The organism is Helicobacter valdiviensis (assembly GCF_003245365.1).
Classification (GTDB): domain Bacteria; phylum Campylobacterota; class Campylobacteria; order Campylobacterales; family Helicobacteraceae; genus Helicobacter_D; species Helicobacter_D valdiviensis.
In genome coordinates, this window is record NZ_NBIU01000017.1 from 1 (window position 1) to 40,542 (window position 40,542).

The window sequence follows — 40,542 nt, forward strand, 5'->3', positions numbered from 1 at the left end:
AAAGTAAAGTGTGGCAGTCTAAAGAAAACTTAAAATTATGGGTTGTCCTTGTTAGATTGCCACGAGTTCTACAAACTCTTACAATGATAGAGAAAGACTCTCTAAAGTATCTAAAGTAACAAAGAAGGGTTAATAAAGAGCTAGAATGCCCCCCCCCCCCCATTATTAACTAAAATAGAAATAGGGGTGTTAAATAATAATGCAGTATTATGAAATTTTAGATTCAATAAGTTTTTCATATAGTCTCCCCCTTTCTTTATTATTTTTATTTAGAAGTTAAAAAATATTAGAATTTTGATTTTGGAATTCTAATATATGTTTTTTTAAATTTTAATTCATTATTTTTTATTTAGGAAATGTTTATTTGTTATATAAAAATAATAAAAAATTAATAAAAAGATGTATAAAAGAAGAGAATTTGAGTTAAGTTTATATATTTTAAAGATTTAAACTCTTTAACATTATGGGATTTTTAGGGGTAAAAGCTTGGTGTTTGGCTGTCAATATAGTTTTATTATTTAAAGCTTAAAGATTTTTTGGTTGTTTAATTAAAATTAGATTATCTTTGTAGTAAAATTTGCTCTTTAATTTGCAAGGGTAGTTGTATGGAAGAGATTAATGAAGCATTAGCATTAAAATATCGTCCTATGGATTTTGATGAGCTTGTGGGGCAAGAGGCAGTAAGCAAAACTCTCTCTTTGGCTTTAAATAGCAAACGCCTCTCCCATGCTTATTTGTTTTCAGGACTTAGAGGAAGCGGAAAGACTTCAAGTGCTAGAATTTTTGCAAGAGCATTGCAATGTGATGAGGGACCTAGAGCAAAGCCTTGTGGAGTGTGTGAAAATTGTATCGCAGCAAATCCTCATAAAATGAGGCATATTGATATTATTGAACTTGATGGTGCTTCTAGTCGTAAAATTGATGATATCCGTGATTTGATAGAGCAGACAAAATACCATCCAAGCATGGGACGATTTAAAATTTTTATTATTGATGAAGTTCATATGCTGACTAAAGAGGCGTTTAATGCACTTTTAAAGACTTTAGAAGAGCCTCCAAGTTATGTTAAATTTATCTTAGCTACTACAGATCCTTTAAAGCTTCCTGCGACAATTCTTAGTAGGACACAGCATTTTAGATTTAAAAGGATTTCAGAAAAGAGCATTTTAGAACATTTGAAAATGATTTTACAAAAAGAGGGCGTAGAATATCAAGAAGAAGCGTTAAATATGCTAATTAGGAGCGGTTCTGGTTCTCTCCGTGATACACTTACTTTACTAGATCAAGCCATTATTTATTCTAATTATAATATCACGCAAAATGTGTGTGCAAATATGCTAGGTTTAATCAATCCACAAAGTTTAAATGAATTAATGGATGCGGTTTTTAGAGAGGATAAAGAAGAGATTTTGCAAAAAATTGAAGGTTTTTTTGAATATGAATGCGAAATGCTCTTAGATGAGCTTAGTATTTTTTTAAAAGAAAAGCTAATCCAAGGCAATGATGAACGCTTCAATACGATGATTATTGATAGGTTTTTGCGAATTTTAGCACAGGCAAAGCAATTATTATTTTTAGGTAGTGAAGATAGCTTTGTGCTAACTCTTAGTGTATTTAAGATGTTAGAAGCACTTAAGGTTAAGAAGATTGATAAGATGATAGAAGAGCTTCAAAAGGGTGTTTATGAGGAGTTGCCCCATAGTGTTAAAATGCCTCTAAACACAGTTTCTAGCCAAAATGAAAACATACAAACAAACAAGATAACACAGCAACAAAAACCCAAAGAAGAGCTTAGTAATCCTTTAAATAATGCCAAAGAGCTTTTTAGCCTCTTAGTTCAAAAACTTTATGAGCGAAGCTATGATTTGGGGAAGTGCTTTGAAGATAATATAGAATTTATTTCTTTTGAAAGCGGGGAGCTAACTTGGGCAAGTAGTGCTAAAGATGAAGCTAAAGAACGCTTGAGAAATGCTTATAGCGTGATTAAGGGTTGCGTATTTGATATTTTTGGTTTGCAAACACAGATTAAAGCTGTGCCAAAGGAAATTAAAGCTCAAAATGAAAATATAGAAGCACAAAAAATACCCCAAAAAGAAACCGATGAAAATAAAGCAATAGAAGCAACTAAAAATGAAAGCTCGCTTCAAGAAGCTTCATTTTTGCAGGAAGATTTACAAGTAACGCAAGATTTAGAAAATCTACAAACCAAAGAAGATAAAGAGGAGCAAAAAGAAATAGCTACCCCACAAGAAGAGTTAAAAAGCATTCCGCAAGAAGCAAAAAACACGGTGCAACAAGAAGTAAATGAGGCATTAGAACTCCCTTTATTGCAAAGTGCTAAGACAATGCTAGGTATTAAGCAAATTAAGGTGCGTCCAAGGAGTGATTTAAATGGAAATTAAATTAAGTGAAGAAGAATTGGATAGATTATGTGAATGTATTGCTTTAAGAGAAAATAAAGGAGTTTATCTTATAGAAGGTAAATTGGGCAGTGGAAAGACAGCTTTAGTAAAGCAGTTTGTAAAGCATTTAGGAAGTGATGCAAGCGTAACTTCTCCCACTTATGTATTATGTAATCACTATGGAAACGGAATTTATCATTATGATATTTATCATAAGAAAGTTGCAGAGCTTATGGCATTAGGTATTTTAGAAGAATTTGAAAAAGAGGGGTGGCATTTTGTAGAGTGGGGAGGTGATGATCTTGCTAGAACGCTAGATGTAGTAATGATCCCCTATAAGCGTTTAAAAATAGAAATGGAGGGAGATTTTAGAAAATACATTTTTAAATAAAAAAAGTGTAGAATTAGTCAAATAAATTTGAGGTGAATATGCATAAACTAGAGGCAAAAAAAATAACAAAAACCATTAAAAAAACAAAAATTATTTCTGACATATCTTTAGAGGTTAAAAGTGGAGAAATTGTCGGATTATTAGGGCCTAATGGAGCTGGGAAAACGACAAGTTTTTATATGATTTGTGGGCTTTTATCTCCTACAAAAGGAAATATTTATTTTGATAGTTTGGATATTACACGCCTTAGTTTGCATAAACGCTCGCAACTTGGAATTGGATATTTGCCTCAAGAGTCTAGTGTTTTTAAGGATTTAAGTGTAGAGGAGAATTTACTAATTGCTGCAGAACTTGCCATAAAAGATGAAAAAGAGCGTTTGAAGCGGATTGAAGAACTTTTGGAAGATTTTAATATTGAACCAATTAGAAATCGTAAAGGAATTAATCTAAGTGGTGGCGAAAGAAGAAGGGTGGAGATTGCAAGGGCACTTGTAAAAAAACCTAAATTTATTCTTTTAGATGAGCCATTTGCTGGGGTGGATCCCATAGCGGTTCAAGATATTCAAAACATTATCCAAAAGCTTTTAGAGTTTGATATAGGGGTTTTGATTACAGATCATAATGTGCGAGAAACGCTTAATGTATGCCATAAGGCTTATGTGATTAATAAGGGTATGTTATTAGCTAGTGGAAGTTCCAAAGAGATTTATCAAAATGAATTAGTAAGAAAACATTATTTAGGAGATAATTTTAAATTATGAAGCTAAGAACCAATGTTTCTGCAAATGTTAAAAACAAGCTATCTTCTACACTAAAGAGTTGGTTGCCGATTTTACAGAGCGGGGCAAGTGAGCTTGAAGAAACATTGGGGGAGTTTTCTAAGGAAAATCCTTATATTGAAGTGCAATCGCAAATTAGCACAGATTTTTCTTCGCAAAAGAAAAAAAGGGAGGCTAATACTCCAAAACGAGGAAGTTCTCTTGATGTGATTGAGCGTTTTTGTATTGAAGAAAAGAGCTTGGAAGAAGAATTGTTAGATCAAATCAATCCTCCTCTTTTTCCTACAAAAATTTCCCAAGAGATTGCAAAATCTATTATTGAATCCATAGATGAGGAAGGTTACTTTGTTGGTGATTATGCTAAGATTGCCACTACACATCAAGTGGAGATTAGGGAAGTGGAAAAAATAAGGGAGCGTTTTGCTTATTTGGATCCACCTGGAATTGCTGCAAGAGATTTGATTGAATCTTTTCATTTTCAGTTGGAAAATATGGATGTAGAGCCTCATATCTGGGAGAGTGCAAAAAAGATTTTAAGCGATTTGGCAAACCATATAAATTTTAAAGATATTCCTTATTATAAGGAAGCTATGCGAGTGATTGCAAGTTTTAAAAATCCTCCTGCACTTGATTATTGCGAGAAAGAAGCGGCGATTATTCCAGATATTTTAGTGTTGCAAGAGGCAAACAATATTGAAGTGCAAATTAATGATAAGTATTATCCAAGCATTGAAATACAAACATATAATAAAGAGGGCAAAGAGAAGCTAAAAGATGATTTTGTGAAGACTAAGATTAAAGAGGCGCGCGATTTGGTGGATGCACTAGAGATGAGAAAGGCAACACTTTATAAAATAGGGCTTATGATTGTAGAATATCAATATGATTTTTTTATGGGGGGCGAGATTAAGCCTATGAAGTTAAAGGATTTAGCAGAAGAATTTAATCATGCACCAAGCACGATTTCAAGAGCGATTTCTAATAAATTTTTGGAATGTGCTAGAGGGATTTTTCCTCTTAAAAATTTCTTTGCAACGGCGCTAGATGAGGATATGGCAAATACTACTATTAAAGATTTTGTAGCAGATCTTATTAAAAACGAAAATAAGCAAAAACCTTTAAGCGATAATAAAATTTTGCAACTCATTGAAGAGAAGTTTAATATAAAAATCGTAAGACGCACCATCACAAAATACCGTGCACAGCTTAATATTGCTAGTTCTTCAGAGCGTAAAAAACTCTATAAAATGTCTTATTGACTTCATATTGGCTTTATTTTTGATTCACGCTTACTTTATAGAGTGTAATTATAATTGCACCATAAATTTACAACAAGGAGTTTTGTTATGAAAACAAAATTTATGGCAATTTTGCTTAGTGGAATTTTAGGTGCAGGTTTTGCTTATGCAGTGGATTTTTCTAAAGTCAATAACCAACAATTAATTGATATGGCTGGGACAGTTAAGCCTAAAGATTATCCAGATTATAGAATTGAGGTTAATAAGAGAATTCAAGAAATGAAAGTAAGTGAAGCAAGAGAATTTAGAGAAAAAATGCGTTTGCAAGCAAGAAGTGTTTATGATAAGATGAGTGTGGCAGAACATAGAGCATATAGAGATTCTATCCGTGAAGAAATGGATAAGAAAATACAAGGAATGAGTGAGCGTGAGTTTAGAGAGAGTGGATTAAGAAGAGGCGGAATACATGGAATGGGAATGCACCATCAAGGTGGATATAGAGGAAGTAGAGGAGATTGCTTAGGCAATGGTTATAGAACAAGATAAGGCTTTTTGCCTTATTTTAAGGAGTGTGATTTTTGAGTAGAATTTTATTACTAGAAGATGATAGATTACTTCAAGAAATTCTTGTAGAATGTTTGATAGAAGAGGGCTATGAAGTTGTGGCTTGTGAATGTGCTAATGAGGCACTTTCTAAATCTTATGAAGAGCATTTTGATGTTTTATTGCTAGATGTTATGGTGCAAAATGGTAATGGATTTGAGGTTTTAAAAGAAATTAGAGAAAGAGGAGAGCAGACGCCTGCGATTTTTATTACTGCTTTAAATCAAATCAAAGATTTAGAAATTGGCTTTAAAAGTGGCTGTGATGATTATTTAAAAAAGCCTTTTGAGCTAAAGGAATTATTATTGCGTTTAGGGGCAATTTTAAAGCGTCAATATAAAGAAGAAAGGGTAGATTTTGGCAATGGATATGAATTTGATTGCCATGAGGGGACTTTGTATTATTTAAAAAAGCCTCATAAATTTTCTTCTAAAGAAAGGGAGCTTTTAAAATTGCTTTTACAAAACCAAAATAGCTTTGTGAGTTTGGAGAAAATCTATCAAAATCTCTGGGGATTTGATGAGGAGCCAAGCGAATTAAGTCTAAGAGTTTATATTAAAAATTTACGAAAAATTGTAGGCAAAGATCATATTTTAACACGCAGAGGAGAGGGGTATTGTTATTACGCTTAACTGATGGCAAAAAGACTATTTTAAATATTTTAAGTCTTTATTTGATTACAAGTTGTGTGCTTCTTGGGATTTTTTTTTATAGTTGGTATCAAAAAGAAAAAGAAGTGATTATTGATGATAAGATTTTGGAGCTAAGAGAACTTTCGCATAGTTTTATTACACATCTTTATGATCATTTAAAAGAGGGAGAGCAGGATTTTTTAAAACTTTTAGAAGAAACTTCTTTAGAGCTTCAAATACCTTTTGGGATTGCAAATGCAAGAGGGAATGTGCTTTTTAGCACTCTAGAGCGTTTTAAAAAGGGAGATAATATCCAAGAGTTTATTTCTTATCAAGATATTGAAAAAAAGCATAGAGCGCATAATGATAAAATTATTAAAGTTGAAAATGATACATTTTTGCTAACCCAAAGGGCAGGGGGAAGGTTTTGGAGGTTTGTGCGAACACAGCTAGATGAAGAAAGTGGAGATTTTTATAAAGGTGGAGGTTATTTGATTTTTAAAGCGGGTGGAATTATGGATTCTTTGCTTGCTTTGTGGATTAAAATGGCTTTTTGGTTTTTTTGTGCAGTTATGGGAATTTTAGCAGTTGCCTATTTTTTAGTGAAATTGAGCTTAAAACCTCTTAGTGAAAAAATTACCTCCTTGAATGCTTTTATTAAAGACTCTACGCATGAGATTAATACTCCTTTGAGTGTAATTTTAATGAGTGTAGAACGCATTAAAGAAGAGAAATTAGAGCCACAAGATTTGCAGAAGTTTAAAAGAATTAAAATGGCAGCTAAAACACTTAGTCAAATCTATGAGGATCTTGTGTATTACAATTTTCCTCATTTGATGGAGGGCAAGAATGAGAAGATTGATTTAAAACAGCTTTTGAGCGAGAGGGTTGATTATTTTATGCCTTTTTATCAGCAAAAAAACATAGATTTTAGTGCAAATTTACAAGAAAGTAGCATTGTTGCTAGTAGGACAAAAATTGCTAGAGTGGTGGATAATCTTTTAGATAATGCCTTTAAATACACTAATGTAGGTGGTAAAGTGCATTTAAATTTGACTAAAAATACCTTAAGTGTAATTGATAATGGTTGCGGGATTAAAAAAGAGGATCAAAAAAGGATTTTTGAACGCTATGTGAGGAGTAATGAGGAGCAGGGAGGTTTTGGTATAGGGCTATCTATTGTCAAAAAAATTTGCAATGCTTATAAGATAGAAATTACTTGTAAAAGCGAAGTGGGAAAAGGGAGTGAGTTTATTTTAAAATGGTAAAAAACTAAGATAGTTGGTGTTGTTCCATTGAAATGCTTATTCCCTAGATTTGCTTCTTTACTGCCTGTTTGATATAAAAAGAAAATCTAAAGAGAGAATAAGTGTAGTATATTTAAAGAGATAATATAAAAATCTTAAAAATGTCCCTAAGCTTTTAAATCTAGTGATAAAAGTATGTGAAGTTATAAAGAACTAATTGATGGGCTATGAAGCTATTTAAAAGATTTGAACTAATGCTTATAAAGACAGTCTAGGATAAATATAAGAGGAAAAGCTAAATAGAAATTTACTATTGCTACTAAAAATGCTTATGTTGCTTTAATGAGGGGAATAAAATTTAAAATCCTCTAACTTAGATGGTTTTATATTTTTTAAAAATAAAGACTAGAGGAGAAATATACAAAAGCAGAGATTTTTGTATTTTGAAAGATTGTGGTATATGAATTATGGAAATGCAATTTAAAATGATAAGTTTTAAAAAAATGCAGAAAGAGGAGGCTAAAAGCCACCAAAATATCTCACCGCACCTATTTTTTTATCCACATTACTAAGAAGTTTTGCATTTTCGCTGTTTAAATTTGAATTTTGTATAAGCTCATTAGTGATGTTGGAATCCAAGCTGGGATTGAGTTTTTGTAGCAAGTCAAATCCTATTTTTTCTTGTTTGTTTAAAATGCCATTTTCATACATTGCCTCACCTAGCTTTTGTGTGTTGTTTGGATTTTTTATCTCTGCTTCAAAGCTAGAAGCAAAGCTTTGGATTTTAGCAAGTTCATTGCTACTCTCAAAAGTATCTTGTATAAGGCTAGGATTAAAAAAAGTCCCTTGGGTAGAAAAAAGGCTAGAAGTCTCATTGATACTAGAAGTTTCTTCTATATTAAAAGAAGAGTTTCCGCTATTTTGTTTGGGGTAGCCAGAGATATTATTATCTTTATTATTGTATTGATTGTCATAAGCTTGACTTAAAAGCCCAAACATTCCTGCATTTTGATTATTTATATTCATTTTTGCCTACCTTGTTTTGGTTTGTTATCACAAGATAAGCAAAATGTATTCCAAAATTTTAGATTTTAATGGGAGCAGAAATTTGCAATTCTTTCAATCCCTCTTTCTATGCTTGCTAAATCAGTAGCAAAGGAAAATCTAAAATATCCCTCCATTCCAAAGCCAATTCCTGGAACTACTGCAACCCCTTCTTTTTCTAAGAGTTCTTTGCAAAATTTCATAGAATCTTGCTCAATTTTAGAACAATTTACAAAAAGATAAAAAGCACCATCAGGCACAATTACATTAAGTCCGCTAATTGCATTGAATTTAGTTGCTGCAATATCGCGTCTTTGTTTAAAGGCTAGTCTCATTTTTTCAATATCTTCATCTGCACTTCCATTAAGGCCTAAAATAGATGCTTTTTGTGTGATAGAATTGATATTGGAGATACTTTGGCTTTGGAGATTATTGATTAAAGAACGCAATTTTTTATCTTTAGTGGCAAGATAGCCCATACGCCAACCAGTCATGGCTACTGCTTTACTTAAGCCATTAACGGTGATAGTGCGTTCCATCATATCAGCATTTATACTAGCAGTTGAAGTAAATTTTCCTTCATATACAAGCTTTTCATAAATTTCATCACTTACAACCCAAATATTTGTGCCTTTTAAAACTTCACCTAAGCCTTCTAACTCTTCTTTACTATAAACCATACCCGTAGGATTGGAAGGTGTTGTTAGGACAAGCATTTTGGTTTTGGGTGTGATAGCAGCCTTTAGTTCCTCTTTTGTAATTTTGAATTTATTTTCTTCTTTGGTGTGGATAAAGATATTTTTTCCACCACTATAAGTAACAAGTTCAGGATAGGTTACCCAATAAGGACTAGGAATGATTACTTCATCTCCCTCATCAATTAATGCTTGAAATACATTGAAAAGAGAGTGTTTAGCTCCGTTATTAACAATAATTTCATCATTGGTGTAGCTTAATTGATTATCTCTTAATAGTTTTTCTCTAATAGCATCTAAAAGTTCAGGGATACCAGCAACAGCTGTGTATTTTGTAAAACCATCTTCTAAAGCCTTAATAGCTGCATCTTTAATGACTTTAGGGGTATCAAAATCAGGTTCTCCTGCTGAAAAAGATAAAATATCTCTACCCTGTGCTTTTAGCTCACGCGCAAGTGTGCTAATAGCTATTGTAATAGATGAAGATAAGTTGCTAACGCGTTTTGAATACATAAGAAACTCCCAAAATATACTTAAATATGTGTTTGTAAATATAATCCTTTTTTACTTTTTTGTTTATTAAAAATAAAATAAAATTAAAGGATTTGTTTGAAATGCTTATTTTTGGAGGAATTTTTATAATATTAGCTCATTAAGCTTATAAAACTTTAGTCATTTAGACTAAAATATAGTGAATTTTTTTACTTAGATTATTGACAAAAGAGAAAAAACTAATTATAATTCCAAGCGTTTTAACAAAATAAAATTTTATGGAGGAATCCTAATGAATTTCAAACCACTTGGAGAGAGAGTCTTAGTAGAAAGACTTGAGGAAGATACAAAAACTGCTTCTGGAATTATTATCCCTGATAATGCAAAAGAAAAGCCATTAATGGGTGTAGTAAAAGCTATTGGAAGCGAAGTAAAAGAAGTAAATGTGAATGATAAAATTGTATTTGGTAAATATTCTGGCACAGAAGTAAAACTAGATGGAAAAGAGTATTTAATTTTAAAAATAGAAGATGTTTTAGGTGTTTTAGCTTAATTTTTAAGGAGTAAGATATGGCAAGTAAAGAAATTAATTTTTCAGATAACGCAAGAAATAGACTATATGAAGGTGTAAAGCAACTAAGCGATGCTGTTAAAGTAACAATGGGGCCAAGAGGAAGAAATGTTTTAATCCAAAAAAGCTTTGGTGCTCCAAGTATTACAAAAGATGGCGTATCAGTTGCTAAAGAAATTGAACTAGCAGATCCTATTGCAAATATGGGAGCTCAACTTGTAAAAGAAGTAGCAAGTAAAACTGCAGACGCAGCAGGTGATGGAACTACAACTGCAACAGTTCTAGCATATAGTATCTTTAAAGAGGGATTAAGAAACATAACAGCAGGTGCAAATCCAGTAGAAGTAAAAAGAGGTATGGATAAAGCAGCTGAAGCTATTACAGAAGAGTTAAGAAAAATTTCTAAGCCAGTTTCTGGTAAGAAAGAAATTGCACAAGTTGCATCAATTTCTGCAAACTCTGATGTAAAAGTGGGTGATTTAATCGCTGAAGCTATGGAAAAAGTTGGCAAAGATGGTGTTATTACAGTAGAAGAAGCCAAGGGAATCAATGATGAGTTAAGCGTTGTTGAAGGTATGCAATTTGATAGAGGCTATTTGAGCCCTTATTTTGTGACAAATAGCGACAAAATGGAAGCAGAGCTAGATCATCCTTATATTCTTCTAACAGATAAAAAAATCACTTCTATGAAAGATATTTTACCTCTTTTAGAATCTACAATGAAAAGTGGTAAGCCACTTTTAATCATTGCTGAAGATATTGAAGGAGAAGCTTTAACAACTTTAGTAGTAAATAAGTTAAGAGGTGTATTGAATGTAGCAGCAGTTAAAGCTCCAGGATTTGGCGATAGAAGAAAAGAAATGCTAAAAGACATTGCTACTCTAACAGGTGGTGAAGTAATTAGCGAAGAGCTAGGCAAAACTTTAGAAAATGCAAGTATTGAAGATTTGGGACAAGCTGCAAGAATTGTAATTGACAAAGATAATACAACTATCGTAGATGGTGCAGGTGAGAAGAGTGCAGTAGAAGCTAGAGTAGCACAAATCAAAACTCAAATTGAAGCTACTACAAGCGATTATGATAGAGAAAAATTACAAGAAAGACTAGCAAAATTAAGCGGTGGTGTAGCAGTTATTAAGGTTGGTGCTGCAAGTGAAGTAGAAATGAAAGAGAAAAAAGACAGAGTAGATGATGCACTTTCAGCTACAAAAGCTGCGGTAGAAGAAGGAATTATCATTGGTGGTGGTGCTGCGCTAATTAGAGCTGCTGCTAAAGTTAATTTGGACTTAAGTGGTGATGAGAAAATCGGTTATGAAATCATCAAAAGAGCTATCAAAGCTCCAATCAAGCAAATTGCTACAAATGCAGGATTTGATGATGGCGTAGTAGTGAATAATGTAGAAAAAGATTCAAATGCAAATAATGGTTTTGATGCATCAAGTGGAAATTATGTAGATATGTTTGAAGCAGGTATTATTGATCCTCTAAAAGTAGCAAGAATTGCATTGCAAAATGCAGTATCGGTTTCAAGCTTACTTCTAACCACAGAAGCAACAGTGCATGAAATCAAAGAAGACAAACCAGCTATGCCTGATATGAGCGGTATGGGTGGAATGGGCGGTATGGGTGGAATGATGTAATTCCTACCCCCCCCCCCCTCATTTTTGCTTTTTAAAATACTCTTTCATTGAAAAAATGAAAAACTTATTCAAATTTAAATAAAATTTACTTATTTATGCTTTTTTAATATGCTAAATAAAACTTTAATTTTTTTAAAGAAAATTTTTAGAAATCTCTTTGGTGTAGCACTTTTTTATTAGAATATCTTTTGATTTTATGAAAATATTATGTTAATTTTGCATTTTATTTATAGTAATACTAAAATATATTAAATCTTATCTTATTTTAATACTTGAAGTTATATACTAATGGAAATTTTATTCAACCAACTTCGCACAGTGCAATTATGCAGGTAGCGGGGGGGGGGGGGATTTTATTAACTAGAAGAAGGGGAGTTTGGATGTTACCAGAAAAGAAGAAATTTAAAGTAATTGATCTTATCAAAGAGTTTGAGTTTTTTTCAGATAAACATTTAGGACCAAGTGATTTTAGGAAGCTTGGCTTTAATGAGGAATTGATTAAAGTAGTGATTGATGAATTACAAAATACACAAGGTTCTATTCCAAATGTTGGTGTCATTGCATGTCCTTCTTATATAAGAGAAAAGTTTGATGAAATGGATCAAGAGTATTATGGGCGTATCATCAATCTTTTCAAGAATTTTTCTAGTTTGCTTGAAAATAGAATGGTGCTTGTTTATGTGGATAATCTTTTAAATTTGGGGCATAGCTATGAGGATTTGAGCGAAAAAGATCAAAAGTTGCTTTTTAGTCTTTTTGCAGCACATGATTTGTATAATTCTATGAGAGATTTGTTAATTGCTAAGGGTTCCATCACAAGAATAGTTAAAAGATTATGTCATGCTATGGAGGATTTTTATCCTAGTTTTAAGAAGCAGTTTGAGCGTTTTCATAGATATTAAGGGATTTTAAAATTTTTATTTATAGATAATATTATTTTTATATAAAGTATTTAAGTTAATATTTTTAATTAATTTTTGATAAAGTTTGTAGTAGTATTCTTGTAGAATTTTTTGGGAGTTTTTGGAATGCTTTTAGCAATGTATAACATCTTTGTGTTTATTTTTATTGGTTTTATGGCTAATAAAATGCGTCTTTTAGGAAATAAACATAGTGGAATTTTGCTAGGATTTTTAATAAATTTTGCATTACCTGCACAGGTTTTTAATGGCACTTACCATGCTCATATTGACACTTCATTTCTTATCTTATGTGTTGTATCTTTAGTGAGTAATTTTTGCGTAGGTGGTATTTTGTGGGCTATTGGAAGCTTTTTGAAGTTTGATAAAGCTACAAAAATCACTTTGAGTTTTATGGGAACGCTTGGTAATACCTTATATCTTGGTTTTCCCTTTGTGCAAGGGGCTTTAGGTGCAGATTATGCAAATATGGTAATTATTTATGATCAGTTTGTTACAGGTATTCCTTTTGCGTTTTTAGCGCCCATTGTATTAAGTATGAGTGGAAAAACTTCTTTTTCTATTGGAGGTGTTTTTAAAAAGCTCTTGAAAAGCCCTCTATTTTTAGCACTTCTTAGCGGGATATTTTTTAGATTGTTACCCTTTACAATTCCAGATGAATTTTTCTCTCCTTTAAAAGCATTGGCACAGACAGCAACACCAGTAGCATTATTTGCTATTGGAGTTCAGTTAAATCTTAAAGGGATTTTGGAATGGAAATATCCTGCATTGCTTTTAAGCACAAAAATGATTTTAGCACCCCTTATTTTATTTTTATTTGTAAAAATTTTTGTGGGCGACTTTTCAAACACGCATAAATTAGCATTGATTGAAGTGGCAATGCCTCCGCTTGTAAGTGGAGCTGCTATCATTTATAAAGCAGGTTTAAATGCAAAATTGGCTCTTAATTCTGTTACTTTTGGGATATTGGTAAGTTTTGTTTCTGTCCCTATTTGGCTTTATTTTGCATAAAATGTTTTATTTATTGCCATAAATTGTATTATTGACAAAGCCACAAAAACCAAAGCAAGTAATTTTGCTTTACATTGCTTAATAGTCTGCTTTATATTTATTAGGTATTTGTTAGATATTCATTTTATAAATATCTTTTAAATATTTAGCAAATATCCTTTAAAGCCTATCAATACTATTCAAAAGATTTTAAGATCTTAAAATAAAAGCATTTACTTTTAAATAGCCTATCAACACATTCTAAATATTTTAAAATTTTCCTTATCTAGTTTTATAGGTTTATATGTTTGATTGTTGCTAAGTAATTTAGGAGTTTCTCCTAGTATTAATCACATAAATACCTTTATTTTTAAAAGGTTTGTTTCTATCAATTACACAAATTGAACCCTCTTTTATAACTTCTTCCATGCTATCACCCAAACTTGTAATAAATTCACAATCTTTACTTTTAAAAAATCTAGTAATGTATTATCTATAATAATTTCTTGAAACTCTACAAACTCATTAATTCCTCCACCTCCTAAAGAAGCATTAGTCTTATAAAGCTTAAGGATTTTATACTTTTCCTCACAATCTAATATTTCTTTTATAGAACTTCCATAGAAAAAGTAATTAATACTAATATTTCTTTTATGCTTTTTAGTATTAAAGCATAAAATTTCAAATTGCAAGAAAAGCTTTTAAAACAAAGAAAATACAAACAAAAGAAGAATATTTGTGTTAGAAATCAAAGTGAAAAAGGTTGCACTTTGATTTTAAGCATAAAATGGCTTTAAGTTGAAAAGTGGTGTTATAATTTTAAAAGAAGTAATTTTTAGGAAATAAAAGTTTTATGGAGAATTTATTTTGTTTGCTTCTTGGAGTGAAAATAATTTACAATTTGTATTAAAATATCGTAAGCTTTAAGGGTTTTTGAGTAAAGTTAAATAAAACTTTATTGTTTTATACTGAAAATAAGAAAACTTTGCTAAGATAAGATAAAAATTTTTTAATCAAAAGGAAAAGAAATGTCGCAATATTCATTAGCTCATCCTTATTTTGGAGTTTTTGCAATTTTTGTTTTTACTTTTGTAGCATTTTTTGCTACCACCTTTCTTTCAAGATTTGTAGGGAGAAAATTAGCCAACAAAAACACACAAAAATTAAAATTATCTCCTTATGAGTGTGGTTTGGCTCCTACAAAACAGCCCAATCGCATTTCATCACAATTTTATTTAATGGCGCTTTTATTTATTCTTTTTGATGTAGAAGTGATTTTTATGTTTCCTTGGGCGGTGGATTTTAAAATCTTAGGCGTGTTTGGATTTGTAGAGATGATTTTATTTGTGTTACTTTTGGTAATAGGTTATGTATATGCATGGAGAAAAGGAGCATTGCAATGGCAGAGCATAAAGTAGATTATTTTAAAAATGCAGGCTTACCTATTGCACTTACAAGTGTAGATAAGCTTATTAATTGGGGGAGGAGCAATTCTTTATGGGCAATGACTTATGGATTAGCCTGTTGTGCGATTGAGATGATGGCAACGGGTGCTTCAAGATATGATTTTGATAGATTTGGAACAATTTTTAGAGCAAGTCCTAGACAAAGTGATGTGATGATTATTGCAGGGACTGTTACTAAAAAACATGCAGAATTTGTAAGAAGATTGTATGATCAAATGCCAGAACCTAAGTGGGTGATTTCTATGGGGAGTTGTGCAAATACGGGTGGAATGTTTAATACTTATGCGACTGTGCAAGGAGTAGATAGAATAATACCTGTAGATATTTATTTGCCTGGTTGTTCGCCAAGACCTGAAACCTTGCAATATGCTCTTATGGTTTTACAGCAAAAAATAAGAAAACAAAAGGCTTTTAGGGGAGTAGCCCCTAAGCGTCTTGTTTAGAAAGGGTTGATTTTGAGAGAACAAAAAATAAAAAGTAATGTGCAAAAGCAGGTTTATTATAAAGATAGATTTTATGTTGCTCCACAAATCCCTAAGCTAAGTTTTCAAGAAGATGAAAAATATGTTAAAGTTATCCAAGCCTTAGAATGTAAATTTAGTCTTGATGAGGCTTATTTGCAAAGAGGAACTTTAGTGGTGTGGGTAGATAAAGATAAAGTTGTAGAAATACTCTTAGAATTAAAAAAAATGGGTTATGATGTGCTTAGCGAGATGAGTGCTATAGACTATTTAGAAAAAAGAGGTGGATTTGAGATTTTTTACCAGCTTTTAAATATGGAGGATAAAAAACGCTTAAGGGTTAAAACCTTTTTGAAAAAAGGAGAGGAGCTACATACAGTAAGCCATATTTTTAAGAGTGCAAATTGGAGCGAGAGAGAAATGTATGATATGTTTGGTATCTTGCCTTTAAATCATCCTTATCCTAAGCGTATTTTAATGCCAGATGATTGGGTGGGACACCCTCTTTTAAAAAGCTATCCATTGCATGGAGATGAGCAAGCTAGATGGTATGAGGTGGATAAGATTTTTGGTCAAGAATACCGTGAAGTAATTGGAGAAGAGCAAAGAGATAGTGCAAGAATTGATCGTTATGATAGCCAAAGATTTTCTCATCTTGGTTATGAAGTGGGTTATGGAGAAAGCGTAATAGAGGGAGAAGAGAAAGAAAAACCTATTATGTATCAAGAAGAAGATGGAGTGCTTTTTGTCAAAAAGCTAGATACTTCTATAACAAAACAATTAGACAAAAGGAAATAAAATGCAACAGCCTAATAAATTAATGCCTTACTATGAGAATGTTGCATTTGATAGAATTAGCGATAGTATGATGGTGGTAAATTTTGGGCCACAACATCCAAGTGCACATGGTCAGCTAAGGCTTATTTTGGAATTAGAGGGAGAGAAGGTTATTAAAGCAACTCCTGATGTTGGTTATTTACATCGTGGAATGGAGAAAATGGCAGAAAATATGATTTATAATGAATTTTTGCCAACCACAGATAGAATGGATTATATTGCGGCAAGTTCTAATAATTATGCTTTTGCTTTGAGTGTGGAAAAGCTTTTGGGTATAGAAGTTCCAAGGCGTGCAAAAATAATTAGAACTATGCTTTTAGAGTTAAATCGCATTATTTCTCATCTTTTTTGGCTTGCTACACACGCACTTGATGTGGGTGCTATGAGTATTTTTCTTTATTGTTTTAGAGAAAGAGAGTTTGCTATTGATTTAATAGAAGATTATTGTGGGGCTAGACTTACGCATTCTAGCATTAGAATAGGAGGTGTGCCACTTCCTTTACCACAAGATTGGTGTGAGAAATTAAAGCATTTTTTAGATTCATTACCAGAGCAAATTGCTTTGTATGAGGGCATATTGAGTGAAAATCGTATTTGGAGAATGCGTTTAGAAAATGTAGGCATTGTAGATAAAGAAATGGCAAAAAGCTGGGGATTAAGCGGAGTGTTCTTAAGAGGTAGTGGAGTAGAGTGGGATATAAGAAAAGAAGAGCCTTATGAACTTTATGATGAGCTAAGCTTTGATGTGCCAACGGCTACTAGCTGTGATAGCTATGGGCGTTATTTATTATATATGGAAGAAATGCGACAGAGCATAAGGATACTCTATCAATTAATTGATAAATACAAGCAAACAGATGATACTCTTTTAATGTGTGAGGATACGCGGTATTTTTCAGCACCAAAAGAACAAATCATGACGCAAAATTATTCTTTAATGCAACATTTTGTGTTGGTAACTCAAGGAATGCGTCCTCCTGTGGGTGAAGTGTATGTTCCAACCGAATCTCCAAAAGGTGAACTTGGATTTTTTATTAAATCAGAAGGTGAGCCTTATCCTTATAGAGTTAAGATGCGAACCCCTAGCTTTTTTCATACGGGAGTTTTACAAGATTTATTGCCAGGGCATTATTTGGCAGATGTGGTTACAATTATTGGGAATACAAATATTGTTTTTGGGGAGATTGATCGATGAAAAGATTTGATTTAAGACATCTAAAAAATGACTTTTTAGGACGCTTAGAAGAGTTAATTACCCAAGAATTGCAAGTAAATGAAGTAGGAATTTTTTTATTGAGTGTAGAAGATTTTGAAAATGTGCAAAAAAGTGCAGATATAGTAAAAAAAACACAAAATGAGCTTTTAAACTCTTTGCGTTTTAATGAAGTAGATTGGACAATTGTGGTAAAAAGGGTAAAGCAATGAGCAAAGAGAAATTTTTGCAAACTTTTTTAGAAAGTGGTGGAGAGTTTTTAAATACTTCTTGTTTTTTAAAAGAGTTAAAAAAGAGCGATAGTTTGCTTTTGATGGGAGATTTTATAGAGAATTTTTATCAGCTTTTAAAAGATAAAGAATATAAAAAGGCAAGTTTATTCCATCCTTTATTTTTAAATCCCTATTCAAAAATAGAACATTGCCTGTATGAGTGTGAGTGCGAAGAGGCACTTTTGTTACTTTTGGCACATTTTTTGGTTAAAAATGGAAACACATTAGATGTAGATGTGGGTTACCTCTCTTCAGAAAGTAATTTAGCAGAAGAAGATTTAGAGGCTATTATTAATGAATTTAACGCAGGAGAAAATCAATATCTTGTAGTGGGTAAAGATTTTTATAATGTTAAAAATTCTTCTAGCCTTGCTAGAATTTTGGGTTTTATTGCAAGGAATTCTAAAATTAAAATTGTGCTTTTAGAAATGCCAGAAATTACAGATAAACCACAGATTAAAAAAGAAAGCATAGAATGTGATATTGAAGTTTCTAGTATGGATGGACTTGTTGTGTATGCACAAGAAAATACTAAGCTAGAAATGCCACTTTTGGAAGCTTCAGGGCAATTTAAAATTGTGAGTAAAATGCAAGAGGGCAAAAAATATTCCATTAAATTATCTAATTTAGAAGATGCTTTGGAGGTTGAATTTAGAGAAAATCCACAGATTAAAGGTATGGTAGCTATTCTATGGCTACCAAAAAATGATAAAAAAATATGTTATTGTAAAATAGAGAGGTAGCAAGTATAATGGGACAAGTAACACTAAACATTGATGGGCAAGAAATAGTCGCAAATGAGGGCGAGAGTATTTTGAATGCTGCTAGAGCAAATGGAGTTTTTATTCCTGCAATTTGTTATCTTAGCTGTGCTTCTCCTACTCTAGCTTGTAAGATGTGTATGGTAGAAGCTGATGGGAAAAGGGTATATGCTTGTAATGCTAAAGTTAAAGAGGGAATGAGTGTTTTGGTGAATACTCAAGAGATTTTAGAAGAACGCAAAGCAATTATGCAAGCTTATGATGTCAATCATCCGCTTCAATGTGGTGTATGTGATAAAAGCGGGGAATGTGAATTGCAAAATTACACGCATTATGTGGGTGTAAATCAGCAAGAATATGCAATGAAAGATGAGTATAGAAGTTTTGATACTTGGGGGCAAACTTCTTATGATCCAAATTTATGTATTTTATGTGAGCGTTGCGTAACTCTTTGTAAGGATAAGATAGGAAAATCCTATATTAAAGCGCTTAAAAGAGATGGAGAAATGCCTCCTAAAGAATATAAAGAAAGTATGCCAAAAGATGCTTTTAGTGTATGGACTAAATTTAAAAAATCCATTATCGGTTTAAGTGGAGAAGGAGAATGTCAAGATTGTGGGGAGTGTGCTAGTGTGTGTCCTGTAGGTGCATTGGGGGTTAGTCATTTCCAATATACCTCTAATGCGTGGGAGCTAAATAAGATACCTAGTAGCTGTATCCATTGTGCTAATGCATGTCCGCTAAATTATGAAGTGAAATATGAAGGAATTGGGGGAGAAAATCAAAAGATTTATAGAGTAAGTAGTGATTGGAATTTTGCTACACTTTGTCCTGCTGGGAGATTTGCTTATGAATTTAATCATCAAGGACACATAAAAGATAAGATGTCTTTTAATGGTGCTCTTGCAGCTTTAAAAGAGGCAAAAAGTATAAGATTTTTGGGGAATATTACCAATGAAGAAGCACTTATTTTACAAAAACTAAAAGAAAAGTATGGATATTTGCTAGTGTGTGATGAAGTGTTTAGCTTTCAACAATTTTTACAGCAATTTAAGGGAGTAAGTGGGAGCTTAGGGAGTGCTACTCAAGAAGAAATAAGAAAAAGTGATTTTATAATGTGCTTTGGGGGTGCATTAAGCTATGATATGCCTGTAATTACCCATAGTATCAATAATGCTCTTAAGATGAATAAGGGTTCAACTTTAGCATATTTCCATACACAAATAGATGTGGTGGCTAATAAGTTTGTTAAAAGCACAAATTTAATTAGTAGTATTTATAAACCACAAAGCGAAGAAGCCTTTGCACTGCTTTTGGCGAGTTTATGCGTAGAAGAAGAAAAAATGCCAATAAGCTTAAAAGAAGAAATTAAACGCTATGAGATTGTTCTTAAAAAGACAGTGCAAGAAGAAATTAAAGAAAAAATTAAAGTGCAAAAACTTGATGAAAATGGAGAACCGCTTTTAGACGATAAGGGAGTAATCGTCTATGAAGAAAAAGAAGAGATTAAAAAGACTGATAAGGAAATTGAAGTTTTAAGTAGTAAAATCTTAGAGTATTGTCAAATAGAAGAAGAGATTTTTAAGGTGAAGGAAATTCTTAAAAGCTCTAAAAATCCTGTTTTGGTAGTAGGTTTTGATTTGTATAGAGCAAAAAATGCAAAAAATATAGCAACTATTTTAGGAATGATTGAGCTTTTAAGCAATATTAAAATCTTGCTTTTGCCTCCTAGCACAAATGCTCTTGGAATTTCTTTGATTTGTGAATTAAGCAAAGAAGCACAAGGTTATTGTATAGGTTATAACACAAAAGGCGATTATAAAATGGGTTATGAGAGTGATAACTCTTTGATATTGCCTTATTTAAACGAACAAGAAGGGACTTTTGTAAGTGCGGATAAGCGTGTTGTGCCTATCAATCCTGCTTTTAAATATAAAGGGTATGAGCTTAATGATCTTGCAAAAGAGCTAGGTTTGGATTTTGAGAACACAATAGAATATACAAGAATTTTGCCTATAAAATCTGGCTTTAAAGAAGTGGAATATGATAGCTTAGAACATGGATTTTTAAATGATGGTAGTGAGATTAGAGGCTATCTTTTGCATAATGAATTTGAGAAATTAGAAGCTAATATAGAAAGAGTAGAATTAGGTGCTTTAGAGGATTTTAATCTTTACTCTAGAAATCCTCTCTCGCATTTTTCAAATCTCACTTTGCAAAGCAGTATTTTGAAAGCAAAAAATGGTTTGCAAGTTTCTAAAAGTATGGCAGAAAAGCTAAATTTAAAAGAAGATGATAATGTGGAAGTGGAATTTACAAATCTTCAAAGCATTGTAACTAAAGTTGTAATTGATGATGGAATGGAAGGTGAATTTTTAGCTTTAGGAATGTGTGAGTTTGATGAATTTAAATATTTTCCACAATCCCGCTATGCTAAAGCTACAATAAAGGTAAAATCATGATGGCTTATATAATAGAAACTTTAATTAAAATATTATTGGTAGTGCTTGTTTTTTCCGCACTTGCTGGATTTGCAACTTATGTAGAAAGAAAGCTTTTAGCTTTTTTTCAAAGAAGATTAGGGCCAAATTTGGTGGGTCCTTTTGGTATCTTGCAAATTTTAGCTGATGGAATTAAGCTTTTTACAAAAGAAGATATTGTGCCAAGTTCAGCAAATCGCCTTATTTTTAGAATTGCACCTGTAATTACTGCAGCATGTGCTTTTATAGCAATGGCTCCTGTGCCATTTTTCCCTCCTTTTGAAGTTTTTGGACGCACAATTAATCCTATTATTTCAGATATTAATGTGGGGATTTTATTTGTGCTTGGAGTAGGGGCTGCTAGTATTTATGGCCCACTTTTAGCAGGCATGAGTGCAAATAGCAAATGGTCTTTATTGGGAGCTGCTAGAGCTGCTGTGCAACTGCTTAGTTTTGAAGTGGTTTCAGGGCTTTCGCTTTTAGCACCTATTATGCTTGTAGGTTCGCTTTCGTTAATAGAAATCAATAATTATCAAAGTGGTGGAATTGAAAATTGGCTTATTTTCTCTCAACCTTTAGCATTTGTTTTGTTTTTGTTTGCAGGTTATGCGGAACTTAATAGAACGCCTTTTGATTTATTAGAGCATGAAGCAGAAATTGTTGCAGGATATGCTACAGAGTATGCAGGAATGCGTTGGGGTATGTTTTTTATAGGGGAGTATGCAAGTATGATTTTGCTTTCCTTTATTGTATCTTTGATTTTCCTTGGTGGATTTAATCCATTGTGGTTTATCCCAGGAGGCTTAGCCATTGTTTTAAAAGTAATGTTTTTAATCTTTCTTTTTATGTGGGCTAGGGCTGCTTTCCCTCATGTAAGGCCAGATCAGCTTATGGGACTTTGTTGGCGTGTGCTATTTCCTTTGGCACTTTTGAATGTGCTTGTAAGCGGTTTTGTGATTTTAGGAGGTGCGTGATGATAGAATACAAAAAAATTTATGAAGATAAACAACCTATTACTAATACAGAACGCTTTGTGAGATTTTGGAATAGGGCATTAAAGGGAGAATTATTTGTAGGGCTTTGGCTTGTGTTTAAGGAGATGTGTAAAGCACAAATCCATACCGTAAAATATCCTTTAGAAAAACTTCCTTTAAGCCCAAGATATAGAGCAGTGCATGAGTTAAAACGCTTATTAGAAAGTGGTAATGAGCGTTGTATTGGCTGTGGGCTATGTGAGAAAATTTGCGTATCTAATTGCATTAGAATGGAAACGCTTTATGGAGAGGATAAACGCAAGAGGGTTGTAGAATATAGTATTAATTTTGGGCGTTGCATTTATTGTGGGTTGTGTGCTGAAGTATGTCCAGAACTAGCTATCGTGCATGGAAAAAGATATGAGAATGCAAGCGAACAAAGGGCTTCTTTTGCTCTAAAAGCAGATATGCTAACTCCTATTGATAAAGTATTGCAAAAACAAGATGAAGAGTTTAATGGCGTAGGCTGTGTAAGTGAAAATGCTGATATGCTAATCAAAGCAACCCCTTTAAAATATTTAGAAGAGAAAAAGGAGGAAGAAAATGCTTGAGGCAATTGCATTTTATACCTTTTGTGGCTTAAGTCTTGGTATGTTTTTGGTAGTTGTTACTACTAATAATATTCTTTATGCTTTGAGTGCTTTAGCAGCAGGTATGATTTTTATTTCTGCATTTTTCTTTTTATTAAATGCAGAGTTTTTAGGAGTAGCACAGATTATTATTTATACAGGTGCTGTTGTGGCTTTATATGCTTTTGCTATGATGTTTTTTGATACTCAAAAACTAGAATCACAAAGAGTGAAAAATCCTAAACTTGTCTTTTTATTAAGTGGTGGTATTGCTTTGCTTTTATTGGTGATTTTTTTAGCACCTGTTATGAGTTTAAATATGCAAGATTTGCAAGTAGCCTCTAAAATGATGGAGGGAGTTGGTAATACTGAACAAATTGGTTATGTAATTTTTGTAAAATTTTTAATTCCTTTTGAAATTGCTGCAATTATGTTGCTTGTGGCTATGATTGCTGGAATTGTTTTAGCAGGTAAGGGGATGAAACATTCTCTTACAGAAGAAGAGCAAGGAGAGAAGATATGATTGGAATCTATCATTATTTGATTTTATCAGGTTTAATGTTTGCAATAGGACTTTATGGGATGTTAAGGCGTAAAAATCTCCTTATGCTTTTTTTCTCTACAGAGATTTTATTGAATTCTGTAAATGTGGGCTTGGTAGCTGTAGGTAATTATTGGAATGACTTGGGAGGGCAGATTTTTGCTCTTTTTGTCTTGGCAGTGGCAGCAAGTGAAGTAGCAGTAGGTGTAGGGCTATTAATTGCTTGGTATAAAAAGCATCATAGTCTAAATTTAGACGATTTGCAGATTATGAAAGGCTAAGTATGGAAACAATAATTTATTTAGCACTTTTTGCACCTTTGGTTGGGAGTTTGTTTGGAATTCCTTTTGCAAGTAAGCGTAAGTTCCAGTTTGTAGGGGTTTTTGCCACTTTGATGCTTGGAGTTTCCTTTGTAGCTTCTTCTTTGCTTTTGGTTAATGTTTATCAAGGGGGGGCTTTAAGTGTTACATTAATGGAATGGATTAATGTAGGAACTCTTTATATTCCTTTTGGGTTTTTAGTAGATAGTGTGAGTACAGTTATGATGGTAGTGGTTACTTTAGTTTCACTATGTGTGCATATTTATGCTATTGGTTATATGAGCCATGATAAAAGCTTTAATAGATTTTTTGTTTATTTGAGTGCTTTTGTTTTTTCTATGCTTATTTTGGTAATGAGCGATAATTTTGCTGGATTGTTTATAGGTTGGGAAGGTGTAGGGCTTTGTTCTTGGATGTTGATTGGCTTTTGGTATGATAGGGATAGTGCCTCATTTGCCGCAAATGAAGCTTTTATTATCAATCGTATTGCAGATCTTGGAATGTTGCTTGGAATCTTTTTAATTTATTGGACCTTTGGAAGTTTGCAATATGGAGAAGTTTTAACAAAAATTTATGAAGCACCAAAAGAGTTACTTATAGCAATTGGAGTATTATTGTTTGTGGGTGCTATGGGTAAGAGTGCGCAATTTCCTTTGCATACTTGGTTAGCAGATGCGATGGAGGGACCTACTCCAGTATCTGCACTTATCCATGCTGCTACTATGGTAACAGCTGGAGTTTATTTGGTGATTAGAGCAAATCCGCTTTATTCTTTAATTCCTGAAGTGGGCTTTGCTATTGCAAGTTTAGGTGCGTTTGTAGCGGTATTTGCAGCAAGTATGGCATTGGTAAATAGGGATTTAAAACGCATAATTGCTTATTCTACGCTTTCACAGCTTGGATATATGTTTGTAGCAGCAGGACTAGAAGCTTATTGGATAGCACTTTTCCATCTTGCAATCCACGCATTTTTCAAATCCTTATTATTCTTAGGTGCTGGAAATGTAATGCATGCTATGAATGATAAGCTAGATATTAGCAAAATGGGTGGGCTTTATAAGAGCATGAAATGGAGTGCGATTTTAATGATTTTAGCTTCCATTGCATTAGCTGGAATTTATCCATTTTCAGGCTTTTTCTCAAAAGATAAAATTTTAGAAGTAGCATATGATAGTGAGGCTTATATCTTATGGGGTATGTTATTGTTGGGTGCCTTTTTAACAGCATTTTATAGTTTTAGACTTATTATGCTTGTATTCTTTGGTAAAGCCAAACATGAAGAGCATCCTCATGAGGCTTATCCTTTTATGATTTATGCGATGCTTCCTCTTGGATTTTTAGCGGTTTTTGGCGGTTTTATAGAACCATTGTTCCACCATTTTGTATTGCAAACCCTGCCACAATATGAAGCTAAGCTTGCTAAAAATGTGCTTTATATTTTAATTGGAGTTACTTTGGTGGTAGCATTAAGTGGGATTTTATTTGCTGTGTTTAAATATAGAAGGGGTGGATTTTCATCTAAATGGGAAAATACTTTTATTTATAAAATTCTTTTTAATCAATATTATATACCACTTTTATATGATAAGCTTTTTATTCAAAATTATAAAAGACTATCCAAAATTGCTTGGTTGCAAGTGGATAAAAAAATCATTGATACGATTGTAGATAGCATTGCTAAGATATGTGAGGGAAGTGGTGAAAAATTACGCTTTGTGCAAAGTGGAAATCTTTCTAGTATGCTTTGGATTATGGCTTTTGGATTATTCCTTTTATTATTATTTGCAGTATTTTGGAGATAACCTATGGATTTGTTAAATTTAATTATATTTTTTCCTTTTTTAGCTGCCATTTTAGGTTTAATGATTAAAGAAAATCTGAAAGCCTATGCAGTTGTTGTTGCATTAGTAGAATTTATTTTTACTTTATTTTTGTGGTATAGCTATTCTTTAGAAGAGGGAGGCTTTCAATTTATTAGTCAAATTCCCATAGCATTTAATGGAATTAGTTATTTAGTGGGAATTGATGGAGTTTCATTATTTTTGGTTTTGTTAAGTTCTTTTATTATGCTAATAGGTTTTATTTATCTTAATGAAACAAAAGATACAAAAAAGCTTATCATCTCTTTGCTTTTTTTAGAAGGGATTATGATAGGGGTATTTTGTGCGCTTGATATGATTTTATTTTATATCTTTTGGGAATTAAGCTTAGTGCCTATGCTCTATATTATTGGTGCATGGGGTAGTGGAAGTAGGATTTATGCGGCAGTAAAATTCTTCTTATATACATTTTTGGGTTCTATTATTATGCTTGTTGGGATTTTGTATTGTGCGTATTTTTATGCAGAAACCACAGGCACATGGAGTTTCTCACTTTTAGATTGGTATGTAATAGAAGCAATGCCAAAAAATATTCAAATGTGGCTTTTTGTGGCATTTTTCTGTGGATTAGCTGTAAAAGTGCCACTTTTCCCATTCCATACTTGGTTGCCTTATGCACATGGACAAGCTCCCACAATCGGTTCTATTATTTTAGCAGCTGTGTTGCTTAAAATGGGGACTTATGGATTTTTAAGATTTTCTATTCCACTCTTTCCAGATGCTTCAGTAGCTTTTGTGTATCCTATTGCTATTTTATCTTTGATTATGATTATTTATGGTGCCATTGTGGCTTTTGCGCAAGAGGATATTAAACAGGTAATCGCATATAGTTCTATTTCACATATGGGTGTGATTATGATAGGACTTTTCTCTTTTGTAGAAGAGGGAATGAGTGGTTCTGTATTTTTTATGTTAAGCCATGGGATTATTAGTGGTGCATTGTTTATGATGGTGGGTATGATTTATGAGCGTCGCCATACAAAATTGCTTAGTGAGTTTGGTGGAATTGCTAAAACCATGCCAAATTATGCGGCAATTTTTGGTTTTATGATGATGGCTTCTATTGGACTTCCTTTAACTATGGGCTTTGTTGGGGAGTTTTTATCTTTGCTTGGATTTTTTGCAGTTTCTAAGACGATGACTTTGCTTGCAGGATTAAGTATTATTGTGGGTGCTATTTATATGCTAAATCTTTATCGTAAAATGTTTTTTGGTAAAGTGAATAATGAAGCAAATTTATCCTTAAAAGATTTGAATTTAAGAGAGTGGAGCGCACTTTTGCCATTGGTAGTGATTGTTGTATGGCTAGGTGTATATCCAAAGCCAGTATTAACCCCTATAAATGTAGGAGTAAAAGAAGTGATTAGTCTTGTAGATTCACGCATTAGTGGGCAATCCGCAAAAAAATTTATAGAGCAGACAAAGACGAATCTTAAAGAGATATGGGGGGCAAATTAATGTTAGCAACACCAACTTTTTCATTAACAGAAATGAATTTTGTAAGTATTGTGCCCATGCTTATTTTGCTTGTGGGTGCACTGATTGAATTAATTGTGGGAATGTGCTTAAAAAATGCGAACAAGCAACTTTATGTTGCATTATCTTTGATATTTTTAGGAATGTCTTGTGGTTCTTTATTTTTTTTAGAAAATGTTACGGGTGTGAGTGCATTTTATGGAATGATACTTATTGATTCTTTTGCGTTTTTAGGGTTATTGATTATTTTGCTTGCAGCTTTATTATTTTTACCTCTTACGCTTACTTCTAAAAGGTTTCATGATTTTTCCTATTATGAATTTTATTCCCTCTTTTTGTTTATGTGTGCGGGATTTGCCTTTATGGTTTCTAGCACACATTTAGTGGTAATCTTTTTAGGATTAGAAACGGCATCTTTGGCACTTTATACCTTAATAGCAATGCATAATCGCAGAACTTCTTTTGAATCTTCTATTAAATATTTTGTTATGGGGGCTTTGAGTGCTGCTTCTTTTGCATTTGGTGTGATGTTGCTTTACTTTGCAAGCGGGCATTTAGAAATCGGTGCAATTTGGGAGGTATTAAATCTTAATGAAGGAAAAAATCAAATATTGCTTTTTGCTTCTTTGGCATTTTTTGTTGTGTCCTTAGGGTTTAAGTTATCCTTGGTGCCTTTTCATACTTGGACGCCAGATGTTTATGAGGGTTCTAATGCATTTTTAGCGGGATTTATGTCTATTGTGCCTAAGATCGCAGGTTTTATAGTAGCACTTAGAATTTTTACTCTTTTCTTGCCAAATGAGGGGGTGCAATATCTTTTTTATGCACTTGTAGTTATTACAATTACTTATCCAAACTTGGTGGCGCTTGTGCAAACTGATGTTAAAAGAATGTTGGCATATAGTTCAATCTCGCATGCAGGTTTTGTATTTAGTGCTATTTTGATAGGTGAAAATGCTTATAGTGCACTTTTTGTTTATTGGTTTTTATTTTTATTTGCAAATCTTGGTGCGTTTTCTATGCTATGGGTATCTCGCACAAAAGAGCATGTATGGGATAAACGCTATGATCATCCTTATGAAAAATTTTCAGGTCTCATTAAAACCTCTCCTATTATTGCAGTGATTATGGGTATTTTCATGCTTTCTTTAGCAGGTATTCCTCCTTTTTCTGTCTTTTTTGGAAAGTTAGAAATTATGAGTGCTGCTATTTCTAATGGTTTTATTTTCTTGGCTTGTGTGATGGCTGTAAATAGTGCTATTGCAGTTTATTATTATCTAAAGCTAATTGTTTATATGTTTTTAAAAGAGCCTGTTGTAGAAAATGGAGAGCTTTATACGCAAAATGCTACATTGCCTTTGAGGATTATTATGGCTATTGCTGCTGTTTTATCTACCTTTGCTATTTTTTATTTTGATGTTTTGATGAAAATTATTCACACAGCACTTTATTATTTGTAATTTTAGCCTAAAAGTCTTTTTGGGGAAGGAGGCTTTTAGGATTTTTAGATATATTAATGAGGGCTTTAGGGGATAAAAACTTGACAAGGGGAGTATTTTAGAATAAAATTACACCATTACTTTTTTAAACTGCAAAATTTTAAGAAACTGCTAGGAAGCTTTTGTGAGAGCAGAAGTTCTACAAGTTTTACAATTTCATTTTACTTAAAAATATAATCTTCTTAGGCTTTGCAGAAATCACCAAAGGGACAAGATGGGCGAAAACAAAGAGTATAAAAAAGACTATAATAAAATGAGGACGCATACACCTGTAGAGGGGCATACGATTGAAGAATTGCGATCTTTGCCAATTAATAAGCTTGCAGATATTGCTAAATCTTTAGGGATTGAAAATCCGCAAGAATTTTTGCGTCAAGAGTTAATCTTTGAGATTTTAAAAACGCAAGTAAGCAAAGGTGGCTTTATACTTTTTACAGGAATTTTAGAAATTACTCAAGAGGGCTATGGCTTTTTACGCGCAATTGATGAGAATTTTTCAGGAACGCAAAATGATGCATATGTAAGCAATACGCAAATCCGTCGTTTTGCATTAAGAAATGGGGATATTGTTACAGGGCAAGTGCGATCTCCTAAAGATCAAGAACGCTATTATGCACTTTTAAAGGTAGAGGCTATTAATTACCAATCTCCAGAAGAGATGAAAAATAGACCCCTTTTTGATAACTTAACTCCACTTTTTCCCACAGAGCAAATTAAGCTTGAATACAATAGTTTTAAAATCACAGGAAGAATGTTAGATTTATTCTCTCCAATTGGTAAAGGACAAAGAGCGCTTATTGTAGCTCCTCCTAGAACAGGTAAAACAGAGCTTATGAAAGAATTAGCCTATGGAATTACACATAACCATCCAGAGATTGATTTAATAGTATTGTTAATTGATGAGCGTCCAGAAGAAGTTACAGATATGGAAAGAAGTGTAAAAGGGGAGGTTTATAGTTCTACTTTTGATATGCCTGCAATCAATCATACGCGTGTAGCAGAACTTGTAGTGGAAAAAGCAAAAAGAATGGTTGAAATGGGGAAAGATGTCGTGATTTTGCTAGATTCTATTACGCGTCTTGCAAGGGCTTATAATACTGCTACTCCAAGTAGTGGCAAAGTGTTAAGTGGAGGTGTAGATGCTAATGCACTCCATAAGCCTAAAAGATTTTTTGGTGCTGCTAGAAATATTGAAAAGGGTGGTTCGCTTACTATTATTGCTACAGCTCTTATTGAAACAGGTTCAAGAATGGATGAAGTTATTTTTGAAGAGTTTAAGGGCACAGGTAATAGCGAAATTGTTTTAGCAAGAAATATTGCTGAGAGAAGAATTTATCCTGCTATGGATATTTTAAAAAGTGGGACAAGAAAAGAAGAATTATTGCTTGGTAATGATAGATTGCAAAAAGTTTGGGTATTACGCAATGCGATTCATCAAATGAATAATGAAATTGAAGCTTTAACTTTCTTATATTCTCAAATGCAAAAATCCAAAGATAACGAAGAATTTTTAAATATGATGAATGATAGTGCAAAGGACTAAAATGACTCCAAACAGGATTGGTGTCTTTGATAGTGGAGTAGGGGGACTTAGTGTTTTAAAAAATTTGCTAGAAACCAATAAATTTCAAGAAATTATTTATTATGGAGATACTGCAAGGGTTCCTTATGGCACAAGGAGCAAAGAAGTAATTATTAATTATTCTCTAGAGGCACTTAGTTTCTTTGAAAAATTTGATTTAGATTTGTTGGTTGTTGCTTGTAATACAGTTAGTGCTTATGGATTAGAAGCTATGCAAAAAAGTGCAAAATATCCAGTTGTGGGTGTGATAGAACCAGGAGTTTTAGCATTGCAAAATAAAATTACTAATTTAGAAGATAAAATTCTTATTTTAGGCACAAAAGCGACAATTTCTAGCAATCTTTATCAAGAACTTTTAGTTAAAAAAGGCTATAAGAATTTAGAGGCAAAGGCTACAAGCTTGTTTGTTCCTCTTGTAGAAGAGGGGGTATTTAGTGGGAATCTTTTAAAAGAGTGTATGGAATATTATTTTAAGGATTTAAAAACACCTGAAGCTATAATTTTGGGTTGCACGCATTTTCCACTTATTAGGGAAGCTATTTCAAATTATTTTAATAACGAACCACTTTTAATCCATTCTGGCGAAGCGATTGTGGAGTATTTGGAGAGATTTTACACTTTAGCAAAAAAGGAGCAAGAAACAAAGGTGCGATTTTTTGCAAGTGATAGCGTGGAAAATCTCGAAAAAACCGCTAAATTATGGTTAGGGAATTAAGACGCTTTTAGCTTATTGATTATTTTGCATAGATTGCATAAAGGGTTTTGCTCTACCATTAAACATTATTTGGAAATATTATTCTCCTTAAATTCAATACTTTTTGCTACATCACTTTTAATTTTTCTCCTATAATTAATTCTGCTTGTTCTCTTGTCATTTTCTATCCTTTATTATGGTATTTGTTTGATAAAACCTAACCTTAAAACATTTACACAAAGCTAATCCTATTTTGTTTAATCATTCTAGCACGATTGATAAGAGTATAAAGGGCTATATATTCATTGTTAAGCATTTCTTTAAAAGTTTTACTGTATCTATCCCCATCAAACTCAATACTTTTCCATTCTATAATCTCTGCTTTAGCATTAGTGATAAAAGAAATATATTTGTCTCTTTGTTTATCGTGTTTAATACCTGCTCGCATTGGTTTAAGTGCTTCATCATACCAAATCACTTCTAGATTTTCTTCTTTGATGGTTTTTAGTGCTACTTCTTTTGTTAGATATTCTTTAATGTCTTTGATATCATGATATTTATGCCAATAATTTTCTTGTAACATTTTATCAATGGCTTCTTTTTCACTATCAAAAGAATACTTAAATTCAACACCTCCCCTTTCTCCAATATAAACAGCTTCGTATTTATTATTGTTAGGATTAAACCAAATTGTAAAATGATATTCTCCTGCTGTATAATCATAATCACGCCAAGTTACATAAAATAACTTTTCTTCTTTTATAATCAATTCTGCTTGTTCTCTTGTCATTTTTTATCCTTTAGAAAAATATAAACCCACTAAGATTAAATCAAATCATAAGGAAAGTATTTGTATTGTTTAAATTCTTCTTTATCTAAATTCATTAGCTTTACAATTGCTGCACCTTCAAGATCCCAAGTATCTAGAGGATCTCTTAATCTTGTATGTTTTTTCATATATTGATGTAAAAACTCAATATCTTGAGTAGCTACAAATTCTTTAATAAGCTCGTGTTCTTTACAATTACATTTGCGTTCTAAATTTAAATTCTTACCCTTAGAACCCATAAAATGTAAAAACCAATCTCTATTAAAAATATCTTTTTTCTTTCTCTCATCTTCTTCTATTAATTCTAATACACAAGCACTATCCATATCTAGTAATACTCTAACACAAAGTTCAATAGCATTTCCTCTATAATCGCTAGTATCAAATCCTCCTAATTCTAAACGATTTTTTTGTCTTAATAGCATAAGTGCTTCTAAATCTTTTTTAACTAGATTTATATCATCACCACGAGAGTATTTATCCATAGCAATACATTTTTTTCCATCTGTTATAGAAAAAAAATAATTTTCCCTTCTTGCATCCCCTAGTGGAAGTTCTAAGAGTCTTTTTTCATCTTCTTTAATTTCTTCTTCCCACTCTATTATATGTTTCGTAAAATACGCTTCATCTCTCTTAGTATCTCTTAGCATTTTTATCCTTTCTTTAGTATATATTTTATTCCCATTTAAGCTCTAAATCAAAGCCTAAATCTTTAATCAAAGTTTCAAAATATCTTAAGCCTTTGTTTTCTCTTAGCCAAGCAAAAATCGCCTCCTCATCCTCTAAATCACCTGTATAGCCAAACTCATCAGCCCATTTATAAGCATCATACCACCAATTACCATGCGTATCTTCTAGCACAACTTTAGCATACTCTACCGCCTCATCACTTGGCTTTAAATCCCGCATAGCATAGAGAATCTTAAAGGCTTGTTCATTTTCTTTTAGTAGCTCTTCTTCACTAAATTCTTCATTACCTAGCGTGATACCGCCTAGCACTTGCGAGAGTGCTAACCCATAATAATACGCACCTTCCTCACAAATAATAGGTTCTGTAGCATACTCGCTTAGCTCTTGCCTTTCATCAATTCTGCCATTTATATTTGCGCCTTGCTCTATTGCTTTTGTAAAAAGCTCAAAATCACTAGTCATAATTGCCTTAAAAAGCAAATCATCTGCATTATTTATATTGAATGGTTCTCTTAATATTTTTTGTTTTGGAAGATTATGCAAAGTGCGTGTGCGATTAAACAGAGCATAAAGTGCAACAACTTCCTCATCAAACACCAAAGTTTTATACTCTATGATTTGTGCCTTAGAATCTGTTATAAAGCTTACATAGGTATTATTTTCACGCTTAATACCTGCACACACAGGCCTTAATGGCTCATCATACCAAATGAATGGGTATTGCAAATCCTGCAATAACTTTTTTAGATTCTTTTCATCCATTCCCTTTTTTTTAGCAACCTTATAAAGATCAATATAATTTTGTGTAAGCAAATATTGTAATGCCTCATCTTCTCTCTCAAAGTCTTTTTCATGCTCTATGCTTGCACGCTCACCTGTTCTAAAAACCTCATATTTTTGCACATTCTTATCCCACCAAATTCCTAGCATATATTCGCCTAAACCCTCTTTTTTCCTCTTATACCAAGAGACTGAAAAAAGCTCCTCTTGCTTTATGATTTGCCTTGCTAATTCTTGTGTGATTTTTGGAGTTTGTAAATCTAGCTCTTTTTGCAATCTAAAAAACTTATAATTTTTATTGTTCAGTAAATGGCCAAAAGTCAAAGGGCTAAAGGTGGCATTGCTTTTAGATTCTAAAAACTCATAGAGAAATTTTGGAAACTTAGATTCATCATACCCACTAGAATTTATTAATATAGCCAGTGTAGAATCTTCTTGCTTGGTGTAAATATTACAAAAATCTTGCCCATCTTCTATGAAAATCTTATCATTAAAAGGGCTTTCTTCTAGCTCTTTAATCTCTGCAATCTCGCTATTTTCCTCACAATAGCCTAAATATATTTGACTATATTTGCTCAAATCAAAGAAATTTTTATTTTCCAAAAAGTCTTCGCAAAATGCTTTTTCATCGCCGATAAAATACTGATAATGTGCTTTGCCTATAAAATCTTGCCCTTTGTAAGAGCAAGCATAAAGCCAAAATGCGCCATCAATTTTTTGTGTGTCATAGTCGCCAATGATGACTTGGTAAGGTGTTTTATTATACTTTTTATCTTGCTCTTCCAAGATATCTATAAGAAATTCAAGCGCTTCATCGCTTTTTATGCGAATAATTGCCACATCATCTCTGTGAGTCTGATAAAACTTAAAGCCGACTATATTATAAGGCATATCACTGATTTTTTCTCCTTCAATTACACCTATACCTTTACCGATAATACGCGACTCACCAACTTCGCCTAAAAATTCGTTTGTTATTTTTGTGGTTTTTGCAAAAATGAGTTGAGAAATATTGCACCGCTCTAAAAAGTCTAAAAATGCTCTTTTGGCTTCATTGCAATTTTTGGCGTTACTAAAATCTCTTAAATTGATTTTTAGCTCAGTTTCTGTGGATTCTATGTTAAAGGTTGTGTTATCTACACTAGATTTTGAGAGATAAACTGATGAGCTAAGCCCCAAAAACTCCAAAATTGGCTCTATATCTGTATGTAGATTCCCCATTTTTAAATTTTGCATGATTTCATCGATACGCCCCTCTATTCTTTCTTTTTTACCTAAACTCTCATAAGCTAAAAAGTTGAATTTATCATCAATAAACGCATAGATAAAAAGCTCTGGCCTATAATCTTCACACTCTTGAAATTTTGTATAAGAAGGATACTGGTTCTCTAAATACATCGCTCTTTGCTCTACATTTTGCAATTTTTTTAAGATTCCTAGAACCTGCCTTAATAATTGATAAGCATTGCTTGAATTTAAAAAATCTTTTGCATTTTGCAAGGCTTTTAGATTATTCAGAGCGATTTTCTCGCCATTTTTTGTAGTGTAAGTTGTGTGTTTAAAAGATCGAAAGTTTTCATTATAGAGATCTGCTAGGTGAAAATACATAGATTTATAGATGTTTTTGGCATTTTCAAGATGTTTAATATAGGATTTTTTTATCTTAACTCCTGTGTATAAGAGCAAAAGGAAATGCTCCCAAGTTAGCTCAAAAGGCACACCCAAAAGATCATATAATGCCGTGCAATTTTTGGTGCTAAAGACTTTAGTTTGATGAAAAAGCGAATGGATAAAGATATTTTCAAAAATGCGCTCATCTATTTCATCATCAAAAAGCGCTTGAAACTCTTTAGATACTAAAAGGGCTTGTTGTTGCTCTTTACTTAAAAGATCTGCAGCAATCTCATAAAACCCGCAAAGATTTTTAATAATAGAATTGAAGAGTTTATCAAGTGCGTTTAGATGAATCTGTGAAATTTGTGTATCGCCTCTAAAATTAAAAATCTTTTGTATCGCCTCTTTTTCATAGTCTTTTAAGCTATCAACTAGGCGCGTTGGCTTTGCAGATTCTATAGACTCTGAATCTTTTAGATGTGCGAAGAATATTAGGGGTTTGCCACTAGAATCTGCATTGTTAGAATTTGTGTTGTTAGATTCTATGTGTTGTGAATCTTTAAAGTGAGATTGAAAGCCAGATTGTAGGCTAAGTGCGATATTTTTAGATTTTGTATTTTTAGGGGTTTTATCTTCATATTCTTGTATGAAAATTTCCATAGCTTTCTTGTAGGCGTTTTTGGGGTTTGGAGCTGTGGGCTGTGGTTGTTTAAAATCTAATTCTTCAATTTGCCATGTTGCAAACTCTAATTCTTTGGTTTGTGATTTTTCAAGCTCGCCATTTACCTCACTTATCGCACTTTCAAGCAGTTTTTGCGCGATTTCTTCTAGCTCTTGTTGGCTAAGATTGGAATCTAGCTGCTTGTAATCTATAAGCTTAGGATATTCCCCGCCAAGCTTAATAGCAAACATTTCTACATGCTCTTCATCGCTCCATTCTTGATCTATTTCCTCTTTAATTTGTGTGAGCCCATTAACGCGTTGGTAGTTTTGATACACACAAGTTTGCAAGATTAGATTAAGGTCTCCAAGCATTTTATGGCGTGGCAGGGCATAGAGATAGGCTTCTTTATCTTGGATTTGCTCTTTTTCAATGCGCTGATAGCTTAAAGAAGTGTAGGTTGTCGTTGATTGCAAAGCAAGATTTGCAAGTGTATTATCTACCTTTGCTCCTGCTGTTACAAGATTAAGCAGATAGGTTTTAGCCTGATTTAGCAGAGATTTTTCTTTTTGCGTTTCTTTTTGTATTTTTTGGGGCGTGATTTGCTCTGTGAGTGGGTGAAAGGCAATCACGCTGATATTATCTTTTGTAGCGTATTCGTGCATTGTAAGCGCTTTTACCACCCTTAGAAGCTCAGTATCCATGTAGTTTTGATACTCTTTTAAATCTTTAGCACTCAGGCGTTCAAACTGCGCAAGATTTAAATTGCAAACTTTTCTAAAGGCTTTTTGTTGCAAGAGCGATGCGCGCATTCTTAGGGCTTTATCTTTAGGGCGTAGCTTGCCCATTTTCTCTAGCTCCTCTTGTGTGCGTTCATATTGCTCACTCATCTGTCTGGAGAGTGCTTGAAAATCTTCTAAGTTTATCCCCATTTTCGCCCAAGTCTCTTGGAGCGCATTCAAAGAATTAAAAGAATTAAAAGCTAAAGGGGAAGATTCTGTGCTATCTTCTCTTAAATCCTCTTCATCGCTTTCATTATATTCTATTTCCTCATCTTCTTCCTCTAGTTCCTCATTTTCCTCATCATCAAAGTCATAATAATCCTCATCATCTTCGTAGTCCTCTTCTTCCTCATCTTCCTCTAAACTTAGTTCACCATTTAAAAATTGTGTATAGAGTTTGCAAAAATCTTCTAAAAGAGTCTTTATAAGTAAATCATACCCATGATAAGTAACAATCGTAGTTGCGCCTTCTTTATAGCACCAAAAGCACTCCACACCGCTTAATCTTACAAATAAAAGCAACTCGCTATTTAGTATCTCCTCTATCTCTTCTTCTTGCATATCATTGGGGATTTTTTGATACTCTTCTCTCTCCTCTAACTTTATGCTAAAGTAGCTTTTTTGCATAATTTCCATAAAGGTATTGAAAAAATCTTCATTTGTGTTTTGTATTTCAAAATAGCAATATTTGCCTTTTTTGTATTGTGTGAAGTGCATAAAACTCCTTAAATGTGATACAAATCATTTATTTAAACTTTTTAAGAGGTTTTAGAGCTTAGATATTAATCTAGCTTTTCAAAACCTCTTTAAGCTTTTAAAGTTTAGATTCTATGGATTTAATAAGCTTTTCTATCGCCTTTTTCTGTGCTTCATTTTCTGCCTTATTTAGCTTTGCCTTTGTGGCTTCTAGTATCTTGTCATCCACCTTTGCGCCACTTTCTATTAAAAGCTCACACATTGCTGTGTTTTGCGGGAGATTTATCGCAATGGTTTCTATCAACAGCTTTTGATCAAAGCAGTTGATATAGTCTAGTTCCGCACCATTTTTGATTAAAACTTTAGCAGATTCTATATGCCCCATTTTAGCCGCTAGAAAAAGTGGCGTATTCCCAAAGTCTGATCGATCTATCTCATAATCTTGGCTTAAAAGATAATTGATAATTTTTGCACGATTAAAAAACGCTACTGCGATTAGAATTGGCGTATCTAGCCTTAATTCTGGTAAGTAAATATCAAAATCTTCATCAATTAAATCCTCTTTGCACGCTTTTTTGATGATTTCAAGCGCACTCTCTTCATCTTCATTTTGTAAAACTACAAACAAAATTTCTGCAATCTCTTTTTCTAAAGCGCCCTCAAAAGTTTCTTTATAGTTTTTTAAAATCTCTTTGTTTGAAAGAGAGGCGATATTTTTATTAGCTCTTAATGATTTTAGCTTTTCCATAATGGCATATTCTAAAGAAATTGCCTTTTGGATACGCGCTTCAAGCTTTTTAAACTTCTCTGGATTATCGCGCTCCATTTTAAAGCTATACATAGAATCATAAATCGCATCTGCCTCTTCTTCTAAGTCCTTTATCCACGCCTTTTTGCAAGCACTTTTGAGGTTTTTCGCATCATATTCTAAAATCTCTAGCAAATCCTCACTAAAGCTAAGCGTTTTTTCATTTACCTTTTTATCTTTTTTCCAAAGTTTATATTGGGTTTTTAAGATATTTAGAATCTCATCTTTGAGATTTTTTGACTTTTTATCTAGATTCTTAAAGGCTTCTTTAATGTCTGTAATCTCACCCTTTGGGGTAAAGCTCACATCCTTTCTTTTTTCCTCATACATTTTCACTTGCTCTTCATAAGGCAGGCTTGTATCAATCTCATAATCTTTTACTAGCTCCTCCCAAGTCTTAGCCTCTAAGTTTTTTAAAAACTTTTTATTTGGAGCATTATTAAAAGCATTATCTAGCGGAGTTTTAGGCTCTTTGTATTTTTTATAATCATGCTCATAATCTAGCCCACAATAGGCAGCATTGATATCCGCACCATATTTTATAAGCACTTTTAGTGCTGCTCCTACAGGCTTTTTATCAGCAAATGCTGCATGGATTAAAGGGGTAGCACCTATATCGTCCCAAGAATACTTCTCCTCGCCTTTAATGCTTTTGATGTTAGGATTTGCCCCATGCTTTAGGGCTAGCTCTAAAAAGTCAGCTTTATTAAACATCGCCCAAGAATGCAAAGGCGTCTCACCATTACCTTTGTCATAGACTTCAAAACTTGCACCTTTGCTTAAAAAATACTCAATCACTACATCGCTTGTGCCCTTATTCTCAATATAGGCGGTGAGTGCATTATTTCCTGTGGAAAACGGACTATAATAATCCGCCCTAAGCCCCAAGCTTTCAAGATATTCCATCACTTCAAAGCTTTGTGTCTTCTCATACGCTAGCCCCGCATGAGCCAACGCAGATACCGGAGCATACGCGATTTGGGTTTTTTTAGAATTATGCGCTTGAGTGATAGGGAAAGTCTCTACTGCCTTTTTAATTTTCTTCAAATTCCCAGTTTTGATGACTTTCATAAAATCCTCAATCGCATCAAACATCTTATCACCTATGGTTTCTAATTCTTCTAGTATCATGATTTTCCTTTTTGGTTAAAAATAATTCAGGAATTATACAAAAAAACGATTTACAAGGCTATTTGCTTGGGTTTTCAAAAACTCTTTTTACCTTTGCAACTTTATTTTGCTTAATTAATCTATAAAGCTCTAGTTCTATATTAATTCTGTTATCTTCTTGTGTGTTTTGCAGTGTTTTGATGTGTGCATTGCTATCCTTTTTATTTGGCAAAAATAAAATCAAATTTTAACATAAAAGTTAAAGATTGTTACAAAGGTAATTGTGGTGGCAAATCTGGTATTCTAGTGTGGCGTTTTTCTTGCAGTCTTTAATGAGTATATACTCCTATTTGTTCTGTATTTAGTCGCATTTCTTCCTAAAATTTAATTGTAGTTTTAGTATTTTAGAGATTTGTTGGTTAAAGTTTAGTAATTCTTATTTATTAATTTTTGTAAAAAATGATAGCTTATAATTTGGAGTATTTTATTTCTTGGGGGTAATTTCTAAAACTTTTCTAAAAACTTATTTAATTTTATAATAAATTATAAATTATAAATAATATTTTTTTAAGATATGACTTGATTTTTTTTTTTTTTTTGTAGGATTAGGTATTACTTTTAAAAACAAGGAGTAAATGTGGTAAGCAAAATTAAATTTTGTTGTGGTTCTTTAAGTGTTGCAGTTTTGTTATTGTTTAGTGGGTGTATGGATGGTGAGGCTCCAGAAGTAACTACAGAGGGGATATATTCTAAAATTGCAGATGATATGATGAGGGCTTTTGGAAGTTCTAAGAGAGTGCCTATTAGAACAATGGTAAATATTAAGCCAGTTGATGGAGATTTACAAATTGATAACATAGTGGTAAATAGAGGAAATTGTAAGCCAGTGCGTTCAATGTATTATGATGATGTGAATGTGGATGTGCTAAAACAATTATTAGATAAGAAAATGTTAATTCAAGGCAGTCCAAAGAAAATAGAAGAATTAAAAATGAGAGCACAAAAAGAAATGGAAAATGATAGAGAGGAAAAACAAGAGGAAATAAGGTATCAATTGGAACTGGAGAAAAATTTAGAAGAAGCTATTGCCAAAAAAATATCAGAAAAAGAAAAGAAATTACAAGAAACTTATCAAGAAGCATTAAAAAAATGCAAATATGATTACACTCAAGGATTGCAAAGATTTACAATGAGAGATATTAGTCAAGAGTATATAGATAAAACTTGTGAAAAAGAAGGACAAGAAAGCAAGATGAATTTTTTAAGTTCTTATGAGAGAGAATTATCCAATATGCAATTACAATTAGAAGGTGCTAAAAGATACCAAGAAAGCTTGAAAAATATATTAGTAGATTACAATAAAACTACGCAAAAAACACTGCAAATTCAAATAGATTCAGAACTTAACTATTATTATGCGCCAGATGTAGAGGAAGTTATTGTTTATTTTGAAGGTAAAAATTATTATAGAAAGGGGTCGGAGGATATTATTTTGGGGTTAGATAAAAAATACCACGCTTTATTGCAAAGCAAATTTCCAATTAAAATAAAATTTGGGGATACTTATAAAATTTCATATAATTGTCCAGATGTTGTAGAGGTGCTTCTAAAGACAGATAAAGGAGAATTTACATATTCTTTTTAAGAAATAAAGAAAGAATTTGACTAGATGTAATATTGCAAGATAAGATTTGATTATCTTGCATACATATCAAAACTTTTAATCTCTCTAATCTCTCTAATCTCTCTAATCTCTCTAATCTCTCTAATCTCTCTAATCTCTCTAATCTCTCTAATCTCTCTAATCTCTCTAATCTCTCTAATCTCTCTAATCTCTCTAATC

The 40,542-nt window shown here is 32.6% G+C and carries 35 protein-coding genes and 1 pseudogene; 28 read left to right on the forward strand and 8 right to left on the reverse strand.

The window, feature by feature from the left end:
* Positions 1 to 605: 605 nt before the first annotated feature.
* The 7 genes from B6S12_RS06380 to B6S12_RS06410 all read left to right on the forward strand — a co-directional run bounded on the left by B6S12_RS06380 (position 606) and on the right by B6S12_RS06410 (position 7,313).
* Entirely contained in the window at positions 606 to 2,402 is a 1,797-nt protein-coding gene (locus tag B6S12_RS06380) for a DNA polymerase III subunit gamma/tau (RefSeq protein WP_111229971.1), read from the forward strand.
* On the forward strand, positions 2,392 to 2,793 hold the full coding sequence (gene tsaE, locus B6S12_RS06385) for a tRNA (adenosine(37)-N6)-threonylcarbamoyltransferase complex ATPase subunit type 1 TsaE (protein ID WP_111229972.1): 402 nt from the start codon (positions 2,392 to 2,394) through the stop codon (positions 2,791 to 2,793). The genes B6S12_RS06380 and tsaE overlap by 11 nt, the downstream gene beginning before the upstream one ends.
* Before the next feature lie 38 nt (positions 2,794 to 2,831).
* Positions 2,832 to 3,554 carry an LPS export ABC transporter ATP-binding protein gene (gene lptB / locus B6S12_RS06390; protein WP_111229973.1) on the forward strand — a complete coding sequence of 241 codons (723 nt, stop codon included), beginning with the start codon at positions 2,832 to 2,834 and terminating at the stop codon, positions 3,552 to 3,554.
* On the forward strand, positions 3,551 to 4,831 hold the full coding sequence (locus B6S12_RS06395; protein WP_111229974.1) for an RNA polymerase factor sigma-54: 1,281 nt from the start codon (positions 3,551 to 3,553) through the stop codon (positions 4,829 to 4,831). Before lptB ends, B6S12_RS06395 begins: the two co-directional genes overlap by 4 nt.
* Before the next feature lie 87 nt (positions 4,832 to 4,918).
* Positions 4,919 to 5,356, forward strand: a complete 438-nt coding sequence (locus tag B6S12_RS06400) for a DUF1104 domain-containing protein (RefSeq protein ID WP_111229975.1) — start codon at positions 4,919 to 4,921, stop codon at positions 5,354 to 5,356.
* A gap of 32 nt (positions 5,357 to 5,388) precedes the next feature.
* Positions 5,389 to 6,045 (forward strand): response regulator transcription factor, encoded by a 657-nt coding sequence (locus tag B6S12_RS06405; RefSeq protein WP_111229976.1) that lies wholly within the window; start codon positions 5,389 to 5,391, stop codon positions 6,043 to 6,045.
* Positions 6,030 to 7,313: a sensor histidine kinase gene (locus tag B6S12_RS06410; RefSeq protein ID WP_111229977.1), complete on the forward strand. Its 1,284-nt coding sequence runs from the start codon at positions 6,030 to 6,032 to the stop codon at positions 7,311 to 7,313. Before B6S12_RS06405 ends, B6S12_RS06410 begins: the two co-directional genes overlap by 16 nt.
* 498 nt (positions 7,314 to 7,811) lie before the next feature.
* Here the strand turns inward: B6S12_RS06410 and B6S12_RS06415 are convergent, their stop codons facing one another.
* Positions 7,812 to 8,318: a hypothetical protein gene (locus B6S12_RS06415; protein WP_111229978.1), complete on the reverse strand. Its 507-nt coding sequence runs from the start codon at positions 8,316 to 8,318 to the stop codon at positions 7,812 to 7,814.
* A gap of 65 nt (positions 8,319 to 8,383) precedes the next feature.
* Positions 8,384 to 9,544 (reverse strand): pyridoxal phosphate-dependent aminotransferase, encoded by a 1,161-nt coding sequence (locus tag B6S12_RS06420; RefSeq protein WP_111229979.1) that lies wholly within the window; start codon positions 9,542 to 9,544, stop codon positions 8,384 to 8,386.
* A gap of 271 nt (positions 9,545 to 9,815) precedes the next feature.
* On the opposite strand from B6S12_RS06420, the gene groES reads away from it, so the two are divergent.
* From groES to B6S12_RS06440, 4 genes are all read left to right on the forward strand, one after another.
* Positions 9,816 to 10,076: a co-chaperone GroES gene (gene groES, locus B6S12_RS06425; protein WP_111229980.1), complete on the forward strand. Its 261-nt coding sequence runs from the start codon at positions 9,816 to 9,818 to the stop codon at positions 10,074 to 10,076.
* Between the two features lie 17 nt (positions 10,077 to 10,093).
* Positions 10,094 to 11,734, forward strand: a complete 1,641-nt coding sequence (groL, locus tag B6S12_RS06430; RefSeq protein ID WP_111229981.1) for a chaperonin GroEL — start codon at positions 10,094 to 10,096, stop codon at positions 11,732 to 11,734.
* Between the two features lie 380 nt (positions 11,735 to 12,114).
* The gene (locus B6S12_RS06435) at positions 12,115 to 12,636 is read left to right on the forward strand and encodes a hypothetical protein (RefSeq protein ID WP_146239349.1); all 522 of its coding nucleotides are present in this window, start codon (positions 12,115 to 12,117) and stop codon (positions 12,634 to 12,636) included.
* A gap of 138 nt (positions 12,637 to 12,774) precedes the next feature.
* Positions 12,775 to 13,665 carry an AEC family transporter gene (locus tag B6S12_RS06440; RefSeq protein ID WP_245892565.1) on the forward strand — a complete coding sequence of 297 codons (891 nt, stop codon included), beginning with the start codon at positions 12,775 to 12,777 and terminating at the stop codon, positions 13,663 to 13,665.
* Positions 13,666 to 13,983: 318 nt separating this feature from the next.
* Here the strand turns inward: B6S12_RS06440 and B6S12_RS06445 are convergent.
* A pseudogene (locus B6S12_RS06445) lies at positions 13,984 to 14,300 on the reverse strand (S24 family peptidase); the annotation flags it as partial.
* Between the two features lie 372 nt (positions 14,301 to 14,672).
* On the opposite strand from B6S12_RS06445, the gene B6S12_RS06450 reads away from it, so the two are divergent.
* From B6S12_RS06450 to murI, 16 genes are all read left to right on the forward strand, one after another.
* The gene (locus tag B6S12_RS06450) at positions 14,673 to 15,062 is read left to right on the forward strand and encodes an NAD(P)H-quinone oxidoreductase subunit 3 (RefSeq protein WP_111229984.1); all 390 of its coding nucleotides are present in this window, start codon (positions 14,673 to 14,675) and stop codon (positions 15,060 to 15,062) included.
* Complete coding sequence (locus B6S12_RS06455; RefSeq protein WP_111229985.1) at positions 15,044 to 15,553, forward strand: NuoB/complex I 20 kDa subunit family protein; 510 nt, start codon at positions 15,044 to 15,046, stop codon at positions 15,551 to 15,553. Before B6S12_RS06450 ends, B6S12_RS06455 begins: the two co-directional genes overlap by 19 nt.
* Positions 15,554 to 15,565: 12 nt before the next feature.
* Positions 15,566 to 16,369, forward strand: coding sequence for an NADH-quinone oxidoreductase subunit C (locus B6S12_RS06460; RefSeq protein ID WP_111229986.1), 804 nt, complete (start codon positions 15,566 to 15,568; stop codon positions 16,367 to 16,369).
* A 1-nt stretch (position 16,370) separates the two neighbouring features.
* Positions 16,371 to 17,603 carry an NADH dehydrogenase (quinone) subunit D gene (gene nuoD / locus B6S12_RS06465; RefSeq protein ID WP_111229987.1) on the forward strand — a complete coding sequence of 411 codons (1,233 nt, stop codon included), beginning with the start codon at positions 16,371 to 16,373 and terminating at the stop codon, positions 17,601 to 17,603.
* Entirely contained in the window at positions 17,600 to 17,833 is a 234-nt protein-coding gene (locus B6S12_RS06470; RefSeq protein WP_111229988.1) for an NADH-ubiquinone oxidoreductase subunit E family protein, read from the forward strand. Before nuoD ends, B6S12_RS06470 begins: the two co-directional genes overlap by 4 nt.
* Complete coding sequence (locus B6S12_RS06475; protein WP_111229989.1) at positions 17,830 to 18,636, forward strand: hypothetical protein; 807 nt, start codon at positions 17,830 to 17,832, stop codon at positions 18,634 to 18,636. The genes B6S12_RS06470 and B6S12_RS06475 overlap by 4 nt, the downstream gene beginning before the upstream one ends.
* An 8-nt stretch (positions 18,637 to 18,644) precedes the next feature.
* Entirely contained in the window at positions 18,645 to 21,116 is a 2,472-nt protein-coding gene (locus B6S12_RS06480) for an NADH-quinone oxidoreductase subunit G (RefSeq protein WP_111229990.1), read from the forward strand.
* Positions 21,113 to 22,108, forward strand: a complete 996-nt coding sequence (gene nuoH / locus B6S12_RS06485; RefSeq protein ID WP_111229991.1) for an NADH-quinone oxidoreductase subunit NuoH — start codon at positions 21,113 to 21,115, stop codon at positions 22,106 to 22,108. Before B6S12_RS06480 ends, nuoH begins: the two co-directional genes overlap by 4 nt.
* A complete protein-coding gene (nuoI, locus tag B6S12_RS06490; RefSeq protein ID WP_111229992.1) occupies positions 22,108 to 22,719 on the forward strand; it encodes an NADH-quinone oxidoreductase subunit NuoI in 612 nt (203 codons plus the stop codon). The genes nuoH and nuoI overlap by 1 nt, the downstream gene beginning before the upstream one ends.
* Positions 22,712 to 23,260, forward strand: coding sequence for an NADH-quinone oxidoreductase subunit J (locus tag B6S12_RS06495; RefSeq protein ID WP_111229993.1), 549 nt, complete (start codon positions 22,712 to 22,714; stop codon positions 23,258 to 23,260). Before nuoI ends, B6S12_RS06495 begins: the two co-directional genes overlap by 8 nt.
* A complete protein-coding gene (nuoK, locus tag B6S12_RS06500; RefSeq protein WP_111229994.1) occupies positions 23,257 to 23,559 on the forward strand; it encodes an NADH-quinone oxidoreductase subunit NuoK in 303 nt (100 codons plus the stop codon). Before B6S12_RS06495 ends, nuoK begins: the two co-directional genes overlap by 4 nt.
* Before the next feature lie 2 nt (positions 23,560 to 23,561).
* Positions 23,562 to 25,400, forward strand: coding sequence for an NADH-quinone oxidoreductase subunit L (nuoL, locus tag B6S12_RS06505; RefSeq protein ID WP_111229995.1), 1,839 nt, complete (start codon positions 23,562 to 23,564; stop codon positions 25,398 to 25,400).
* Positions 25,401 to 25,403: 3 nt separating this feature from the next.
* On the forward strand, positions 25,404 to 26,936 hold the full coding sequence (locus B6S12_RS06510; RefSeq protein ID WP_111229996.1) for an NADH-quinone oxidoreductase subunit M: 1,533 nt from the start codon (positions 25,404 to 25,406) through the stop codon (positions 26,934 to 26,936).
* Positions 26,936 to 28,414: an NADH-quinone oxidoreductase subunit NuoN gene (nuoN, locus tag B6S12_RS06515; protein WP_111229997.1), complete on the forward strand. Its 1,479-nt coding sequence runs from the start codon at positions 26,936 to 26,938 to the stop codon at positions 28,412 to 28,414. The genes B6S12_RS06510 and nuoN overlap by 1 nt, the downstream gene beginning before the upstream one ends.
* Before the next feature lie 253 nt (positions 28,415 to 28,667).
* Positions 28,668 to 29,996 carry a transcription termination factor Rho gene (gene rho, locus B6S12_RS06520; protein ID WP_111229998.1) on the forward strand — a complete coding sequence of 443 codons (1,329 nt, stop codon included), beginning with the start codon at positions 28,668 to 28,670 and terminating at the stop codon, positions 29,994 to 29,996.
* A gap of 1 nt (position 29,997) precedes the next feature.
* A complete protein-coding gene (gene murI, locus B6S12_RS06525; protein WP_111229999.1) occupies positions 29,998 to 30,750 on the forward strand; it encodes a glutamate racemase in 753 nt (250 codons plus the stop codon).
* A gap of 211 nt (positions 30,751 to 30,961) precedes the next feature.
* On the opposite strand, the gene B6S12_RS06530 is transcribed toward murI, so the two are convergent.
* The 5 genes from B6S12_RS06530 to B6S12_RS11080 all read right to left on the reverse strand — a co-directional run bounded on the left by B6S12_RS06530 (position 30,962) and on the right by B6S12_RS11080 (position 38,931).
* The gene (locus tag B6S12_RS06530) at positions 30,962 to 31,519 is read right to left on the reverse strand and encodes a hypothetical protein (RefSeq protein WP_111230000.1); all 558 of its coding nucleotides are present in this window, start codon (positions 31,517 to 31,519) and stop codon (positions 30,962 to 30,964) included.
* A 35-nt stretch (positions 31,520 to 31,554) separates the two neighbouring features.
* Positions 31,555 to 32,208 carry a PoNe immunity protein domain-containing protein gene (locus B6S12_RS06535; RefSeq protein WP_111230001.1) on the reverse strand — a complete coding sequence of 218 codons (654 nt, stop codon included), beginning with the start codon at positions 32,206 to 32,208 and terminating at the stop codon, positions 31,555 to 31,557.
* 25 nt (positions 32,209 to 32,233) lie between these two features.
* Entirely contained in the window at positions 32,234 to 36,802 is a 4,569-nt protein-coding gene (locus B6S12_RS06540; protein ID WP_111230002.1) for a hypothetical protein, read from the reverse strand.
* Positions 36,803 to 36,899: 97 nt separating this feature from the next.
* A complete protein-coding gene (locus tag B6S12_RS06545) occupies positions 36,900 to 38,720 on the reverse strand; it encodes an ankyrin repeat domain-containing protein (protein WP_111230003.1) in 1,821 nt (606 codons plus the stop codon).
* A 58-nt stretch (positions 38,721 to 38,778) separates the two neighbouring features.
* Entirely contained in the window at positions 38,779 to 38,931 is a 153-nt protein-coding gene (locus B6S12_RS11080; RefSeq protein ID WP_181450978.1) for a hypothetical protein, read from the reverse strand.
* Between the two features lie 405 nt (positions 38,932 to 39,336).
* On the opposite strand from B6S12_RS11080, the gene B6S12_RS06550 reads away from it, so the two are divergent.
* Positions 39,337 to 40,344, forward strand: a complete 1,008-nt coding sequence (locus B6S12_RS06550; protein ID WP_111230004.1) for a hypothetical protein — start codon at positions 39,337 to 39,339, stop codon at positions 40,342 to 40,344.
* Positions 40,345 to 40,542 lie beyond the last annotated feature (198 nt).

Excerpts from the sequence above, each read along its gene's own strand:
- B6S12_RS06380 (WP_111229971.1), top strand. The coding sequence starts at position 606 with ATGGAAGAGATTAATGAAGCATTAGCATTAAAATATCGTCCTATGGAT.
- tsaE (WP_111229972.1), top strand. The coding sequence starts at position 2,392 with ATGGAAATTAAATTAAGTGAAGAAGAATTGGATAGATTATGTGAATGT.
- lptB (WP_111229973.1), top strand. The coding sequence starts at position 2,832 with ATGCATAAACTAGAGGCAAAAAAAATAACAAAAACCATTAAAAAAACA.
- B6S12_RS06395 (WP_111229974.1), top strand. The coding sequence starts at position 3,551 with ATGAAGCTAAGAACCAATGTTTCTGCAAATGTTAAAAACAAGCTATCT.
- B6S12_RS06400 (WP_111229975.1), top strand. The coding sequence starts at position 4,919 with ATGAAAACAAAATTTATGGCAATTTTGCTTAGTGGAATTTTAGGTGCA.
- B6S12_RS06415 (WP_111229978.1), bottom strand. The coding sequence starts at position 8,318 with ATGAATATAAATAATCAAAATGCAGGAATGTTTGGGCTTTTAAGTCAA.
- B6S12_RS06420 (WP_111229979.1), bottom strand. The coding sequence starts at position 9,544 with ATGTATTCAAAACGCGTTAGCAACTTATCTTCATCTATTACAATAGCT.
- groES (WP_111229980.1), top strand. The coding sequence starts at position 9,816 with ATGAATTTCAAACCACTTGGAGAGAGAGTCTTAGTAGAAAGACTTGAG.
- groL (WP_111229981.1), top strand. The coding sequence starts at position 10,094 with ATGGCAAGTAAAGAAATTAATTTTTCAGATAACGCAAGAAATAGACTA.
- B6S12_RS06435 (WP_146239349.1), top strand. The coding sequence starts at position 12,115 with ATGTTACCAGAAAAGAAGAAATTTAAAGTAATTGATCTTATCAAAGAG.
- B6S12_RS06440 (WP_245892565.1), top strand. The coding sequence starts at position 12,775 with ATGTATAACATCTTTGTGTTTATTTTTATTGGTTTTATGGCTAATAAA.
- B6S12_RS06450 (WP_111229984.1), top strand. The coding sequence starts at position 14,673 with ATGTCGCAATATTCATTAGCTCATCCTTATTTTGGAGTTTTTGCAATT.
- B6S12_RS06455 (WP_111229985.1), top strand. The coding sequence starts at position 15,044 with ATGGCAGAGCATAAAGTAGATTATTTTAAAAATGCAGGCTTACCTATT.
- nuoD (WP_111229987.1), top strand. The coding sequence starts at position 16,371 with ATGCAACAGCCTAATAAATTAATGCCTTACTATGAGAATGTTGCATTT.
- B6S12_RS06470 (WP_111229988.1), top strand. The coding sequence starts at position 17,600 with ATGAAAAGATTTGATTTAAGACATCTAAAAAATGACTTTTTAGGACGC.
- B6S12_RS06475 (WP_111229989.1), top strand. The coding sequence starts at position 17,830 with ATGAGCAAAGAGAAATTTTTGCAAACTTTTTTAGAAAGTGGTGGAGAG.
- B6S12_RS06480 (WP_111229990.1), top strand. The coding sequence starts at position 18,645 with ATGGGACAAGTAACACTAAACATTGATGGGCAAGAAATAGTCGCAAAT.
- nuoH (WP_111229991.1), top strand. The coding sequence starts at position 21,113 with ATGATGGCTTATATAATAGAAACTTTAATTAAAATATTATTGGTAGTG.
- nuoI (WP_111229992.1), top strand. The coding sequence starts at position 22,108 with ATGATAGAATACAAAAAAATTTATGAAGATAAACAACCTATTACTAAT.
- B6S12_RS06495 (WP_111229993.1), top strand. The coding sequence starts at position 22,712 with ATGCTTGAGGCAATTGCATTTTATACCTTTTGTGGCTTAAGTCTTGGT.
- nuoK (WP_111229994.1), top strand. The coding sequence starts at position 23,257 with ATGATTGGAATCTATCATTATTTGATTTTATCAGGTTTAATGTTTGCA.
- nuoL (WP_111229995.1), top strand. The coding sequence starts at position 23,562 with ATGGAAACAATAATTTATTTAGCACTTTTTGCACCTTTGGTTGGGAGT.
- B6S12_RS06510 (WP_111229996.1), top strand. The coding sequence starts at position 25,404 with ATGGATTTGTTAAATTTAATTATATTTTTTCCTTTTTTAGCTGCCATT.
- nuoN (WP_111229997.1), top strand. The coding sequence starts at position 26,936 with ATGTTAGCAACACCAACTTTTTCATTAACAGAAATGAATTTTGTAAGT.
- rho (WP_111229998.1), top strand. The coding sequence starts at position 28,668 with ATGGGCGAAAACAAAGAGTATAAAAAAGACTATAATAAAATGAGGACG.
- murI (WP_111229999.1), top strand. The coding sequence starts at position 29,998 with ATGACTCCAAACAGGATTGGTGTCTTTGATAGTGGAGTAGGGGGACTT.
- B6S12_RS06530 (WP_111230000.1), bottom strand. The coding sequence starts at position 31,519 with ATGACAAGAGAACAAGCAGAATTGATTATAAAAGAAGAAAAGTTATTT.
- B6S12_RS06535 (WP_111230001.1), bottom strand. The coding sequence starts at position 32,208 with ATGCTAAGAGATACTAAGAGAGATGAAGCGTATTTTACGAAACATATA.
- B6S12_RS06540 (WP_111230002.1), bottom strand. The coding sequence starts at position 36,802 with ATGCACTTCACACAATACAAAAAAGGCAAATATTGCTATTTTGAAATA.
- B6S12_RS06545 (WP_111230003.1), bottom strand. The coding sequence starts at position 38,720 with ATGATACTAGAAGAATTAGAAACCATAGGTGATAAGATGTTTGATGCG.